The 45,156-nt window shown below is 43.0% G+C and carries 42 protein-coding genes, 1 tRNA gene, 2 rRNA genes, 1 other RNA gene and 1 other annotated feature; of the genes, 42 read left to right on the top strand and 4 right to left on the bottom strand.

All coding sequences use genetic code 11. From position 1 onward, the window contains the following. The 6 genes from ACYVLS_RS00725 to ACYVLS_RS00750 form a co-directional block, all read left to right on the top strand. Positions 1-106: ribosomal RNA gene (locus ACYVLS_RS00725) — 23S ribosomal RNA — on the top strand; the annotation flags it as partial. Positions 107-207: 101 nt separating this feature from the next. Continuing rightward, positions 208-323: ribosomal RNA gene (rrf, locus tag ACYVLS_RS00730) — 5S ribosomal RNA — on the top strand. A 49-nt stretch (positions 324-372) separates the two neighbouring features. Further along, positions 373-446, top strand: a tRNA-Arg gene (locus tag ACYVLS_RS00735). 286 nt (positions 447-732) lie between these two features. Then, entirely contained in the window at positions 733-1,224 is a 492-nt protein-coding gene (locus tag ACYVLS_RS00740; RefSeq protein WP_460320094.1) for a CtsR family transcriptional regulator, read from the top strand. Then, a complete protein-coding gene (locus tag ACYVLS_RS00745) occupies positions 1,221-3,713 on the top strand; it encodes an ATP-dependent Clp protease ATP-binding subunit (protein ID WP_460320097.1) in 2,493 nt (830 codons plus the stop codon). Before ACYVLS_RS00740 ends, ACYVLS_RS00745 begins: the two co-directional genes overlap by 4 nt. 122 nt (positions 3,714-3,835) lie before the next feature. Then, positions 3,836-4,192 carry a hypothetical protein gene (locus tag ACYVLS_RS00750; protein WP_460320100.1) on the top strand — a complete coding sequence of 119 codons (357 nt, stop codon included), beginning with the start codon at positions 3,836-3,838 and terminating at the stop codon, positions 4,190-4,192. A gap of 36 nt (positions 4,193-4,228) precedes the next feature. On the opposite strand, the gene ACYVLS_RS00755 is transcribed toward ACYVLS_RS00750, so the two are convergent. Further along, complete coding sequence (locus ACYVLS_RS00755) at positions 4,229-5,092, bottom strand: helix-turn-helix domain-containing protein (RefSeq protein ID WP_460320102.1); 864 nt, start codon at positions 5,090-5,092, stop codon at positions 4,229-4,231. 100 nt (positions 5,093-5,192) lie between these two features. On the opposite strand from ACYVLS_RS00755, the gene tadA reads away from it, so the two are divergent. Beyond that, the gene (tadA, locus tag ACYVLS_RS00760) at positions 5,193-5,693 is read left to right on the top strand and encodes a tRNA adenosine(34) deaminase TadA (protein WP_460320104.1); all 501 of its coding nucleotides are present in this window, start codon (positions 5,193-5,195) and stop codon (positions 5,691-5,693) included. Positions 5,694-5,817: 124 nt separating this feature from the next. Here tadA and proC read toward each other — a convergent pair whose 3' ends face one another. Further along, positions 5,818-6,612: a pyrroline-5-carboxylate reductase gene (gene proC / locus ACYVLS_RS00765; protein WP_460320106.1), complete on the bottom strand. Its 795-nt coding sequence runs from the start codon at positions 6,610-6,612 to the stop codon at positions 5,818-5,820. 520 nt (positions 6,613-7,132) lie between these two features. On the opposite strand from proC, the gene ACYVLS_RS00770 reads away from it, so the two are divergent. From ACYVLS_RS00770 to ACYVLS_RS00795, 6 genes are all read left to right on the top strand, one after another. Continuing rightward, positions 7,133-8,146: a PTS transporter subunit IIC gene (locus ACYVLS_RS00770; RefSeq protein ID WP_460320108.1), complete on the top strand. Its 1,014-nt coding sequence runs from the start codon at positions 7,133-7,135 to the stop codon at positions 8,144-8,146. A gap of 57 nt (positions 8,147-8,203) precedes the next feature. Continuing rightward, complete coding sequence (locus ACYVLS_RS00775) at positions 8,204-9,235, top strand: branched-chain amino acid aminotransferase (RefSeq protein ID WP_460320111.1); 1,032 nt, start codon at positions 8,204-8,206, stop codon at positions 9,233-9,235. A gap of 45 nt (positions 9,236-9,280) precedes the next feature. Then, positions 9,281-9,685 carry a secondary thiamine-phosphate synthase enzyme YjbQ gene (locus ACYVLS_RS00780; protein WP_460320113.1) on the top strand — a complete coding sequence of 135 codons (405 nt, stop codon included), beginning with the start codon at positions 9,281-9,283 and terminating at the stop codon, positions 9,683-9,685. Between the two features lie 176 nt (positions 9,686-9,861). Further along, complete coding sequence (locus tag ACYVLS_RS00785; protein WP_460320115.1) at positions 9,862-10,761, top strand: ABC transporter ATP-binding protein; 900 nt, start codon at positions 9,862-9,864, stop codon at positions 10,759-10,761. Beyond that, the gene (locus tag ACYVLS_RS00790) at positions 10,754-12,037 is read left to right on the top strand and encodes an ABC transporter permease (protein WP_460320117.1); all 1,284 of its coding nucleotides are present in this window, start codon (positions 10,754-10,756) and stop codon (positions 12,035-12,037) included. The genes ACYVLS_RS00785 and ACYVLS_RS00790 overlap by 8 nt, the downstream gene beginning before the upstream one ends. A gap of 600 nt (positions 12,038-12,637) precedes the next feature. Then, complete coding sequence (locus ACYVLS_RS00795; RefSeq protein WP_460320119.1) at positions 12,638-13,117, top strand: hypothetical protein; 480 nt, start codon at positions 12,638-12,640, stop codon at positions 13,115-13,117. Between the two features lie 103 nt (positions 13,118-13,220). Here ACYVLS_RS00795 and ACYVLS_RS00800 read toward each other — a convergent pair whose 3' ends face one another. Further along, complete coding sequence (locus ACYVLS_RS00800) at positions 13,221-13,985, bottom strand: hypothetical protein (RefSeq protein ID WP_460320121.1); 765 nt, start codon at positions 13,983-13,985, stop codon at positions 13,221-13,223. Between the two features lie 85 nt (positions 13,986-14,070). Here ACYVLS_RS00800 and ACYVLS_RS00805 point away from each other — a divergent pair, with 85 nt between their 5' ends. The 26 genes from ACYVLS_RS00805 to argH all read left to right on the top strand — a co-directional run bounded on the left by ACYVLS_RS00805 (position 14,071) and on the right by argH (position 40,276). Further along, complete coding sequence (locus ACYVLS_RS00805; RefSeq protein WP_460320124.1) at positions 14,071-14,640, top strand: GNAT family N-acetyltransferase; 570 nt, start codon at positions 14,071-14,073, stop codon at positions 14,638-14,640. A gap of 75 nt (positions 14,641-14,715) precedes the next feature. Further along, positions 14,716-15,990 (top strand): cytochrome P450, encoded by a 1,275-nt coding sequence (locus ACYVLS_RS00810; RefSeq protein ID WP_460320126.1) that lies wholly within the window; start codon positions 14,716-14,718, stop codon positions 15,988-15,990. A 531-nt stretch (positions 15,991-16,521) separates the two neighbouring features. Then, complete coding sequence (locus tag ACYVLS_RS00815; RefSeq protein WP_460320128.1) at positions 16,522-16,728, top strand: hypothetical protein; 207 nt, start codon at positions 16,522-16,524, stop codon at positions 16,726-16,728. A 124-nt stretch (positions 16,729-16,852) separates the two neighbouring features. Beyond that, positions 16,853-16,942, top strand: an RNA gene (gene ffs, locus ACYVLS_RS00820) — signal recognition particle sRNA small type. A 149-nt stretch (positions 16,943-17,091) separates the two neighbouring features. Next, the gene (gene dnaX / locus ACYVLS_RS00825) at positions 17,092-18,807 is read left to right on the top strand and encodes a DNA polymerase III subunit gamma/tau (RefSeq protein ID WP_460320130.1); all 1,716 of its coding nucleotides are present in this window, start codon (positions 17,092-17,094) and stop codon (positions 18,805-18,807) included. Positions 18,808-18,826: 19 nt separating this feature from the next. Beyond that, entirely contained in the window at positions 18,827-19,147 is a 321-nt protein-coding gene (locus tag ACYVLS_RS00830) for a YbaB/EbfC family nucleoid-associated protein (RefSeq protein ID WP_460320132.1), read from the top strand. 70 nt (positions 19,148-19,217) lie between these two features. Further along, the gene (gene recR, locus ACYVLS_RS00835; RefSeq protein WP_460320134.1) at positions 19,218-19,814 is read left to right on the top strand and encodes a recombination mediator RecR; all 597 of its coding nucleotides are present in this window, start codon (positions 19,218-19,220) and stop codon (positions 19,812-19,814) included. Positions 19,815-19,824: 10 nt separating this feature from the next. Then, the gene (locus tag ACYVLS_RS00840; RefSeq protein WP_460320136.1) at positions 19,825-20,052 is read left to right on the top strand and encodes a YaaL family protein; all 228 of its coding nucleotides are present in this window, start codon (positions 19,825-19,827) and stop codon (positions 20,050-20,052) included. Positions 20,053-20,550: 498 nt separating this feature from the next. Then, on the top strand, positions 20,551-21,186 hold the full coding sequence (gene tmk / locus ACYVLS_RS00845) for a dTMP kinase (RefSeq protein ID WP_460320139.1): 636 nt from the start codon (positions 20,551-20,553) through the stop codon (positions 21,184-21,186). Positions 21,187-21,210: 24 nt separating this feature from the next. Continuing rightward, positions 21,211-21,540, top strand: coding sequence for a cyclic-di-AMP receptor (locus ACYVLS_RS00850; protein WP_106192989.1), 330 nt, complete (start codon positions 21,211-21,213; stop codon positions 21,538-21,540). A gap of 17 nt (positions 21,541-21,557) precedes the next feature. Beyond that, positions 21,558-22,556 carry a DNA polymerase III subunit delta' gene (gene holB, locus ACYVLS_RS00855; RefSeq protein WP_460320142.1) on the top strand — a complete coding sequence of 333 codons (999 nt, stop codon included), beginning with the start codon at positions 21,558-21,560 and terminating at the stop codon, positions 22,554-22,556. A gap of 129 nt (positions 22,557-22,685) precedes the next feature. Next, the gene (locus ACYVLS_RS00860; RefSeq protein ID WP_228587773.1) at positions 22,686-23,030 is read left to right on the top strand and encodes a DNA replication initiation control protein YabA; all 345 of its coding nucleotides are present in this window, start codon (positions 22,686-22,688) and stop codon (positions 23,028-23,030) included. Between the two features lie 296 nt (positions 23,031-23,326). Then, positions 23,327-23,557 carry a glutaredoxin-like protein NrdH gene (gene nrdH / locus ACYVLS_RS00865; RefSeq protein ID WP_460320145.1) on the top strand — a complete coding sequence of 77 codons (231 nt, stop codon included), beginning with the start codon at positions 23,327-23,329 and terminating at the stop codon, positions 23,555-23,557. 2 nt (positions 23,558-23,559) lie between these two features. After that, positions 23,560-23,934: a class Ib ribonucleoside-diphosphate reductase assembly flavoprotein NrdI gene (nrdI, locus tag ACYVLS_RS00870; protein ID WP_460320147.1), complete on the top strand. Its 375-nt coding sequence runs from the start codon at positions 23,560-23,562 to the stop codon at positions 23,932-23,934. After that, complete coding sequence (gene nrdE, locus ACYVLS_RS00875) at positions 23,918-26,104, top strand: class 1b ribonucleoside-diphosphate reductase subunit alpha (protein ID WP_460320150.1); 2,187 nt, start codon at positions 23,918-23,920, stop codon at positions 26,102-26,104. Before nrdI ends, nrdE begins: the two co-directional genes overlap by 17 nt. A gap of 51 nt (positions 26,105-26,155) precedes the next feature. Further along, entirely contained in the window at positions 26,156-27,118 is a 963-nt protein-coding gene (gene nrdF / locus ACYVLS_RS00880; RefSeq protein WP_460320152.1) for a class 1b ribonucleoside-diphosphate reductase subunit beta, read from the top strand. Positions 27,119-27,262: 144 nt separating this feature from the next. Further along, positions 27,263-29,464, top strand: a complete 2,202-nt coding sequence (gene nrdD / locus ACYVLS_RS00885; protein WP_460320155.1) for an anaerobic ribonucleoside-triphosphate reductase — start codon at positions 27,263-27,265, stop codon at positions 29,462-29,464. A 1-nt stretch (position 29,465) separates the two neighbouring features. Next, entirely contained in the window at positions 29,466-30,026 is a 561-nt protein-coding gene (nrdG, locus tag ACYVLS_RS00890; protein WP_460320157.1) for an anaerobic ribonucleoside-triphosphate reductase activating protein, read from the top strand. Between the two features lie 1,038 nt (positions 30,027-31,064). After that, entirely contained in the window at positions 31,065-31,787 is a 723-nt protein-coding gene (locus tag ACYVLS_RS00895) for a tRNA1(Val) (adenine(37)-N6)-methyltransferase (RefSeq protein ID WP_460320181.1), read from the top strand. Beyond that, positions 31,768-32,121: a GIY-YIG nuclease family protein gene (locus ACYVLS_RS00900; RefSeq protein ID WP_460320159.1), complete on the top strand. Its 354-nt coding sequence runs from the start codon at positions 31,768-31,770 to the stop codon at positions 32,119-32,121. Before ACYVLS_RS00895 ends, ACYVLS_RS00900 begins: the two co-directional genes overlap by 20 nt. Then, positions 32,099-32,977, top strand: coding sequence for a 16S rRNA (cytidine(1402)-2'-O)-methyltransferase (rsmI, locus tag ACYVLS_RS00905; protein WP_460320183.1), 879 nt, complete (start codon positions 32,099-32,101; stop codon positions 32,975-32,977). Before ACYVLS_RS00900 ends, rsmI begins: the two co-directional genes overlap by 23 nt. Before the next feature lie 24 nt (positions 32,978-33,001). Beyond that, entirely contained in the window at positions 33,002-33,832 is an 831-nt protein-coding gene (locus ACYVLS_RS00910; RefSeq protein WP_460320161.1) for a hypothetical protein, read from the top strand. Between the two features lie 51 nt (positions 33,833-33,883). Continuing rightward, the gene (locus ACYVLS_RS00915; RefSeq protein WP_460320163.1) at positions 33,884-34,834 is read left to right on the top strand and encodes a phosphoglycerate dehydrogenase; all 951 of its coding nucleotides are present in this window, start codon (positions 33,884-33,886) and stop codon (positions 34,832-34,834) included. 479 nt (positions 34,835-35,313) lie between these two features. Continuing rightward, positions 35,314-37,119, top strand: a complete 1,806-nt coding sequence (gene pepF, locus ACYVLS_RS00920; RefSeq protein ID WP_460320165.1) for an oligoendopeptidase F — start codon at positions 35,314-35,316, stop codon at positions 37,117-37,119. Between the two features lie 205 nt (positions 37,120-37,324). Next, positions 37,325-37,562: a binding site (T-box leader), on the top strand. A 63-nt stretch (positions 37,563-37,625) separates the two neighbouring features. Further along, positions 37,626-38,897, top strand: a complete 1,272-nt coding sequence (locus tag ACYVLS_RS00925; RefSeq protein ID WP_460320167.1) for an argininosuccinate synthase — start codon at positions 37,626-37,628, stop codon at positions 38,895-38,897. Next, positions 38,894-40,276 (top strand): argininosuccinate lyase, encoded by a 1,383-nt coding sequence (argH, locus tag ACYVLS_RS00930; protein ID WP_460320169.1) that lies wholly within the window; start codon positions 38,894-38,896, stop codon positions 40,274-40,276. The genes ACYVLS_RS00925 and argH overlap by 4 nt, the downstream gene beginning before the upstream one ends. Positions 40,277-40,499: 223 nt before the next feature. Here argH and ACYVLS_RS00935 read toward each other — a convergent pair whose 3' ends face one another. After that, complete coding sequence (locus ACYVLS_RS00935) at positions 40,500-41,777, bottom strand: BaiN/RdsA family NAD(P)/FAD-dependent oxidoreductase (protein WP_460320171.1); 1,278 nt, start codon at positions 41,775-41,777, stop codon at positions 40,500-40,502. A gap of 177 nt (positions 41,778-41,954) precedes the next feature. Between ACYVLS_RS00935 and ACYVLS_RS00940 the strand changes: the two genes are divergently transcribed. The 3 genes from ACYVLS_RS00940 (at position 41,955) to ACYVLS_RS00950 (ending at position 45,074) form a co-directional block, all read left to right on the top strand. Continuing rightward, positions 41,955-43,388 carry a 6-phospho-beta-glucosidase gene (locus ACYVLS_RS00940; RefSeq protein ID WP_460320174.1) on the top strand — a complete coding sequence of 478 codons (1,434 nt, stop codon included), beginning with the start codon at positions 41,955-41,957 and terminating at the stop codon, positions 43,386-43,388. 129 nt (positions 43,389-43,517) lie between these two features. Further along, positions 43,518-44,705: a GNAT family N-acetyltransferase gene (locus ACYVLS_RS00945; RefSeq protein WP_460320176.1), complete on the top strand. Its 1,188-nt coding sequence runs from the start codon at positions 43,518-43,520 to the stop codon at positions 44,703-44,705. Between the two features lie 135 nt (positions 44,706-44,840). After that, positions 44,841-45,074: a hypothetical protein gene (locus tag ACYVLS_RS00950; protein WP_460320178.1), complete on the top strand. Its 234-nt coding sequence runs from the start codon at positions 44,841-44,843 to the stop codon at positions 45,072-45,074. The last annotated feature ends 82 nt before the right edge of the window (positions 45,075-45,156 follow it).

A 45,156-nucleotide genomic window follows, 5' to 3' on the forward strand; every position in this document is an offset into this window, starting at 1 on the left:
TTTAAGTGAGTAAGACCCCTGAAAGATGATCAGGTAGATAGGCTGGAAGTGGAAGCATAGTGATATGTGGAGCGGACCAGTACTAATCGGTCGAGGACTTAACCACACAATGTGGGTAAGGGTAATAATTGGTGTTGTTTCGTGTTGGTTAACTATCTAGTTTTGAGAGAACAAGGTTCTCCAATCTAACAATTAAAAGAGTCACTGTGCGGTGACGATGGCGGGAAGGATCCACCTGTTCCCATTCCGAACACAGCCGTTAAGCTTCCCAGCGCCGAGGATAGTGAAGGGTCTCCCTTTGTGAAAGCAGGACGTTGCCGTGCAGCTCTTTTTTTGTTATAATAGCTTTAACTTNCTACACGGTTAAACTATGCGTCCTTAGCTCAATTGGATAGAGCACCTGACTTCGGATCAGGCGGTTAAGGGTTCAAGTCCTTTAGGGCGCGTAAGCAATAGGACGATTTAAATAAACAATTAAAACATGTGATTCTCATCAACGTATGAGGACACATGTTTTTTTGTATTAAACCGCTACCCGTTCTATTGGAATGTATATCCACGGTTGCATCTCCCTTTTCATTTAAATAAATTATTGGTATAATTATGATTAGTCAAAAATAGTCAAACACTTATGGATGCTTGACATTCTATAGCAGAGGAGGATACTGATGGACTTGAAATTTAAAGGGAAAACCAATACACTTCGAGTCTAAGCATCAGTAGTGATCCGATATGGAAAATCAGAACATGACAGATATAATAGAAGCCTATTTAAAAAAAGTGCTGCAGCAGCAAGAACAGGTCGAAATCAGAAGAAGTGAAATAGCTCAACTTTTTGATTGTGTCCCTTCTCAGATTAATTACGTTATTAATACCCGATTTACGATACAAAGAGGTTATCTGGTTGAAAGCAAACGAGGTGGCGGTGGGTATATTCGTATTATCAAAGTACAGGTTCTCGATGACTTGGATATGCTGAATACTATGATAGAAATCATTGGTAAAAGTATTTCCGAAAAAGATGCTGATTCAGTTGTTCAGAAACTGTATGAAGAAGAGATTGTATCAAAAAGAGAAGCGAAATTAATGCTGGTTGCGATGGACAAGTCGCTATATACAGGGGATCGATTACTCGATAACCGCCTGAGAGCTAATCTGCTCAGGTCAATGCTGGCGAATTTAAAATACGAAGAACCTAAGAAACGAAAGGCGGACAACTCATGAATGAACTGTTTACAGAAAAAGCCAAAAAAGCTTTATTAATTGCCCAGGAAGAGGCTAAATCCTTCCGCCATCGATCAGTTGGAACTGAACATTTATTGCTGGGACTTATAATTGAAGACGAAGGTATCGCAGGTAAAACTCTTAGAGAATTGAATATATCAGAAGAGGACATTAAAGAAGAAATCGAGCACCTCTCCAGTTACGGTCCAAATCAGTCGACTCCAAAGAATGCGATTTTACCGTATTCTCCGAGAGCCAGACAGATTATTAAGTATGCAACGGATGAAGCGCGTCGCATGAAACGTCCGCTTGTCGGTACGGAGCATCTGCTGCTTGGTTTATTAAGAGATGAAGATATTCTCTCGGCCAAAATTCTCAACAATTTGGATGTAAATTTAGCAAAAGCCAGACAGCTGGTTCTGAAAAAACTAGGGTCACAGGACAAGTCACAGAAGGCCAAGCTGAATGGCAGACGCACTGTGAAATCTTCGCAGGGTACCGCCACGGGTGGCACGCCAACCCTTGATTCTCTGGCTAGAGACCTGACCCAGTTGGCTAGAGACAACCGTCTGGATCCAATCGTCGGAAGAAATAAGGAAGTTAGACGAATTATCCAGATTCTAAGCCGTCGTACAAAAAACAACCCGGTTCTTGTAGGTGATCCGGGTGTTGGTAAGACAGCTATTGCAGAAGGCTTGGCACAGAAGATAGTGGCCAATGAAGTTCCCCCCGTTCTTATGAACAAACGATTGATGACCCTGGACATGGGCTCGCTTGTTGCGGGTACAAAATACCGTGGTGAGTTCGAAGAACGAATGAAAAAGATTATTGATGAAATATACCATGATGGAGAAGTTATTCTCTTTATTGACGAACTGCATACACTTATTGGTGCCGGTGGAGCAGAAGGTGCAATTGATGCATCAAACATTCTTAAACCAGCTCTGGCGCGAGGAGAACTGCAGACAATTGGTGCGACAACGCTGGATGAGTATCAGAAGCATATTGAAAAAGATGCCGCACTTGAAAGACGATTTGCCTCTATTCATGTCGACCCGCCTACAGAAATGGAAGCAGAGGAAATTCTATTTGGCTTGCGTGAACGTTATGAATTACACCATGGGGTTAAAATACTGGATGAAGCTATCCGAGCAGCGGTTCATCTCTCCACCCGCTATATAACGTCCAGACAGTTACCGGACAAAGCGATAGATTTAATGGATGAGTCGGCATCAAAAGTCCGGATGGATCAAAGTGATGCCGCAACCCCTCTTTCTAAAGCAACTGAGAATTTAGAGAATCTTGTGCGCAAGAAAGAAGAAGCGATTCAGTCGCAGGACTTTGAACGTGCGGCACTCATACGCGAAAAAGAAATGCGCCAGCGAAAACGTCTGGAAAAACTTATTAAGAAAGAAACCCAGTCAACTGAATCCCAACTGGAAGTGACGGCTTCCGATATTTCCGAAGTAGTCTCACAGTGGACGGGTATTCCAGTCAATCAGATGGAACAGAAAGAAAGCACGCGACTCCTGAACCTTGAAAAAGTCCTTCATGAACGGGTTGTCGGACAGGAAGAAGCTGTGGTTGCTGTTTCTAAAGCAATCAGGCGGGCGCGCAGTGGTCTAAAAGATCCGAACCGTCCAATTGGTTCTTTCATGTTCCTAGGCCCAACAGGTGTCGGTAAAACGGAACTGGCTAAGGCACTTGCTGAATCAATGTTCGGCAGTGAAGAAGCTCTTGTACGTGTTGATATGTCAGAATTTATGGAAAAATACAGTACCAGTCGGCTGGTAGGTTCTCCTCCAGGCTATGTTGGGTATGATGAGGGTGGTCAGCTTACTGAAAAAATTCGTCAGAAACCTTATTCAGTGATTCTGCTGGATGAAGTGGAGAAAGCTCATCCGGATGTATTCAATATCCTGCTTCAGGTACTGGATGATGGCTTGCTGACTGACGGTAAAGGACGGAAAGTGGACTTCAAGAACACAATACTGATTATGACTTCCAACTTGGGTGCGACGGCTCTAAGAGACGAAAAATCTGTCGGCTTTGGTGCGATTGATAAGCGATTTGACCATGAAGCGATGGAAAAACGCATCAGGGAAGAATTGAAGAATGCCTTCAGACCTGAGTTTCTGAACCGGGTAGATGACACGATAGTCTTCAAGTCTCTGAACAAAGAAGAGTTGAGAGAAATCGTTAAACTGCTGACCAAAAATATTATTACGCGTATGGAAGAAATTGGTATTCACCTGAAGATTACTCCAGCAGCGATGGATGTTATTGCAGAAGCAGGTTTTGATCCGGAATACGGTGCACGCCCATTAAAACGTGCGATTCAAAATAAAATGGAAGACCGCTTAAGTGAAGCCTTGCTTGCAGGAGAAATAAGCCTGGGAGATAATGTCACACTAGGTGCTTCTAAAGGTGAAATAACCCTAAAAGTGAAAGAATCAAGAAACGATGCCAAGCAAGCAGTTAAATCCTAATCTAACAGGCGTGTGTCACATATTGTGGCGCACGCTTTTTCTCTTATGAGGGCATATTAGTTGGTTCATATTAAACTTTCTGTTAAGGTTAAACTAGAAAATAAGTGGAAGGTGGTAAACATATGAATCATAATGAAAAAATGGATGGCACACAAAAGAGTATTCTGATTGGTGTAGCGGTGGCTTTTCTGGTAGGTATAGTAACCTTCTTTTTTGCTTCTGATGAAGCAAAAAATAAAACTAAAGCGACAGTTAACAGACAGAAAGCGAAGTACTATGTAAGTGATAAATTCAATAATAAAAGTGCCAAGAGTCTTGTAGATAAGCTTTCAGATGATGAAGTCAATAAACTGCTAGGAACTGCAGATAAAGTTCATGATTTGGAAGACAAATTTTCAGATATGACTGCAGATCTAAAAGACTTTATGCACGACAAGAAAAAAGATGCAAAAAAAGCCTACAAAAAAGCTAGAAAATAAGCAAAAAAGAGGACCCCTTAAAGGCGTCCTCTTTTTTTATAGAATGAGCAGGTAACATAACAGGAGCTCGTGGTTGTTTTTTAAAGACAAGCCAGTGGTGTCATGGAAACGATCCATCCTGTACTGAAGAGTGTTACGGTGAATAAAGAGATTTTTCGCTGCGACACTGACATTACCCTGACTGTTCCAGAGTGCATGGATGAGTTCCCGCCAGTCGCTTGACTCATCAATCAGACTTTTCAGTTCCTTCATAATGGTACTTTTACCGGTCGCTTCTTTAGTAAAGTAACGGAGGGCGACATCGGGAAGGGAGCAGACCTGATGCGTCAGATGACTCACTTCCTGCTGAAAAATGGTCTGTTCTTCTTTTAAAACACGACGCAGTTGTTTATCCGGTGTCCAGAAATGGCCCACATAAGCATGGGTACGAACCGAGAAATCGTCTTCTAGAGTCTGAAGAATACCGGTGATTTCTTCCTCGGTAAACTCAGGTGCCGATGTATCTTGGATAATCAGACAGGTATCAGTCGTGACAAAGAATATATCAAGAACAGGTTCAAATAAGTGAGCAATGGAGTCAGTCCAGATGGAGTAATCAAACTGGGTGTCTATTTTTTCCAGAATCAGCTGGACCATTCGAATATTTCCGGTTGTTTTCGGGGGCGCTTCCCTTTTTCCTTCCAGATAAGCGGCCCATTTCGAATGTGAGACGGGGAACGTTGCAGGCTCGCTTTCCTGTTTCAAAAGGGTCAGCAGCTGCCATTCCTTATCACTTAAAGAGTCTGTTGGAATATGAATCCACTTGTTTTTATATGGGATACGGAATGTATCAGTATCCAAGAATGGGTAATCGGATAGTTGCAGGTTTGGGTAGAGTGATTTTAGTTTAGCGTAATCCAAGCAAGGGCCTCCTTTAACATACTAGTCTTATTTTACCATTGTTTAAACGAAAGAGAAACTAAGGTATAATGAAGAAAAATCGGTATGGAGCGAAAGAGACATGAGTCAGTTTACGGAAGAGGAAATCAGCAAGTACATGAACGAAGCAATTAAAGAAGCCAGAAAAGCTGAAGCGTTGGAAGAAGTGCCTATCGGGGCGGTTATTGTCAGAGACGGCGAGATTATCGGCAGGGGGCACAATTTGCGTGAGACCAGTCAGCAGGCAACGACTCATGCTGAAATGCTTGCCATTTCGGAAGCAAACAGAACTGTCGGGAATTGGCGCCTTGAAGAGTGCCATATGTTTGTGACACTGGAACCGTGTGTCATGTGCAGTGGGGCAATTGTACTGGCGAGGCTGAAGAGTGTTTATTACGGTCCCGCTGATCCTAAAGGTGGTGCAGTGGAATCGCTGATGAATGTCTTAGAAGATGAGCGGCTGAATCACCAGTGCGAAGTCCATAGCGGCATTGAGGAAGAAGAATGCCGTCTGCTTCTGACTAATTTTTTCAGGCAGCTGCGTGTCAAAAAGAAACAGTTAAAGAAGGAATCGGCTGACTGAGGGGCTGTTTAATTTAGAAATTACAGCTTCAATGATTCGGCCTCGCAGAACAGTAACGTAAAAAACGCTACTCCCATAAAGGGGTAGCGTTTTTCTATCTATTTAGAAATAAAAATCCTGATCCTTACTTAGCAGACATGTCCTTGTCTTTTTCAATCATTTTATCAAATGATGTGACTATTGCATTGGAGAAGTCACTCTGAAGCAGTGACAGAACGGCTTCCACAGTTATACCGCCTGGGGATGACACTTGGTCGATTAGATCCCACGGAGAGGAATCCGAATGCAGTGCTGTCTTCCCACTTCCCAAAACAGCCTGCGAAGCTATTTTTACAGCCTTGTCTTTAGGCATGCCATATTTTACAGCGCTTCTTGCAAGGGTATCGATAAACATAAATACCAGTGCGGGAGAACTTCCAGCGAGTCCAATAAATAAACTAAGCTGATCTTCAGGCAAAAATACGGTTTCTCCGACTGCTTTAAATAGGCGATCGGCTGTGTCTTTGTCTTTTTTCGAGACCGCAGCGTTTTCGCAAATGGCTGTCATGGAAGAACCAACTTGGGCATTTAAATTAGGCATGACACGCAGGATTTGCTTTTCTGATAAAAATTTAGTCAACCGGTCGGTAGGGTAGCCGGCTGCTACTGACAGAACCAGTTTGTTCTCAGGTATAGTCAGCTGACCGAGAACATTGTCAATCTGGTAGGGTTTAACTGCCAGAATGATGACATCCGAATGATCAACCACCTTCTGATTGGCATCTGCGCCTTTTACTTTCCACGCTTTTTCAATAGTTTTGCGGCTTTCCTTACGATGAGTTGAGAATATCAGCTCATCTTTTGAAATAATATCGTTAGTCAACAGCCCCTTGGCAATTGCCTGAGCCATGTGACCAAACCCAATAAATCCAACGTTCATTAGTCGTCACTCCTTTATCACTGATTATTATTATATTGTAACATATTAGAAACAGAGGACAGGTTGATTAATAATAAAAGGAGTCACTCTCTTCTAAAGCGATTGCAATTCAGATTAGAATAATCATTAGAAAGTTTTAATAAAATACGTTGACTTAATGCTCAAGGCTTGCTAGTATTACTCTCATACTACATATTTGAGGAGGCAGACAAATGAGAAATAGATTAAGACAGTCATCATGTATAGGTTCTTATTTGGATGTGTATGCATCTGCGTCTGCAGCACTCACTGATTTATTTATTATTATTATCTAGCCAGGATTCTAATCTGTAAAGATGGAGTCCTATTTCTGCAACTTTGGAAAGTGGGCTCAGGTAATGCATACAGCAGCCAGCCTACTTGTTAATGAGTAGGCTGGCTTTTTATTATGGATTAACTGATTCATTAGTGAAGATGCTCAGTTAGACGAGAGAATACACCTGAATATGTAGATCAATCAGAAAAAAGAGGAGAGTTTAATATGAAAGAGTATGTAAAAGATAATTTACTTAAAGTATCATCGGGGGTAGCAAATGCTATTTTTGTTACGATAGGTATCGGCTTTTTATTCGGCACTATCGGAGATATGCTCGGCTTATCCATATTGGTGACAATAGGAGGAATCACACGTGTTTTACTCGCTCCGGCTCTTGGTGCTGGTATTGCTTATAATTTAAAAGCCAATACGCTGACCTTATTCGCAGCCATGGCGTCCTCGACAATTGGTGGAGGAGCGGTTGAGTTGACAGAGGCCGGCTTCACTCTCGTGGGAGGGGATCCAATTGGTGCATTGATAGCAGGGACTATCGCCACGTGGGTGGGGAAGAAAGTGACCAATACTTCTCCGCTTGACATGATGGCTATCCCGACATTATCCTTGCTGGCTGGAGGATTAGCCGGTGCAGGATTAGCTCAGGTCATCACCCCAATCCTTTTAACCGTCAGCGAACTGATATCTGCAGCTGTAGCAGGTAGCCCGATAATTGGTTCGTCAGTTATGGCAGCACTGTTTGGGTTGTTTTTAATGTCGCCTCTATCATCTGCTGCATTATCAATTGCCTTGGCTATGAGTCCTATGGTAAATGGAGCGATGCTGATTGGAACAACAGCTCAGTATTTCTCGTTCTCGATTCTATCCTACAAGGAAAACGACCTGGGTGGTTACGTTGCCCAGGGCTTGTGCACACCCAAAGTGCAGCTGCCGAACATTATCAATAACCCCATGATTTTAGTTGGTCCGACCATCGCTTCATTGGTATCTGCGCCCATAGCTACGATGGTATTCGGTTTTGAAACGATACCAGAAATGGGAGGCGTTGGATTTGCTGCCGCTGTTGCTCCACTTTGGGTAATAAATAATTTAGGCTTGAGAGGACTTAGTGTATACTTGTTCTGTGGGGCAATTCTCCCTATAATAATAACGTACACTGTAAATAAGCTGCTGTATGCTTCCAAAGTGATAAAAACGGGAGACATGGCGGTCACAGTAAGCTGATTTAAAATGGGGATTAAAGCTGCTGAAAGTTTAATAATAGATAGGGGAAAAAGATAGATGATTGAAAACAGTAAGACAGCGAACATCGATTGGGAAAATTTAGGATTCAGTTATAGTAAAACGGATTACCGCTTTATCTCGCACTATAAAAATGGTCAATGGGATGAAGGTGAGTTGACGACAGACAATCAGCTACATATTTCTGAAGGCTCAACTGCCCTTCATTATGGACAGCAATGTTTTGAAGGGATGAAAGCCTACCGTACATCTGACGGTTCGATTAACCTGTTCCGTCCATATGAGAATGCCCGACGCATGCATAAAAGCTGCGAACGCCTGTTGATGCCGGCTTTTCCGGAAGAAGCCTTTGTAGAAGCCGTTAAGAAAGTCGTACGTGCCAACGAAGAATGGGTACCGCCGTATGGAACAGGTGCATCTCTCTATATTCGTCCTTACATGATTGGTGTAGGCGATAATATAGGGGTAAAAGCTGCGGATGAGTATATTTTTTCCGTATTTGCAATGCCTGTGGGATCTTACTTCAAAGGCGGCTTAAAACCTGCTAATTTCATTGTCAGCGATTATGACCGTGCAGCACCGAGAGGAACCGGAGCTGCAAAAGTCGGCGGCAATTACGCGGCGAGTCTGCTTCCTGGGATAGATGCGAAATCACGCAGTTTCAGCGATGCGGTATATCTTGACCCAGCCACGCATACTAAAATAGAAGAAGTTGGAGCAGCAAACTTCTTTGGAATCACACATGACAATGAATTCGTCACACCTCAGTCACCATCCATTTTACCGAGTATCACCAAATACTCCTTATTGTGGCTGGCTGAACATCACTTGAATCTAAAAGCAAGTGAAGGTGACATTAGAATTGATGAACTGGACCGATTCAAGGAAGCTGGCGCTTGCGGAACCGCTGCTGTTATCGCACCCATCGGTGGCTTGCAGGAGGGAGAAGACTTCCATGTGTTTTATTCGGAAACGGAAGTTGGACCTGTGACGCAACGGCTATACAATGAACTGACAGGGATTCAGTTTGGAGACATTGAAGCACCTGAGGGATGGATAGAAAAAGTATAAACGATAATATGAAGCATTCACATATACTGAAAAGGAGAGAAAACCATGAGCATGCTGAAAGAATTTAAAGTGGAAACTGACAGCAAACAGGCATTTATCTTACTGGACACATATTTGAATGATATTCTTAAAGAAAGTGGCGTCAGAGAAGGGATAATGGTGGTCTTCATCCCTCATACAACAGCTGGTGTCACCATTAATGAAAATGCAGATCCGGATGTAAAAAAAGACTTGAAAAAAGCACTCGATGATACCTTCCCTAACCATGACTATTTTGTCCATGCAGAAGGGAATTCTGACGGTCATATGAAATCGTCTCTTGTCGGGGCAAGCGAGACTATTCTGATTCAGGACGGTAAACTAGTACTGGGAACCTGGCAGAGTATCTACTTCACCGAATTTGACGGTCCGCGTACACGGAAAGTTTTTGTAAAGATTATAGAAGGATAATGACATAAAAGCTTATCAGAAAGACTGTAAGCAGCTGAGAGAATGTGCTGTTTGTACCGTCTCTGATAGGCTTTTTTTCGTATATGGTTCTAGAGACCGATGTAGATGTATTCCTAATAATGTATAATATAAACAGTAAACAGTTACGGAAAATAAAATCAAAGAAGAGGTGACTTATGCTTGAAGTAAACGCACTACATAAATCTTTCGGTAGTTTAAAAGCAGTCGAAGATATTAGCTTTACCATTAAGCCAGGGGAAATCATGGGGCTGATTGGTCAGAATGGAGCAGGAAAGACGACCACATTCCGAATCATTTTAGACTTGCTGACGGCTGATAAAGGAGAGGTGCTTTGGAATGGACAGCGCATCTCCAAGAAAGTATTCAATACAATCGGGTACTTGCCGGAAGAACGAGGCCTTTACCCCAAAGTATCCATTGAGGATCAGATTCTGTATTTTGCTCAGTTGAGAGGAAGAAAGAAGCAGGATATCAAGCCCTTAATTGACGACTGGCTGGAAAAGTTTGATGTAAAAGGGCAGAAAACAGATAAGGTAAAGACTTTATCAAAAGGGAATCAGCAGAAAGTTCAGTTAATTTGTACTCTCATCCATCAGCCTGAACTCATTATTCTGGATGAACCCTTCAGTGGTCTCGATCCGGTCAATGCCGAACTGCTCGAAGATGGCATTAGAGAAGCTCAGGCCAACGGTGCAGCCATCATTTTTTCCAGTCATAATATGAACAATGTGGAAGAACTGTGTAACAGTCTGATTATGCTCAAAGACGGCAGACAGGTGTTAAACGGTTCGCTAAAGGAAGTCAGACAGCAGTTTGGCCGAACAAAATTGTTTTTAGAGTCCGATTTATCTCCAGAAGCACTGATGGCAATCGAGGGTGTAAAAAAAGTGGAACAGAGTCGTGATGGACTGGATATTGTTTATCTATCCGATCCAGAAGTGGGACGCGTTATTTTTGCAGAAGCGACTAAAAACGGCTACATCCCGACCTTCAGTCAGCAGCCGCCGACACTGGAAGAGATATTCAAAAGAACGGCAGGTGTAACAAATGAATAAATTCTGGATTATCACTAAAGAAGTGTTTAAGAAAAACATCAAGTCATTCGGTTTCTTAGCTATGGTATTGATTCCTCTTATTATTATCGGCTTTTTAGCTGGCTTAGGGTATTATTTTTCGCAGGAAGCAGCCAATGCTGAAGCTGTACCAATAGCTGTCCTGACTGAAGATGAAAGTCTTCAGCTGGTATTAACCGAAAACGATTGGAATATTGAAGTGGATGAGAGTATTACGACTGAAGACGCTGCAGATACTGCTCTTATAAATGATGAAATCGAAGGGTATATTGTAGCTGAATCCGACGGGGCTTCAATAGAAGCAAGCGTTATTCATACAGATGGAATGTCTCAGATTATGCCTTTAATCTCAGAAGCATTGACGACCCATCAGGCGATGCTCAGAGCCGAACAGCTCGGTCTGTCTCCTGAAGAAGTTACCTCTCTGTATGCTCCAGTTGCTATAGACGAGCAGGTGGTGTCTGTTACAGAAGGATCTTTGACTGAAGAAGACCAGCTAGACCGCATGGTGCAGGTCTGGAGTGCTTACGCCGTCAGTATTGCCATCATGGCATTTATTGTCACCTATTCCGGAATTATTGCAGAAGAAGTGGCCAATGAAAAAGGCACCCGTATTATGGAAATTATTTTGTCCAGCGCCAGTGCCACCCAGCACTTTTTTGGAAAACTGGTTGGCGTCAGTATGGTGATGCTGACTCAAATAGCGATTTACGTTGTTGCAGCAGTTAGTGCTTATTTTTACTTTAGGGATACCGAGTTCGTACAGGGGTTGATTGGGGGCCTTGATATAGTCGCCATGCTTCAGGAACTGCTAGGCTACACTCTCATCTTCTTTATTGGAGGGGTGCTAATGTATGTTATTCTAGCTGCTTTCTTTGGTTCACTGGCCACTAAAATGGAAGATGTAAACAAGGCTGTAACACCGATTGTCTTCGTTGCCCTCGCAGGCTTTTATATCGGTATGTTTGCCTTTAATTCGCCAGAAAATACTGTTTCTGTATTCTTTTCCTACTTCCCGTTATTCACGCCATTTGTTATGCCGTTCAGAATTGCTGCTGGAACCGTGGGCACAGGAGGAATTTGGTTGTCGATAGTGGGAACAGCAGCTTTCACTCTCTTGATAGCTGTGGTCTCTCTCGCGTTCTACCGTTCAAATGTTCTTGTTTATTCGGATACGAATATTATCGGTACAATGAAACGGTCCTGGAATATCATGCAGAGTAATAAGAAAGCTAAAGCTATGCAATCTAAAAATTAAGTCAGGAAACCCCACTGCAGATTGGTTGCAGTGGGGTTTTACAGTGTATGTCAATGCATGAATGAAATGGGGACAATTCTGGCCCGGCCAGAATGTTCCTAATTTTAAAGAGGTTTGGTTTGCTTTATATAAGTAGGTTGAAAAGTCTTTCTATTGCCTACCATATTAGGGAACTCACATGGGGACACTGCAATGAGTTAGTAGAATAATGGAAGATAGCATCAAGTCAGTGGTGTAAAGATAGATGAGTTAGTAGAATAATGGAAGATAGCATCAAGTCAGCAGGTTAAAATGATTTGAGTTAGTAGAATAATGGAAGATACAAATAAGTCATTTGATGTATGGCTGCTGAGTTAGTCGAATAACGGAAGATACCACTATGTCGTCCAATTAATACACATTGAGTTACCCGATTAATCCCCATGTGCTCTGAGAAATCTCGAGAAATGGCTTAAATTTGGACAAGCTTTACAATATTAATCCATAATTGCCCCATTAATCATTAAGAGGTTAATATTCGTAATATTATTAAGGCAGTAAACAAACAAATTGATAGTAACCCTTTTTATATTAGTGTATAATGAGAATGAGGTGAGAGAATTGTTAAAATATAGTGAATTAACGGAAGAGGATAAACGCAAACGTCACAAAATGATTATGCATTGGCCGGCTTTTCTGATCACTATTTTTCTAATGTTCAGTGAAGTGAATTATGCTGCCATCATGACCATGTATACCGGCTTGATAGTGATAGAACTTGTGATATTTGGACTTCTGGATATCAAATTCAATTATTCGCTAAAGGAATTACTTATAGATACTATGTATCTCCTTTTGATGACTCTCACTGTAGTGTACTTAGTGACACCTCTTTTCTTGTACCTGCTGAATGATTGGACTGCTACGAATTATATTTTTACTAACAGCATCAGACTAGCCGTCTCTTTTATTTATTACCACTTGTTCTGGTACAGCTATATTAATCTCTCAATTAAAATCAAAAAAAACCCACTTCTGAAATGGAAATGGGAGGTAACACGTCTTATAGCTTCTGATAAGAAGCGTTTTGCCGTAAAATAAAAAGCAGTACTGGCTCACTAACTGATGACAGTCTACCGTTCAGGTTTTAAGAGAACGCAGCGACTGCCATTACGGCTGTGTACCAGTACTTTTTTTGTTGAACTTATAGTAAAATTAACAGACCGGAGTAGAGGACAAGACCGGTCATGAATGAAGTCAGTCCATTCCCTCTGCAGGCAGGGAGCTCATCTTTCAAGGCATTCAGTACCAAGCCACCTGCAACAAAAGCTTCCAGCAGACCAATATAGGTATGAGGAATGGTCAAAATCAATCCGATTCCCCAGCCCAAAAGCACTGAGATAACCAGCAAGTTAAGGCCGTAGCGGTCATAAAGTGATTCAAAGTGATGGCGTAGCACCCAGTCATTTGTCAGGAAGTGAATACCAATGGCCACGAGATAAAGCAGGGCTGTAATGGATGATTCAAACAAATGATGGGAGAGTAAGAGTCCAACAATAAAATTATACAGAAAATAAGATCCGATATGTGCCCAGAAAATTCCCGAGGTGTGAGCGTTCTTTTTAATTAGTTTGATTCTGGACGATTTCAGACCGAGTTCAAGAAAATAAAACACCACAATACCCAAGAGCATGGAACCAAATATTATATGGGACGCATTCTGGGATGACAAATGGAATGTCTCCATTACTTCGTGTTCATAGGCTTGGACGGTCGGCAGCAAATGAAAGAATACATAAGCTAGCGAAATGCCGCCTACAAATGAAGTAAACTGATTGACAGAAAAGAGGCGAAGTTTAAAATGTCTTGATGACAAGTGAATAAATGAAAAACCTAAAGCAACAAATAGACTGGTAAATGGCACGATAATTCCTTCTTTCAATAAGTATGAAACGCTGTGAGCGAACATATTATAGTCCTCATAGTGGGGGGTGTCAATCGGTTTTCATGAAAATTTCTGAAAATAAAACTAGACACAAGGAGTCGATGATTTAATGGAAGATATTAAGGTGCTATTGGCGAAATACAACAGGCTGGAAACAGAGCGACTGATACTTAGACCGGTTACTTTGAAGGATGCGGAAGACATGTTTGAGTACGCCAGTGATGAGGAGACCACGTACTATGTCTTTGACAGACACGAATCTTTAGAAGAAACAGAAAAAGCCATCGTCAATTATTTTGTAAGTGACCCGTTCGGGAAGTACGGCATTGAACTGAAAGAGACCGGTAAAATGATTGGGACCATCGACTTAAGGGTGAAAGGACGAGATAAACGAACCATAATGGGCTACACGTTGAACAAAGCCTATCACGGCAAAGGCTATATGACTGAAGCGGGAAAACGCCTGCTTGCTTTGGGTTTTGAGACACTGGGACTGGAATGCATTGCTGCGCTTCACGATGAACGCAACGCTGTGTCCGGAAAAGTGATGGAGCGTTTGGGTATGACAAAAGAAGGCACGCTTCGGCATGTCGCTAAATGGAAACAGGGGGAATGGTTTAATGACGTCTACTATTCCATTTTGAAATCGGAGTACGATGTACAGCAAAGGTCTCACTAATAGGGGGTATCGCTTGCACTACCTGATGCCTACTTTTTATACTGGTAGTAACAACGACTACTAAGGAGGAGACAAATGGAAGTTACACGAGCGTTTCCGAAAGAAGAAGGTCTGGAAAACGGCTTAAAGGTTTTACGAGAAGGCTATATGTATGCACCGAACCGTCACCAGATCTATAAGTCAGATGCCTTTGAAACAAAATTATTGGGGCAAAAGACGATTGTAATTGGTGGAGAAGAAGCGGCCAAACTGTTTTATGATGAAAGCAAGTTCAAACGGGAAGGCGCTGCACCTGAACCAGCCAAAGCAACATTGCTCGGAAAAGGTGGTATTCAGGGCCTGGATGATGAGGCGCATCGCCACCGAAAAAAACTGTTCATGGATATGATGTCCAAAGAACGCATTGAAATTTGGGCGAAGCTTGTTGAAAAGCATTTGCTCAAAGCGACAATGAAGTGGCTCGAGAAAGACTCCATCGTTTTTTATGAAGAAAGTCAGAAAGTTCTGACTGCAGCTGTGTGTGAATGGGCAGGTGTTCCGTTGCCGGAAAAAGATGTGGATAAGCGGACGAAACAGCTAGTCAGCATGTTTGAATCGCCTATGGCAGCCAGCACGCGTCATATAGAAGGACGCATCGGTCGAAAGCAGGCAGAATCCTGGTGCAGCGACTTGATTGAACAAGTGAGAGAAGGAACTTTGGAGCCTAAAGAAGAAACGGCTTTATACAGAGTAGCCTGGCACAGAGAGCTGGATGGTAACCTGCTTGATCTTAAAACAGCTGCCGTTGAATTGCTGAATGTACTTCGACCTTCTGTTGCGATTGCCATCTACTTTGCCTTTACTGCTTTGAGTCTTCACCAGTTTCCTGAAGAAAAAGAGAAGCTGAACGGGGACAATCCTTACTATCTGCATATGTTCATTCAGGAAATCAGACGGTATTATCCATTCTTCCCATTCAACGGCGCAATCACGCGAAAAGATTTCGTCTGGGACGGTTACGCATTTGAAGAAGATACGCTTGTCATTCTCGATTTTTACGGGACCAATCATGATCCGCGCATCTGGGAAAAGCCAGAAGAGTTCAGTCCTGAGCGGTTCAGCGACTGGCACACGAGTCCAACTGACCAATTACAGATGAAACTGGTCGCACAAGGCGGGGGCGACTACGATACAGGCCACCGTTGTCCGGGAGAATGGAACACGGTGCGGGCAATGGAAATCCTGACTGACTTTTTAACTAACAAAATAACGTATACCGTGCCGGATCAGGATATCGGCTACAGTATGGTCGATGTACCGACTGTTCCTAAGAGCGGCATGATTCTGGAAAACATCGATTTAAAAGACTGAATTGTCTAGGAGGATTATCTTGAAAAGAGTGCTTAAAGTTATTCTGCTGGTGTTAATAGGCTTAATAGGCGGTATGGGCGGTTCGCTCAAACAGTCTGAACAAGCCGATAAAAGTAGTTAACAAATCATATAAATAGGAAAACACGTTCCAGCGCATTCTGTAAGTATGGATGCTGTTGGAACGTGTTTTTCTATTATTTTAAAAAGTTTTTAATAGAACCGTACGCTTTACTATTGCCAACAGGTAAACTTGTATCGAATAGCTCTATTCGGTATGAGTTTCAGTGTGAATCGGGAAAACTTGTTTCGATTAGACGCAATCGGGAGAAGATTTAGAACGATTGTGCCAAACTTGTTTCGAAAATGGCTGAATCGGCATGAGTTTATGCTCTTTAACCTTCTACTTTTTTCGAATAACCTTTTCCCGTTCAAATACCCTTAATCAGATCCCACAAAGTTCACTGCTTAAATTTGACGTAGCAATAGAGATACCCTGCATGGTATACTGCCAGTTGAATAGGAGTGATTACAATGAAACAGTTTCTCTGTCCCGCTTTAAGTATCGGCTTTTACCTGCTGTATTTTGTACTGCTGCAGCTAATCGTACTACTTTTACCTGACTCTCTTTTAACCACTATATTTATAATCAGTTCAGTATTTCTACTGATTCCTTTCATAGCTTCGAAATCTAGTGCTTTAGTGATGAGAAAAATAAAAGGGGCCAGCTGCTCGATTTAATTTAATTAATCATGTGTAAGCCAGTGCACTGAGTATGAGGCAACTTTTCGATCAATCCAATCACCGATTTTGAAAATTCACTGGAAAAAGATTGAGTTCTATGCTATTATAATAAGTGCCGCAAGGCCTCATGGCAATGGTGGGCGTATGAACCGTGTCAGGTCCGGAAGGAAGCAGCACTAAGTACTGCTCCACCATGTGTCATGTGATACATAGTGATGAAACATGCACGTTATTCATAGAAAGATGTTCCTTATCATGAGGGCATCTTTTTTTTTGGATAATTGACTAAATTTCTTTTTAAATTCAGCTGATTTTGACCTATAATAAAGAAGTGAAGGCAACAAGGAAAAGAGGAGAAAAATGAGTTATCAAGCTTTATATCGCGTATGGCGTCCACAGCGCTTTGAAGATATAGCGGGCCAGGAAGCCGTTACGAAGACACTGCGTAATGCATTAAGTCACGGGAATACAAGCCACGCTTATCTGTTCTCCGGACCGAGGGGAACGGGGAAAACGAGTGCGGCTAAAATTTTTGCCAAAGCCATGAACTGTAAGTATGCAGTTGACGGGGAACCGTGTAACGAGTGTGACATTTGTCAGTCGATTACTCAGGGAAGCCTGCCGGATGTCATTGAAATCGATGCAGCGAGCAACAATGGTGTGGATGAAATAAGAGACATTAGAGAAAAGGCCAATTATGCGCCGACTCAGGCTGATTACAAAGTATATATTATCGACGAGGTCCACATGCTCTCGATGGGAGCGTTCAATGCCTTATTAAAAACGCTAGAAGAGCCGCCCGTCAATGTGGTCTTTATCTTAGCGACAACGGAGCCGCATAAAATTCCGCTCACGATTATCTCGCGGACACAGCGCTTTGATTTCAGACGAATTGCTCCTTTAGACATTGTGCGCCGTATGACCTTTATTCTGAATGAAAAACAGGTCGACTTTGAAGAAGATGCGCTGCTGGCCATTGCTAAGGCAGCAGAAGGCGGGATGCGGGACGCTTTAAGTATTCTGGATCAGGCACTTTCCTTTTCGAATGGAACGATAACGCTGGATGAAACGCTGCGTATAACGGGTAGTGTCACGCAGGAACTGCTTAGCGAATATGTCCGAGCCTCACTCGTCAATGATACGGAAAAAGGTCTGTCGCTTCTGCACTCGATTCTTCAGGAAGGGAAGGATGCGAACCGCCTGGCTGACGATACCATCTTGTTCTGCCGGGATATTCTGATTTATCAGAAAACTCAGGAAGAAACCGTGCTGAAAATGAGCAAAGTCAATGAGCAGTTTACCCAACTGGTCAAAGATGCTGAGGCCGAAAAAGTGTATGAAATCATTCGTGTAATGAACCACACCCAGCAGGAAATGCGGCAGTCGAGTCATGCTGAAGTTTACCTTGAAGTGGCTACCGTGCGTTTGACCCAGCCTAGTCCGAATCAGCAAGTGGTTCAGGCGAATGGTGGGGGAGTTGACGACAAGGAAGTCAGTGCACTCAAGGCAAAAATGGCTCAGATGCAGAAAACACTGGAACAGATGCAGCAGTCACAGGCTCCTGCAGCGCAACAGATTCAGAAGACAGCCCGCAAGGCCAAAAAGCAGCAGCAGTTCAAAGTAAATAAAACTCAGGTCTTTAATGTCCTTGAAAAAGCGACCAAAGATGACCTGAACCGTCTGAAAGAAGTCTGGCCTGATTTAATCAGTTACCTGCCGGCCGGACAAAAGGCCATTCTAAAGACTTCTAAACCCGTTGCGGCCAGTCCTCATGGGTTGGTTGTCACCTTTGATTATGATATTCTATGTGAGAGAGCCTCAAGCGATACCTTTTTAATCGAGTCCATTGGGGATTATCTCGAAAAAGTCATCGGGCACCGGGCTGACATGTGCAGTGTACCGGCTGACCAGTGGCCAACTGTCAGACAGGCCTTTATCCAGCGAATGAAAAACAGTTCGCCCGAGGAAGAAGCAGAAACGGCTCCTGAAGAGCAGTCTGCTGATTCGGAAGAAGACTCTGTGGTCAGTGAAGCCATCGATATTTTTGGAAAAGAAGCAGTAACGATAAAAGACTAAATGGAGAGGACGAAACTACATGCGTGGTGGAATGGGAAATATGCAAGGTATGATGAAAAAAATGCAGAAGATGCAAAAAGAAATGGAACAGGCTCAGGAGACATTGAATCAGACAGAATTTGTCGGTACAGCTAATGACGACTTAGTATCTGTTACATTTACTGGAGACAAAAAACTTCAGAAAGTATCTATCAAAGAAGATATTGTGGATCCTGAAGATGTGGAAATTATTGAAGACCTGGTTCTTCTGGCAGTGAATGACGCTCTGACTAAAATTGACGAAGAAACTGAGAAATCAATGGGTAAATACTCTAAAGGTCTAGGCATTCCTGGAATGTAAAAGAGGACATTTGAAGACTGTAAAGTCAGGGCTGATGTCTGACTGATTTTACAGGAGAAAGGATACGGTTATGCATTATCCAGAACCGATTGCACAGTTAATGGACAGTTACATGAAATTGCCAGGAATAGGGGAGAAAACAGCTGCCCGCCTGGCTTTTTATACGGTAAATATGAATGAAGATGACGTGACGCGTTTTGCAAAGTCGCTCATCAGTGTAAAACGCGATTTGACTTACTGCTCCGTCTGCGGAAACATGACGCAGAACGATCCATGTGACATCTGTCAGGATAAAAATCGTGACCAGTCCCTTATACTCGTTGTCGAACAGGCAAAAGACGTGATTGCGATGGAAAAGATGCAGGACTTCAGAGGCCTGTATCATGTGCTGCATGGCGTCTTGTCTCCGATAGAAGGGACTGGACCGGAAGATATCAATATCCCGGTACTTATCAAGCGACTTCAGAAAGACGAAGTGAAAGAAGTCATTATTGCAACGAATGCAACGGCAGAAGGCGAGGCGACAGCGATGTATTTGTCTCGTCTGATTAAGCCGGCCGGCATTAAAGTGACGCGACTGGCACACGGTTTGTCCGTCGGAAGTGATATTGAATACGCGGATGAAGTGACACTGCTGAAAGCAGTTGAAGGTAGAAGAGAGATGTAGGATTAGAATAATGGGATTATTTAGAAAAAAGCACCAGTTAAAAAAGACGTATGACCAGAAACTGATAGATCAGATTCAAAAGCAGAAAGAGTTTTATGAAAATGCAAAGGGTATGGAGCGCTTGATGATTAAAGAGCATCCAAAATGGGATGCGGAACTCAAGCTTCAGAAAGCCAAGTATTTTTACCTGTTCAAAGAAGCACGAATCAGAAAGGTTCAGGGAAACCTCTTAAAATAAAAAATAGTAAAATACCGCTCAGCATCACACGTCAAAAGGATAGATATCATTTTCCTTTCAAAATGACGAACTGTGCGGTGCTTTTTTATGGTTTTTGATAAAACATCTACCGAATAGAGCTAATCGACACGAGTTTGCACTATTTATGATAAAACTCATGTCGAATAAAGTTAATCGGTACAAGTTGGCATTGATTTTAGTAAAACTTATGCCGAATTGGAGTTAATCGACACGAGTTTGCACTAATTCCAGCAAAACTTGTACCGAAAAGACTTGAAGAAAAGATAGCCGCTGCTTAAGCCGCAGTAACAGTCAGTATTTCAGCTGATGATGCACTAAAAGATGAAGAAAGCTGTCAGTAAGACAGCTTTCGACACAGTAAAAAAAGATAGTTTAAAATGCATGTGTAATCGATTCTATAAACGAATGGACAAGACGGTTGAATCTACCGTATAATAGAAACAAGAATACAGTAAGTATATTAATGGAGGAACACAAGTGAAAGGTTTATTTATCACCATTGAAGGTCCAGATGGTGCAGGAAAGTCAAGTCTGGTCAAGCGTCTGAACGCGGCTGTTGTCGCGCATACCAAGCGCCCGTTAGTGATGACACGAGAGCCGGGCGGAAGTGAGATTGCGGAAGAAATCAGAGAAATTATTCTTAATCCCGTACATACAAAAATGGACGCCCGTACCGAAGCGCTTCTTTTAGCGGCAGGAAGACGTCAGCATGTTGTGGAAAAAATTCGTCCCGCTCTCGATCGTGGGGACATTGTACTCTGTGACCGTTTTGTCGACAGCTCGATTGCCTACCAAGGAAAAGCCAGAGGTATCGGAATGGACGAAGTGAGAGCGATTAATGAATTCGCAATAGAAGGACTGAAGCCTGACACCACACTTTATCTGGACGTTGAGGCCCGTATCGGCCTGGCTCGAATTATGGATAAAAAATCCAATCGTGCTCAGGACCGTCTGGAACTGGAAGAAGTAACCTTCCATGATAAAGTGAGAGAAGGCTACAAGGAAATCATTGCACAGGATCCCGACCGTTTTGAGATTATAGACGCTTCTCAGGATGAAGAAACTGTGTATCAGCAAGCATGGGAAAAAATTCGCTCATTAATTAGTGAGTAAAGACAAACAGGAAGGATGATTACGATGAAATTAATCGTTGCAATTGTTCAAAATCAGGATAGCAAACGTTTGGCAGATGAATTTGTGGAAAATGGCATCAGAGCGACAAAACTATCTTCTACAGGTGGGTTTTTACGTTCAGGAAACACGACATTTCTGTTAGGAGTAGAAGACAGAAAAGTGGATGACGTACTGGAACTGATCAAGGAAAACTGTTCAACTCGAAGCCAGACAATGATGAGTCCACCGTCTTATGACTTTACACTTGAGTCTGACCTGACTTATCCAGTTGACGTTGAAGTAGGCGGAGCCACACTCTTTGTCCTTCCAATCGACCAGTTTTTACAATTTTAAATAGTAGGAGACTAGACATGTCTACTCAAAACACCAGACAGCCGAGCATTCAGCGGCTGTTTCTTCAGTTAGTAACCAATCAGACACTGCAGCATGCCTATATTTTTGAAGGCAAGGCCGGCACCGGGAAAAAGGAAATCGCTCTGTGGGTAACCCAGACGCTTTATTGCAAGGAAGCCGACAAAGACGAAGGGGCTTGTTTGACTTGCCAGACTTGCCGCCGGATTGCATCGCATCAGCATCCTGATGTCGTCGAACTGGCACCGGATGGCCAGTCGATAAAAATTGCTCAAATCAGAAACTTAAAAGAAGAATTTACCAAAAGTGGGATGGAAAGCCGCAGGAAAATTGTCATCGTTGAAGATGTAGAAAAGATGACGAATCAGGCAGCCAACAGTCTATTGAAATTCCTTGAAGAACCGGAAGGAGACATTATCGTCTTCTTATTGACCACAGCCAGACAGAAGCTGCTGCCGACGATTGTCTCGCGCTGTCAGATTATCCAGTTTCCACAACTCTCAAAAGAGGATCGCCTGTCCGCTCTAGTAGACAGAGGTATCTCCCAAGAAAAAGCAGCTGTACTCATTCACCTGACAAATGATGCTGAAACAGCCGAAGAGATGGCTGAGAGAGATGAGTTGAATCAGCTGATTAAAACGGCCTGGAAGTGGTTTGCTTTTATTGCTAAAGGGGATCAGCAGGCATTTGTTTATGTGCAGACCGATATTATGCCGCTGACAAAAGAAAAAAGCGACCAGTATCTCTTTCTGGATTTAATTTTATTGATACTTCAGGATATTTTAAACAGCCAGGTATCAGATAATTATGCTGTCGGCTTTCAGCAGCAGGCTTCTGCAATAAAAGAAGAAGCTGATCGACTGCGGCCGATAACGATTGCCGGTTGGATGGAAATCATCCTGATGGCTAAACGATACCTTGACAGCAATGTCGCTGCTCAGGGTATCTATGAGGATTGCGCAAATCAGATGGTTGCCTTGTCAAAAGAACGCAGATAACTGAAAACTGTTCTCAGTCAGTTTGGCTTTTTAAATGCAATCATGGTATGCTATAAAAAGATAATCAATTCTATTTTTTATCTGGTGAAAAAATAAGCAAACGATGAAAGTATAAAGAAGTGGTGACGTATGAATAAAAAAGAACTGCATGATACATTTTCAGATCTGGAATCTCAAGCAGAAGCCACCTTAAATATAATTAAAGACATGAAAGATGAGTTATCTCACTTAACGGAAGATAACCACATCCTGCGTATGGAAAATCAGCATTTGAGAGATCGGCTGGCAGAAATCATCAAGCAGCAGTCAGTAGAGAAACAAGCCGCTGATTCCGGCATGACGAAATCACGTTTGAATCTGGAGAAAATATATGAAGATGGTTTTCATGTGTGCAATCTCTTCTATGGTTCAAGACGAGATGGCGATGAACCTTGCGCTTTCTGTCTGGAAGTTATTTATGGCGAACGAAAATAAGTACCACAATATATAGTGTTGAGTAAAAAGACAAAGATGTATTTTAAAACAGAGTACTCCCGTTACTGGTACATTTGTACCGAATTGACGGGAGTGCTTTTTTGGTAACGAACACTACATGTTGTGTTCGGTTTAAATAAGTTTAGTATATCTGGTGTTTAATGCTTGATTTTTATTTCCTGTACTGTAAAATAAAACTATCGAATAAAGTTGGTCAGAAAAAAGTTGTCAATCATGACGAAACTATATATTGTGTCTAAAAAAACGCTTAATCACCTGAAAGAGGAGAGTTTAAAATGGAAAAAACAGTTATTGTGTATTCAAAACCAAACTGCATGCAGTGCAATTTCACGAAGAAATTTCTGGAAGATAAGGGCATTCCTTACCAGATAAAAGATATCGAAGAAAACAAAGAAGCAGTCAACGAAGTGAAAAGTTTAGGATTCAGCTCACTTCCTGTTGTCATTGCTGAAGGATTAGAAGCCTTCCACGGTTTCCGACCAGATTTATTAAACAGACTGGCATAACTATGTTAGTCGTTTATATATCATTAACCGGACAGACCAGAAAATTTGTCAAGAAATTAAATATGGATTTGCTGGAGTTGAATCCGGCAAATCCTTTTATTGAGATAAATCAGCCATTCATCATTGTAACTCCGACCTATGACGGAGAAGTGAAGGAATGCCTGGAAGATTTTCTGGAGACAGGACAGAACAGACAGTTTGCAAGAGGAGTAGCTGGAGGCGGCAACCTTAATTTTGGACAGCTCTATGTGTCTACAGCTAAAACACTCTCTGAGGTGTACGATATTCCTCTGCTTCATCAATTTGAATTTCAGGGAACGGATGAAGATGTACGTATTTTGAAGAAAGCGGTGAACAATCTTGACGACCACAAGTAAAGTAAAAGTAGAACCCAAAGAAACAACGTATTTTCAGCTGAATAATCAAATCAACCGACCGGTAAACAACCAGATTCCTCTCCATAAGGATCAGGAAGCAGTTAAAGCTTACTTTAACGAACATGTAAATCCGAATACGGTTCAGTTTGAGACAGTTGCCGAGAAAATTACTTACCTAGTTGAACACGATTTTATTGAAGAAGACTTTATTAAGAAGTATTCACAAGCATTCATTACTGAACTATTTGAAGACCTGTATAAAAAAGAATTCCGTTTTCGCTCCTTTATGGGCGCTTATAAATTCTATACCCAGTATGCTCTGAAAACAGATGACGGTGCGCGTTATCTGGAGCGTTTTGAAGACAGAATAGCTTTTAACGCTTTGTTTCTGGCAGATGGCAACGAAGAACTGGCAAGTAAAATTGCTGAGGAAATCATCAATCAGCGTTATCAGCCTGCCACACCGACTTTTTTAAATGCAGGTCGCAAGCGCAGAGGCGAGCTCGTTTCCTGCTTCCTCGTTCAGGCAACGGATGACATGAATAGTATTGGCCGGGTCATCAATTCAGCTCTCCAGCTGTCACGTATTGGCGGAGGTGTTGGAGTGAACCTGTCAAACCTCAGAGCTGCAGGGGATCCGATTAAAAAAATCGAGAATGCATCAAGTGGCGTTTTACCTGTCATGAAGCTTCTGGAAGACAGTTTTAGTTACTCCAATCAGCTTGGACAACGTAACGGTGCAGGAGCTGTGTATCTGAACATTTTCCATCCGGATATTTACCGTTTCTTATCAACTAAAAAAGAGAATGCAGATGAAAAAGTCCGTGTGAAGACGTTGTCTTTAGGCGTTGTCGTACCGGATAAGTTTTACGAACTCGCTGCCCGTAACGAAGACATGTATCTCTTTAGTCCGTATGACGTTGAACGCATTTATGGCGAACCTTTTGCTTACATTGATATTACGGAAGAGTACGACAACTTAGTAGCTAATCCGGAAATCAAGAAAACAAAAGTTAACGCAAGAGAGCTGGAAAATGAACTGTCCAAGCTCCAGCAGGAATCCGGCTATCCGTATATCATTAATATCGATACTGCTAATAAAGAAAATCCGGTTCACGGCACAATCACGATGAGTAATCTCTGCAGTGAGATTCTTCAGATTCAGGAACCGTCTGTCATCAAAGATAATCAGGAATATGACGTACTGGGAACTGATATTAGTTGTAACCTCGGATCGACCAATATTGTCAACTTGATGAATACGCCTGATTTTGGACAGTCAATTGATACAATGGTCCGTGCTCTGACTTACGTGACAGACAAATCAAGCATTGAAGCCGTGCCGACCGTTAAAAATGGAAACGACAAGTATCATACGATTGGTCTGGGAGCGATGGGACTGCACACCTTCTTCGCCTTGAACCAGATGGACTACGGCTCACCTGAGTCCATTGAATTTACGGATGCTTACTTTATGCTGCTGAATTTCTATACACTGAAAGCCAGCAACAAGATGGCTAAAGAGCGGGGCCAGACTTTCCACAATTTTGAAAAATCATCTTATGCTGACGGCAGTTATTTTGACCGTTACACAGAAAAGACTTTTTCATTCGACTATGATAAAGTTGCTCAGATCTTCGAGGAACGCGGCATTGCTGTACCGTCTCAGGATGACTGGCTGCAGCTGAAAGAAGAGGTCAAGACTTACGGCTTGTATCACCAGAACAGACTGGCTGTGGCACCGACCGGATCCATCAGCTATGTCAATGAAACATCAGCAAGCATTCATCCGATTACGCGTTTAGTAGAAGAAAGACAGGAGAAGCTGACAGGGAAGACTTACTATCCTGCACCTTATCTGTCCAACGAAACGATGCCGTACTATGTCAGTGCCTATGATATGGATATGCGTAAAGTCATTGATGTGTATGCCGCTGCTCAGAAACACGTGGACCAGGGCATGAGCCTGACACTGTTTATGCGCTCGGCTATTCCGGAAGACCTGTATGACTGGAAAGAAGGTCGAACCAATAAGCAGACGACACGCGATTTGACGATTCTGAGGCATTATGCCCATAAAAAAGGCATCAAATCAATTTACTATATCAGAACCTTTACAGATGATCAGGAAGAAATTGGTGCGAACGCCTGCGAAAGTTGTACGATTTAAGCTTTCTGCATTGAGCATAAAAAGCGTCAGTTGAATGAAGGAGAGTTTAAAGTGACCGAAACATATAAAGCGATCAACTGGAATCGCATCGAAGACATGATTGATAAACTGACTTGGGAAAAGCTGGTTGAACAGTTCTGGACTGATACACGTATTCCTTTGTCCAATGACTTGAGCGACTGGAATAAACTGTCCCTTGAAGAAAAAGATATGATTGCAAAAGTATTTGGAGGCTTGACTCTTCTGGATACACTGCAGTCACAGGACGGAATTGAAGCGCTGAAAAAGAGCAGCCGGACCCAGCACGAAGAAGCGGTATACAACAATATCGAGTTTATGGAATCCATGCACGCCAAAAGTTACAGCGCCATTTTCAGTACCCTGAATACGAAATCTGAAATTGACGATATTTTTGACTGGACACACAGCAACCCGATGCTCCAGAAAAAAGCGCAGATTATCAATGCGATTTATCAGGATGGAACAGAACTTCAGAAAAAAGTAGCCAGTGTCTTTCTGGAATCCTTCCTTTTCTATTCAGGCTTTTATGCGCCGCTGCGTTACCTGGGTAACAGTAAGCTGACCAATGTGGCTGAGATTATTAAGCTGATTTTACGTGACGAGTCTGTTCATGGCACGTATATCGGTTATAAGTTTCAGATTGGCTTTGAACAGCTGACAGAGGCTGAACAAGAAGAACTGAAAAACTGGACTTATGAATTGCTCTTTAAGCTATATGAAAATGAAACAGAATATACAAGCTATTTATATGATTCAATCGGCTGGACAGACAGTGTGGGGGTATTCCTTCGCTATAACGCGAATAAAGCTCTGCAGAATTTAGGCTTTGACCCGCTGTTTCCTGACACGGCTGAAGATGTCGATCCGATTATCATGAACGGTATTTCGACTGGGACCAGTAACCATGATTTCTTCTCGCAGGTTGGTAACGGCTACCTTGTTGGGATGGTTGAATCGATGGATGACAGTGATTACGAAAAATGGTTAAGTTAACATAATTGGATAGGGCGTCGCTACGTTCAGGCGCCTTCACTCTATCCATACATAAATAGATTCACAATGCTTTTTTTTAAGAACGCTTGTGAATGTTTGAATAAGCGAGCGAAACTACTAAAACCTATAAGGACGGTGTTTCTTATGCAAAATGTTAAATGGAATGACCAGGAAATCAGAAAAAATAACGAAAATGTTATCAATAATGAGCTGGACCAGGTTCAGAAACGAGACGGACGCCTGCAGAAGTACAACCGCAAGAAAATAACGGAAGCTCTATTTCAGGCCGTTGAGCAGTTGGATCTGAATTATTCGATTGACGATTTAAAAGCGATTGCATACGATGTGGAACTGCTGATAGTTGAAAAGAAACCAAGCCAGATTGACACAAAAGACATTGATTTATATGTATTAAGTGTTTTGAAAGAAAACAACTTCGAGGATTTAGCCGAGGGCTACATTCAAAGGCGGGAAGAAAAAGAAAAAGAACGGGAAACAAGACGTGACGTTAATGCGATGATTCAAAGTCTTTTACAGAAAGAAAAATCAATCGTCAACGAAAATGCCAATAAAGACAGTAAAGTCTTCAATACGCAAAGAGATCTGACAGCAGGCATAGTAGGCAAGGCGCTGGGGCTGAAGATGTTGCCGGCTCACGTGGCCAATGCCCATGAAAAAGGGGAAATTCATTATCATGATCTGGACTACACACCATATGCACCGATGAGTAACTGCTGTCTGATTGACTTCAAGCACATGTTTGAGGAAGGCTTTCAGATTGGAAATGCCGAAGTAGATTCACCTAAGTCTATCCAGACGGCTGCGGCTCAGACCGCACAGATTATTGCCAATGTGGCATCCAGTCAGTACGGCGGCTGCAGTTTTGACCGCATTGATGAAGTGCTGGCTCCCTATGCTGAACGCAATTACCAAAAACACATGAATACGGCAAAAGAATGGATTGACGGTGAAGACAAGCAGCAGGCCTTTGCAAAAGAAAAGACGAAAAAAGATATTTATGACGCGATGCAGAGTCTGGAGTACGAAATCAACACCCTATACACATCACAAGGGCAGACACCTTTTACCAGCTTGGGCTTTGGACTGGGAACCAATTGGATTGAGAGAGAAATTCAAAAAGCCATTTTGAAAGTGCGCATTAATGGTTTGGGTAAAGAAAGACGCACGGCTATTTTTCCTAAACTGATTTTCACACTGAAGCGCGGCTTGAACCTGAATGCAGCTGATCCGAATTATGATATCAAAAAACTCGCTCTGGAGTGTTCAACTAAGCGGATGTATCCGGATGTTTTGAGTTACGACAAACTGGTCGACATTACAGGCAGTTTTAAAACACCGATGGGTTGCCGCTCTTTCCTTCAAGGCTGGCAGGATGAGCAAGGTAATGATGTATCTGCCGGACGAATGAATCTGGGTGTCGTGACGTTAAATGTGCCGCGTATTGCCATCGAAGCAAAAGGCAGCACGGAACGATTCAACGCCCTCCTGAAAGAGCGTCTGCGTCTGCTGAAGGATGCGCTGTTGTTTAAAGCGAACCGAGTAATGGAGGCAGAACCGTCCAATGCGCCTATTTTGTACATGCATGGCGCTTTCGGGAAACGTCTATCTAAAGATGACAAAGTATCTGATTTGTTTTTAAATAAGCGTGCCACCGTTTCACTGGGGTATATCGGCCTGTACGAAGCGGCTGCGACATTCTTCGGACCGGACTGGGAAACAAATGAACAGGCGAAACAGTTCACCCTGGATATCATGAAAGAACTCAAGACCCATGCGGATCAGTGGGGGAACGAGAGCGGCATTCATGTCTCTGTCTACTCCACACCAAGCGAAAGCTTAACTGACCGCTTCTGTAAGCTTGATTCAGATAAATTCGGGATTATTAAAGACATCACCGACAAAGGCTACTACACAAACAGTTTCCATTATGATGTCAGGAAAAATCCGACACCTTTTGAAAAGCTGGACTTTGAAAAAGATTACCCTAAATTTACAGGCGGCGGCTTTATCCATTACTGTGAGTACCCTAAACTGCAGACCAATCCGAAAGCACTGGAAGCTGTGTGGGACTATGCTTACGACCGTGTGGGCTATCTGGGAACAAACACACCAATTGACCGCTGTTACGAGTGCGATTTTGAAGGTGACTTCAAGCCGACCGAAAATGGCTTTGAGTGCCCGGGCTGCGGCAATACGAATCCGGAAACCTGTGATGTCGTCAAGCGAACCTGCGGCTACCTTGGTAATCCGCAGAAGCGTCCAATGGTTGATGGCCGCCACAAGGAAATCTCATCACGCGTCAAACACATAAAAGGGACTGATTAATATGCCAGTTGATCCAATTGCATGGACAACAGACCGATTCAGTAAAAACTATGTCGCCGACTATAAACCTTATAACTTTGTGGACGGAGAAGGGGTCAGGTGCAGCATTTATGTCAGCGGCTGCCCCTTTGCCTGCAAAGGCTGCTACAATAAAGCGGCGCAGGACTTCAGTTACGGATCGCCTTATTCCAGGGAGCTTGAAAGCCAGATTATTAAAGACATGCGGGCCGACTACTGTCAGGGCCTGACTTTGTTGGGTGGGGAACCCTTTTTAAACACCGGCGTGACCGTGCCTTTATGCCTGGAAGTTCGGGAAACATTCGGCTGGACGAAAGATATCTGGTCCTGGACCGGCTACACCTGGGAAGAGTTGATGGATGGAACAGACGACAAGAAGAGACTATTGGCACTCATCGACGTGTTAGTAGACGGACGATTCGAGCAGGACAAGATGGATTTGAACCTTGCTTTCAGAGGCAGTTCCAATCAGCGAATTATTGACGTGCAGAAATCACTTGAGCAGGAGACAGTCGTTTTGTGGAAAGTGGGAGAGTATAAATAAAAGACTTCAAGAAGGTCGACTTCAATTCAGTCACCTTCTTGAAGTCTTTTTTCTTATGTTACTAGGTTAGTTGAGGTGTTTTGTCGTGCTAATGATATGCTTAAGGTTGTTAAAGCTTGGAGTGTGCTGTGTAGATAGGTGAGTGGTTGACGACTACGGTAGACTGGGTGAGAAAAAGAGGGTGAGTTAACCGAAGTTTGACTATCTTCGGCAGACTCCAGAATAATAGGGTGCGAGCTGACCGAAGTGGGTACTGCTTTGGCAAACTCCAGAAAAAAAAGAGTACGAGTTAACCGAAGTCCGCACTTCTTGGGTAAGCTCAGAGAGAAAGGGAGACGAATTTACCGAAGTTTCATTATCTTTGGCAGACTCGAATATAAAGAACTCTGAGTTTGCTGAAGACCAATCAACTTCGGCGGACTCTGAGCGAAAATGTAATGAGTTAACCAAAGACAGGACTACTTCGGCAGTCTCCAGGAAAAAACGTTTTGAGTTAACCGAAGCAGCAAAAAAACCAGCCAGTGTTTCTCAAATTCAGGAGCAGGAGGCAGCAAATTAGGTGTTTTAGAGAAATTATGGTATACTATAAGGACGTTGAAGATAAATATGAAATATTATATAAACACGTTTTAACGAAGTTTATTCGCACTGGCGCAGCTATGGAGCTGTAAGGACACGATAGAGGTAGGGATTGTGTCGTTTAAATGAGAAACTTAGTAATATAGATATGAATAGAAAATAACCAGCAATTTGCTTTACAAATATTTATGTTTAACCAGAAAGCCACTCACTTTTGAGTGGCTTTTGTCAATTCTACGGCTAAAAAGAATACTTAAAGTGCAGTACATATAACTACCAAAGCACAAAGCCAGTCTTTTTAAAGTGGATAGAAATGATGGCCATCATTTCTTCCTTATTAGAATCTTGAAAAACCGATTATTTATGCACTTAATTTTTGGTATACTGGAACTAATCAATTGATAAAGGAAGAAGTCAGTGAATATAGAATTAAAAGGTGACGAACGCATCGATCAGCTGATGCAGTTTAATCTGGAAATCATTCAGAGTCCGTCAGTGTTCTCGTTTTCTCTCGATGCGGTTCTGCTGGGCGATTTTGCTAATGTTCCGAAGCACAACCGGGCAAAGGTAGTGGATTTATGTTCCGGAAACGGTGCGGTGGCTTTGATGCTCAGTCAGAAAACAACTAGTCCGGTGACGGCAGTGGAAATTCAGGAGCGTCTGGTGGATATGGCGGAGCGTAGTATTGAGTTGAATGAGCTAACAGACCGCGTACAGATGATTCATGCGGACGTCAATCACGTAACCGAACACATAAGAAAAGACTCTGTCGATGTCATCACGTGTAACCCGCCGTATTTCACCGTGTCGGATGACAGCAGAAAAAATCCTAATGAACATCTGGCGATTGCCAGGCACGAGCTGCACCTGACATTGAAGGAGCTCATGGCAGAAACAGCCGGCTTGCTGAAAACAAAAGGAAAGGCTTACTTTGTGCACAGACCGGAGCGGTTTCTGGAAATCATGGACGCGATGCGGGAAGTGGACCTGGCTCCCAAGCGGATTCGGTTTGTCTACCCAAAAGCCGACCGGGAAGCCAATATGCTGCTGATAGAAGGCATCAAACAAGGTAAGGAAAATGGCCTGAAAATATTACCGCCGCTTTATGTATTTGACGAGCAGGGCGAGTATTTTCCGGAAGTGAGAAGGATGATTTACGGCGATGACGGCACCGACGACTAAAGCCAGCTTTTTTTATGTCCTGCACTGCAAAGACGGGACCTTTTATGGCGGCTACACAACAGATTTAATGAGACGCCTCGATGAACATAACCGGGGAGTGGGCGCGAAATACACCCGCCCTCAAAGAAGACGTCCACTGAAAATGATCTATGCGGAATCATTTGAATCAAGAAGCGCAGCAACTAAAGCGGAAGCGGCGTTTAAAAAACTGAAGCGCAAGCAGAAAGAACAGTATCTAAAACAATATGGTGTCCACAAGCCATACGGAAAACGGACGGATTGTGTAATCAGAAAGGGGAGCGAGACAGATGGTGAACACGCAGAAGAGTTTTGAAGAAAGAGAACAGGGGATCTTATACTTAGTTCCAACCCCCATCGGTAATTTAGATGATATGACATTTCGAGCGGTGGTCGTCTTGAAAGAAGTAGACTTTATTGCTTCAGAAGATACAAGAAACACCCAGAAACTGCTGAACCATTTTGAGATTGAAACACATCAACTGAGTTATCACGAGCACAACTCCAAAGAACGGACACCCCAGCTGGTAGAGAAGATGCTGGACGGGGAATCCATTGCCCAGGTCAGTGATGCAGGCATGCCGTCCATTAGTGATCCTGGAGTTGATCTGGTAAAAGCTGCTTTGGAAGCTGGCATAGCGGTTGTACCTTTACCGGGACCGAACGCCGCACTGACAGCCTTAATTGCGTCCGGCCTGGCCCCACAGCCTTTTTATTTCTACGGCTTCCTGCCAAGGAAAAAGAAAGAACTGGTTGAACAACTAAATGAATGCAATAAGCGGGAAGAAACGCTGATTTTTTATGAATCCCCGCACCGTATCAAAAAAGTGGTTGAACAGATGGTGGCGGTGTTCGGCCCAGAAAGACAGCTCGTCTTAGCCAGAGAAGTGACGAAGCGCTTTGAAGAATTTATCCGAGGCAGTGCTCAGGAAGTCTACGACTGGCTGAGTGAAGAGCAGATCAGAGGCGAGTTTGTACTGATTGCCGAAGGTAACGATGAAGCGGAAGCTGAAATTCAGGAAACATGGGAGCATTTAAGTCTCAAAGAACACGTTGACTTCATGATTGAAGAACACCATCTACCAAGTAAAAAAGCAATAAAGGAAGTCGCTCTACTGAGAGATTTGCCCAAACGCGAAGTATATGCTGCTTACCACGAAATTAATGGATAAAAACTTATTGGAGGAGGATATAAGATGCCCAAAAGATTAGTAGTTTTATCTACCCTGTTACTTAGTTTAGGACTCAGTGCCTGTCAGGGAGACACTGAAGAGACCATGACGGAGGACGAGGTTAATGAAACCGCCGTTCTTGATACCGCCAGTGCTGATTCAGCTGAAGATGACGAGCTGTCTGATGACTCGGAGGCTGAACTAGCTGAAGAAGCCGAGACGAATGAAGAAAGTGATTATGATAAAAATGAAGCGCTTGAGGAATTGCTGACCCGGGCGGAAAAGGAATACGAAGCAGAACACTTTGACGCAGCTGCCGGAACCTTGAGCAAGCTTTTTCAATACGATTTAAGTGACGCCAGCGACCTGGCTGAAAAAGCAGAAAATTTACAGGCATCTATCCAGTCTGTTCAAGCTTCCAATGCCAGCAGCACTAACCAGGAATCAGCTTATAAAGAAGAGCGGCAGTCAGCGATTTTAGCTGAAGAGTATTTAACTGCCACTGGTCAGTCTATTGAAACGGCTTCGGATGAAGACTTGTCGGCCTGGCTGAGTGAAAAAGAAGCAGAAAAGGATGCAGAAAACAGCGAGAGAGACTGGACAAAAGAAGAGGCAGAAAATTATGCCTTTGACCAGCTGATTCTTTTGGAAGAACTGAGCTATGAAAATTACTTCTTTTTTGTCAATATGACAACAGACGATTGGGTCCAGCTTGAAGCAAGAGAAGCAGTCGAGCAGGATGGCGTCACGTGGTCAAACCTGATTGGTCTATACCGCTACAACGTGTCCACCGATGAATTGCAGAAGCTGGATGCGGTAACGGGAGAATATGAAACAATTATAAATCCTTCTTAGTTGAGTTTTTCAAAGCAAGTAAGATAAACTATCAGAGAAGGAGTGAAGAACGTGTCGAAACTATTATTAAGCTTTAGCGAATTAAAAGAAGAGCATTTGAAAGACTTAAAAGAATTGTCAGCTGATTATAAGGTGATTTATTCTGTGGAGGAAGCCTCGGCAGTGGAGGATATCGAAATCGTTTACGGCTGGAACAAGGAAGAGGGAACCAAGCTACTGGAAAATCCAAAGATGAATGTGAAATGGATTCAGCTGACTTCCTCGGGTGTCGACTATATGGATCTGGATTTACTGAAAAAACATGACATCACTTTGACCAATGCTAGCGGCATACACAGTTACGCCATATCAGAATCAATTTTTGGCATGCTGTTGAGTCACTCAAGAGGCATCGGCTACTCAATTAAAATGCAGATGCAGAGTAAATGGGATGAGGTTGAGAAAGCGTTTGAGCTGAATCAGCGGACAATGGCCATCGTTGGGGCTGGAGAAATCGGCCGACAGACTGGAAAGTTGGCGAAGGCATTCGGTATGAAAACCATTGGTGTCAATCGTTCCGGCAGACCGGTAGACTATATGGATGAACAGTTTACACAGGACAAGCTAGCTGAAGCGCTGGCCAATGCTGATGTCGTCGTGAATATTTTGCCGCTGACTGATGAAACGAAAGAATTGTTTGACCTGGACTTATTCAAGACAATGAAGCAGTCATCCGTATTTATCAATGTCGGAAGAGGATCGACAGTGGTGACAGATGATTTGCTGCAAGCGCTTGATGAAGGATTTATTTCCTTTGCCGCCTTGGATGTGGTTCACCAGGAACCGCTGCCGACGGACCACCCGATTTATCAAAGAGACGATGTCTTGCTGACCCCGCATATTTCAGGGACCCTTGAAGATTATGCCGAGAGTGCGTTTCAGCTGTTTAGAGAGAATTTCGAAGAGTACGCTGAACAACAATCTGTTTCAAAAAATGTTGTGGACTACGCGTCCGGTTATTAAAATGCACCCTTCTAGCTGCTGAGCAGTTGAGAAGGGTTTTTTCATGAGATGAGAGCTGGAGATAATCATACTTCCTGCTATGTTTATAAAATGAAGAACGATTATAAGGAGGATAATCGTTCTTCACGCAGGCATTCAAAACTGAAAGATGATTAAATTGAGATAATCGTCTTTCGATTTAAAAATGTAAGCTGAACAATGATTAACTAGCCGATAATCATCTTTCACACGAAAAATGGAAGCTGAACAATGATTAAACTATTTATTACTTACAAATAAATCCTATCAGTATAATCGAATGATGCTGTTTCAAGCCGATAAATGAGAAGGAACAGTTAATAGATTAAAATATACTGAAAAAACTCTCACTTTTTCTGAAAAATTATGCTATACTCATTCCTAGAAGTCTTTTTTTTGATGTGATAGTGACATCGTGTCATATCGAAGACTCGTCATACTTTATAAGGGGAGATTCATTAATGTCAGAACAATTACTTAAACGATCCGAAGTGTCAGAAGATTTGAAATGGGACCTGTCCGCCATTTTTGAAACTAAGGAAGCATTCGAACAAACAGCTGAACAGCTACCGAAAGATGTTGCGGCTTTTTCAGCGAAATACGATGGCAACTTAAGCGATTCGGATACCGTCGTACAAGCGATTAAAGATTACGAGAAATTGGTAGCGACTGCCTCACACTTAGGACAGTATGGTCATTTGCCGGTTTCCGTTGATATCTCAGACAGCGAAGCACAGCAGGTCACCCGTCACGTATCTAATGTACTTGCCGGAGTAGGGGCGAAACTGAGTTTTTTCCAGTCTCAAGTTGAAGACTTAGAAGAAAGCACACTAAACGAAGTCGTTGAAAAAGAACCAACCTTTGAAGCCTATGTTCGTAAAATCAAAAAGTCCAAGCAGGCTAAACTGGATCCGAAAGTCGAAGAAGCGCTGGCACAGCTGTCACCGGTCTTTGACTCGCCGGCTGAAATTTTTGAACAGGCTCGCTCAAATGATGCCGATTACGGAACTTTTGAAGTGGACGGCAAAGAATACCCGCTGAGCTTTGTCCTTTATGAAGAAGTCTATATGTATCACGAAGATCCAAAAATCCGTCGTGCGGCTTACGACAAATTTAACGACGTGCTTGGCCGCTATAAAAACGTTGTAGCGACCGCTTACTATACGCACCTTCAGAAAGAAAAAACCATTTCTGACATGCGCGGCTATGATTCTATTTTTGACTATTTACTGGAAAGTCAGGAAGTCGATCAGGAACTGTACCACCGCCAGATTGATACCATCATGAACGACTTTGCGCCGGTCATGCGCAAGTTCATCACGCACCTGAAGGATGTGCATGGACTGGATAAAATGACCTATGCCGATCTGAAAGTTGACTTGGATCCCGAGCACACCATGCCGGTGACCATTGAAGAGTCTAAAGATCTGGTGAAAGACGCACTGGCTCCACTGGGACAGGATTATGTTGATTTAATGCTTCGTTCGTATCCGGAACGCTGGGTGGACTTTGCTCAAAATATTGGGAAACGCTCCGGTGCGTTCTGCTCAACCACTTACGGCAAACATCCGTATGTCATGGTAACCTGGACAGGTCAATTGACCGATGCCTATACGCTGTTTCATGAACTCGGTCATGCCGGTCAAGGGGTATTGTCTAACGAAAATAATCCACTGACCAGCGCGCGTCCGTCTCTTTATTTGATTGAAGGACCGTCAACCTTTAACGAACTGCTGTTGACAGATTACTTGAAAAACAAGACAGACGATCCGCGTACGGAACGTTCAGTATTATCTAAAATGATTTCCCGCACTTATTTCCATAACTTCGTCACGCACCTCTTGGAAGCAGCTTATCAGCGTGAAGTCTACCGTCTAATTGACGCCGGCAAGAGTTTTGACGCCAACAAGCTGAGCGAGCTGAAAAAAGACGTGCTCGAACAGTTCTGGGGCGATGCAGTTGAATTGGAGCCGGGAGCGGAACTGACATGGATGCGTCAGATTCACTACTACATGGGCTTGTATCCGTACACCTATTCTGCCGGACTGACCATTGCGACTCAGGCCTTCCTGAAAATCAAGAGCGGCGAAGAAAAAGTCGACGGCTGGCTGGAATTCCTGGCACTAGGCGGACAGAAAGTTCCTGCTGAAGCACCAAAAGTAGCCGGAGTGGATATTACTACAGACAAGCCTCTGAAAGATACCATCAATTATCTGGACGAGTCTGTTGACCGCATCATCGAACTGACGGGACAACTGAATAAATAATTAGACTGTCTGCCCACGAAATGTGGCACGATCCAGTCGCGACCAGAGCGGATTTATTTCTGCTCTGGTTTTTTTATTCAAGATAAAGAATACATAATGTATGTAAACTGTTTAAAAAGTTCGTTTTGAGTCTAATTTGCGTTTTTTATACAAAAAAAATAAATATTTTGTGTTGACAAAGCATAAGGGGTGTTGTAGACTACTAACAACATCACAGAACAAGAGAGTAAGTGAGTGAATCATTCCAGCGAGTCAGCACAGAGTGGAAGGCTGACATGACCCACCACCGAAACGAGCTTGTGAGATGCTTTTCAGAAATAGGGTAGAAGACCTTAAGTCGAAAAGCCGTTTGCAGCGTTAATGCGATGAGTTGGTAGACCCATGCTTTTTATATTCCAAGGAGTCTGCAGTTAGAGTGGTACCGCGATGAAGTCGTCTCTGTGTAAAAACAGAAGGCGTTTTTTTTATACTCAAAAATCGGATGAAGCACAAAAGGAGAATGATTTATGACTAATAAAACTTATAAAAAAATTGTACTGGCGTATTCCGGAGGACTCGACACATCGGTAATCATACACTGGCTCAAAGAAAATTACGGAAGTGAAATTATTGCAGTAACGGCAAATGTTGGACAGGAAGATGAACTCGAAGGACTGGAAGAAAAAGCATTGAAAACAGGAGCGTCCAAGTTTTATCAGGCAGATATTGAAGATGATTTTGTCTATGATTCTATTTTCCCGACGTTGAAAGCCGGAGCCATTTACGAAAATAAATACCTGCTGGGAACAGCAACGGCTCGTCCAATCATCGCTAAGGCATTGGTGGATATTGCCAAGCAAGAAGGAGCAGACGCTATCTGTCATGGCTGTACAGGAAAAGGAAACGATCAAGTTCGTTTTGAAATGGGCATCAAGGCTCTGGCACCGGAACTGGACATTATCGCACCGTGGAGAACGTGGGAGATTACATCCCGTGAAGAAGCCATTGATTACGCGGAAAAGCATGAAATTCCTCTGAAAATATCACGTGAAACCAATTACTCAAAAGACAAGAACTTGTGGCACTTATCCCATGAGGGACTGGACCTTGAGAATCCATTAAATGAACCGAAGTATGATTCCATTCTGGAAATGAGTGTCTCACCAGAACAGGCACCCGATGAAGCCACCATGGTCAGCATTACTTTTGAAGAAGGCATTCCAGTTGCTTTAAACGGTAAGGAGATGGATGGGGTGAGCTTGATTAAAGAGCTCAACCAGATCGGCGGATCGAACGCCATCGGTATTCAGGACATTATTGAAAATCGTCTGGTCGGCATGAAGAGCCGTGGCGTCTATGAAACACCAGGTGGCACCCTGCTTTATTTTGCCCACGAGCAGCTTGAAATGATTACTTTGGACAAAGAAACCCTTCAGTACAAGCAGGAGCTGGCACAGAAATATGCCAACCTGATCTACAACGGCCAGTACTTTACACCCCTTAAACAAGCTTTGGATTCCTTTGTCGACGAAACGCAGAAAACCGTCAGCGGCACCGTCAAGCTAAAGCTGTACAAGGGAAATATGGTTGTTTCAAGTGTTGAGTCGCCATACAGCCTTTATTCAGAAGCCTTTGCGACCTTTGACGAGGATGATGTCTACAACCAGAATGATGCAGCAGGCTTTATCAATCTCTTCGGCCTTTCCAGCGTGATTCATGCTGAGATGAAGCAAAAAATTCAGTTCGGCAAACTTGCAGATAAAAACTTCAAGATGAATTACGAAGGAATGAGAGCATGAAGAAAAAAGTGTGGCAAGGACGTTTTTCCGGAAACAGTGCAAAAGAAGTGGATGTTTTCAATTCCTCCATCAGTTTTGACTATGTTCTGTTTGAAGAAGACATCACCGGAAGCATCGCCCATGCCAGAATGCTGGCCAAGCAGGCAATTATTTCAAAGCAAGATGCCGAAAGTATTGTAGAGGGGCTGGAAAGTATTCTGATGGACCTGAAAGAAGGGTCACTGGCTTTTGACCCGGATGCGGAAGACATTCATATGTTTGTTGAAAGTGTGCTCACTGAAAGGATTGGGGAACCGGCCAAACGACTGCACACGGGTAGAAGCCGAAATGATCAGGTGGCACTTGATTTGAGAATGTATGTAAAAAAGCAGCTCACAGAAGTCAGCCAGCAGCTGCTGCAGTTTGAAGAAGTTTTAATTAAGCAGGCTGAAGAGAACTTGACTACCATCATGCCTGGTTATACGCATCTGCAGATTGCCCAGCCGGTTACTTTCGCTCATCATTTAATGGCTTATGCTCAAATGATAAAAAGAGACATGAAGAGACTGGAAGAAGTGATGGAGCATACCGATTCGATGCCGCTGGGTAATGGGGCATTGGCAGGAACGACGTACTCGCTGGACCGTCAGTTTGTAGCTGACGAATTAGGATTCAAGTCCGTTACTGAAAACAGTCTGGACGGGGTGTCCGACAGAGACTTTGCCATCGATGCGGCTTATGCTCTCAGTATGATAATGATGCATCTATCCCGCTTGTCTGAAGAAGTTATTCTGTGGTGCTCGCAGGAATTTCATTTTGTGGAACTGGAAGACGCCTTTGCGACTGGTTCCTCCATCATGCCGCAAAAGAAAAATCCCGATGTGGCCGAACTGGTTCGCGGGAAGACAGGACGTGCTTACGGAAATCTGCAGACGCTGCTGACCATGATGAAAGGAACGCCGCTTGCTTACAATAAAGATATGCAGGAAGATAAGGAAGCCCTGTTTGATAGTATGTCAACAGTCAAATTAGCCTTGTCGGCAATGATTCCGATGGTGGAAACGATGACGGCGAACAAAGAACGCATGCGAGAAGCGGCAGCCAAAGGTTTTATCAACGCCACAGATTGCGCAGATTACTTGACCAAAAAGGGTGTGCCGTTTCGTGAAGCATACGGTGTGATTGGTCAGCTCGTTCAGACCTGCATAGAAAAAGATTTGACACTGGAAGACGTGCCGCTTGAAATGTACCAGTCTCTGCATGAGTTGTTCGAGGAAGACATTTATGAAGCCATCAGCCTGGAAAACTGTGTGACCGAACGCAGCATCCAGGGTGGTCCGGCGCCCGAAGCTGTCCAGCAACAGATTCAAGACCTCAAGAGTGAGCTGGATTTGTCTTAGCACACTACACTCAATAAAAATGGAGTTCAGCTGATATTTTTCAGCCTGAACTCCATTTTTGTCTGATTTGCTTTAGTTTATGCATACATTCAACTCCGTGAACTCAAGCAGTCAAGTAACTGATGAAGTTCAGCTACTAATTAGACAGCTGAACTTCATCAGTAAAATAAAAAAGAAAAATCTGGCATGCCAGATTCTCCCATTAACGTTCTTTATTCAACTGTTACGAACTTACACCCAGTGAAGTCTGCGCCGCATGCATGCCAGCAACGCGACCGGTAATGAAGGCACCAGTAATGTTGTAGCCTCCTGTATAGCCGTTGTAATCTAATATTTCACCCGTAAAGTACAGGTTATTCATCAGTTTGCTTTCAAGTGTTTTTGGATTGACTTCTTTCGTATTGACGCCGCCTCCGGTTACAAAGGCTTTTTCGATTGGAAGTGATCCGTGGACATTGAAGCGGAAATCTTTCAAAAATTCAATAACTGTCTCAATTTCTTTTGGCGTTAAGGTCTTAAATGCACGCTCACTATCGATTCCTGCCTGTTCAAGCCCGAAAAGAATGTAGCGCTCGGGTCCAAACTGCTTGAGTGTGTTCTTAACGCTTTTTTCGCCTTCGTGTTTCATCAGCCGTTCAAGAGACTGCTTCAAAGAACCGACCGTTTCGTCAGGCACAGTGTCCAGGCTCATCACGGCGTGGTCAGTCTTGTCCCGTTTCATTGTCTGCAGGATAAACATGGAGCAACGCAAGACGGCCGGTCCGGAAATCCCAAAGTGGGTAAAAATCATATCCATGCGGTGGCTAATCACTGCCTTGCCTTTTTTGTTCAGGACTTTCAAGTCGGCATCACGCAGAGAAATCCCCTGAAGCGTGCGGTCTAAAATAAAGGGTTCTTCGGAAGTGATTGGTACTTCAGTCGGGTACAAGTCTTTTATAGTGTGTCCCGCTTTTTTTGCCCATTTATAGCCGTCACCGGTTGAGCCGGTTTTCGGCATGGCACGACCACCAGTGGATAAGATGACTGATTTAGCTGACAAGGTCCGTCCGTCTTCCAGCTCGACCCCAGCGGCAGCCCCGTCTTTGTAAATAACCGTTTTGACCGGTGCATTGGTATGCACATCAATCTTGGCCTCTTCCATAATTTGAATCAGTGCGTTGACGATGGTACGTGATTTATCCGTTGTCGGAAACATACGCCCGTGATCTTCTTCTTTCAGTTTAATGCCTTTGGACTGAAAAAAATTCATAATGTCGTAGTTGTCATACTGGTAGAAGGCACTGTAAAGAAAACGCCCGTTCCCAGGAATGTGTGAAATAATTTCTTCTTTATCACGATTATTGGTTACATTACAGCGTCCGTTGCCTGTGACCAGAAGCTTTCGGCCAACAAATTTATTCTTTTCAACGACTGCAACTTTTGCCCCGTGTTCAGATGCTGAAATGGCAGCCATCATGCCGCTTGTTCCCCCACCGACAACGAGTACATCATAGTGTGTCATGTGTGTTCCTCTTTTCTTTCTAAGCCTATATCTTTGACACTTTACCATATTAAGTGAGGGCAATCTATGTTCTGAAGCAATCCTAATAAAAATTTTACCTTTTTGCTTGTATGTAATGGATTACATTCTATAGAGTTAAGGAGTAGATGAAATTCAGATTTAACAGGAGGAATGACAATGGGATTTAGAAAAGATTTCTTATGGGGTGGCGCTACGGCGGCAAACCAGCTTGAAGGTGGCTATGATAAAGGTGGACGGGGACTGGCCAACGTGGATGTGGTGCCAATCGGAGAAGACCGTCCGGCGATTATTACAGGCCAGAAAAAGCACTTTGATTTTGACGATGAGCATTTTTATCCAGCTAAGGAAGCCATCGATCATTATACCCGTTACAAGGAAGATATTGCACTCTTTGGAAAAATGGGCTTCAAGACATACCGCTTGTCGATTGCCTGGACACGCATTTTCCCTAAAGGAGACGAGTCCGAACCGAATGAAGAAGGCTTGAAATTCTACGAAGACCTCTTCAAAGAGTGTCACAAACACGGCATTGAACCACTCGTAACGATTACACACTTTGACTGCCCAATGCATTTAATTGAAGAATATGGCGGCTGGCGTAATCGTAAAATGGTCGATTTTTACGAAAACTTAACACGTACACTCTTCACTCGTTACAAAGGCTTGGTTAAATACTGGCTGACCTTCAACGAAATTAATATGATTCTGCATGCACCCTTTATGGGAGCCGGTCTGGCTTTTGAAGAAGGCGAAAATCAGAAACAGGTTAAATTCCAGGCAGCGCATCACGAACTGTTAGCCAGTGCTTTGGCGACAAAAATTGCCCATGAAGTTGACCCGGAAAACCAAGTCGGCTGTATGTTGGCGGCTGGAAAATACTATCCGAATACACCGCATCCAAGAGACGTACTGGCAGCACAGCAGGCTGACCGTGAAAATTATTTCTTCATTGATGTACAGTCACGCGGCGAGTATCCTGCTTATGCATTGAAAGAGCTTGAACGCGAAGGTATTGAACTTCAAATGGAAGATGGCGACAAGGAACTGCTTAAAGAGCATACCGTCGACTTTATTTCATTCTCCTACTACTCATCCCGAGTGGCCTCAGGTGATCCGAAAGTCAATGAGAAAACAGCCGGGAATATCTTTGCTTCTGTTAAGAACCCGTATCTTGAAGCAAGCGAATGGGGCTGGCAGATAGATCCACTTGGTCTGCGTGTGACGATGAACGAAATTTATGACCGCTACCAGAAGCCATTATTTATAGTAGAAAACGGACTGGGTGCCATTGACCAGCCGGACGAAAACGGTTATGTGGAAGATGACTACCGTATTGATTATCTGTCTGCGCATATTGATGCAATGAAAGATGCCGTGGAGCTGGATGGTGTGGACTTGATGGGCTATACGTCTTGGGGTTGTATCGACCTCGTGAGTGCCGGAACCGGCGAAATGAAAAAACGTTACGGCTTCATTTACGTTGACCGTGATAACGAAGGAAACGGTACACTTGAACGCACACCGAAAAAATCTTTCCACTGGTACAAAAAAGTAATTGAAACCAACGGTGAAGACTTAAGTAACGATTAAGATTAATAATGAGTATGAGAAGAAGTTCCCTGTCGATTAGCTGGCAGGGGCTTTTTTTGTCTGTCTGTAAAAAAAATGGGTATAATGGGACTAGATAAAAACGGCAACGAAAGTGGAGGAGAATAGAAAATGACAACACTAAGAAAGTTGACGAGCGAGGATTTTGAGGAAGCATACCAGTTAAACCTGTATGCCTTTCATTTTAAACACACAACTGAAAGCAAAGAAAGAATGCAGAAGGAGTTCGATTATGGTCATGCTTTAGGGTCCTTTTCTGAGAATCAGTTGACCAGTTCGCTTATACTGTTTCCCTTTGAAGTCTATTATCACGGACAAGTGTTTAAAATGGGCGGCATAGGTAATGTCACCAGCTACCCGGAAGTAAGAGGGCAGGGCCATATCCGCCAATTGATGACCACCAACTTAAAAGAAATGAAAGAACGTGGAATGGTCCTTTCCTACCTGGCACCCTTTTCCTATAACTTTTACCGTAAATTTGGTTATGAAGTGACGTTTGAAGAACGCCAGTATACCATCAAGCCGGAAGATTTTGGTTCCTTCAAGTCACCTGAACAGACGGTCAAAAGAGTCAGCTGGGAAGATCAGAAAGAAGCCATTAAAGCTATTTATGATGAAAAAATGAAACAGTCTACAGGCCCTTTAAAAAGAAGCGACTGGATTTGGGACAATCGGATTATGGTATCGGATAAGAAGAATCTGGCACTCTATCAGGACGAAAAAGGCGTTCCGAAAGGCTACATTCATTATGAGTTTTCAGGAGAAAATCTGAACCATTTTGAGATTAACGAACTAATAGCACTGACAGGTGATGCTGAAAAGGCTCTGTGGGAATTTATTGCGTCACACGCTGCCGGCTTCGAAAAATTTACCTTTATCGCGCGTTCAAATCAAAAGGTTGCGCACCTCTTTCGAGAAGCAGACCTCACGCAGAAAATGGTATCGGGCATGATGGCTCGCATTGTAGATATGAAAAACTTTTTGAAGCAGTTTCCATTTAAAAGAATAGAAAAACAGACATTCTATTTAAATGTCACGGATGACACAGCAGAATGGAACGACAAAGTATTTAAGCTGGTACTTAACGAAGGAAACAGTAGTGTAACGACAGTTGATGAGCCAGAAGACAAAAGTTTTTATATGAAAGCCAGCATTCAGATCTGGACGCAGCTATTTATGCAGTATAAAAAAGCAGCTGACTTAGAGTTTGAGGGTTCGCTTGATTGCACAAAGGAAGCAGCTCAAACATTGCAGAGACTCCTGCCAGAAGGTGTTCCTGAGCTGCATGACTTCTTTTAACTGTGGTCGGTTAAAGTTAAACTTATTATGATGATAACCTTTAATGCCTGAATTACAAATGCTGTTGGGTATTGGAATCACAAAAAACGTACATGTTACAATAAGAATAATCATTATATTTAGGGGAGGATACTATTGAATCCAGAAAAATTACCTAGTAGAAAGTATATCGATAGCATTATAAAAAAAGAACTTTTATTGGCCTTAAGAGAACTTGGTGGGGTAGCGTCCAGGAATGAAATTAAAAAGGAACTAAAAACCTCATCTGAAAGAATACCTGAAGAGTACATTGATTTTGTTAAAATTTCAGATAAAGGAAATAAGCCTGAATTATTCATACCTCTAAATGTGGATAACTATTTCTATTAAACTCACTGCTTTTTTAGACATTTTTAAGTATTAACTGTCTATCATGCCACTTTATATCCTTCTCGATTAGATCGAAAACAAA

The sequence above is a fragment of the Alkalibacterium psychrotolerans genome, assembly GCF_054784355.1.

Excerpts from the sequence above, each read along its gene's own strand:
- ACYVLS_RS00740 (WP_460320094.1), top strand. The coding sequence starts at position 733 with ATGGAAAATCAGAACATGACAGATATAATAGAAGCCTATTTAAAAAAA.
- ACYVLS_RS00745 (WP_460320097.1), top strand. The coding sequence starts at position 1,221 with ATGAATGAACTGTTTACAGAAAAAGCCAAAAAAGCTTTATTAATTGCC.
- ACYVLS_RS00750 (WP_460320100.1), top strand. The coding sequence starts at position 3,836 with ATGAATCATAATGAAAAAATGGATGGCACACAAAAGAGTATTCTGATT.
- tadA (WP_460320104.1), top strand. The coding sequence starts at position 5,193 with ATGAGTCAGTTTACGGAAGAGGAAATCAGCAAGTACATGAACGAAGCA.
- proC (WP_460320106.1), bottom strand. The coding sequence starts at position 6,612 with ATGAACGTTGGATTTATTGGGTTTGGTCACATGGCTCAGGCAATTGCC.
- ACYVLS_RS00770 (WP_460320108.1), top strand. The coding sequence starts at position 7,133 with ATGAAAGAGTATGTAAAAGATAATTTACTTAAAGTATCATCGGGGGTA.
- ACYVLS_RS00775 (WP_460320111.1), top strand. The coding sequence starts at position 8,204 with ATGATTGAAAACAGTAAGACAGCGAACATCGATTGGGAAAATTTAGGA.
- ACYVLS_RS00780 (WP_460320113.1), top strand. The coding sequence starts at position 9,281 with ATGAGCATGCTGAAAGAATTTAAAGTGGAAACTGACAGCAAACAGGCA.
- ACYVLS_RS00785 (WP_460320115.1), top strand. The coding sequence starts at position 9,862 with ATGCTTGAAGTAAACGCACTACATAAATCTTTCGGTAGTTTAAAAGCA.
- ACYVLS_RS00790 (WP_460320117.1), top strand. The coding sequence starts at position 10,754 with ATGAATAAATTCTGGATTATCACTAAAGAAGTGTTTAAGAAAAACATC.
- ACYVLS_RS00800 (WP_460320121.1), bottom strand. The coding sequence starts at position 13,985 with ATGTTCGCTCACAGCGTTTCATACTTATTGAAAGAAGGAATTATCGTG.
- ACYVLS_RS00805 (WP_460320124.1), top strand. The coding sequence starts at position 14,071 with ATGGAAGATATTAAGGTGCTATTGGCGAAATACAACAGGCTGGAAACA.
- ACYVLS_RS00810 (WP_460320126.1), top strand. The coding sequence starts at position 14,716 with ATGGAAGTTACACGAGCGTTTCCGAAAGAAGAAGGTCTGGAAAACGGC.
- ACYVLS_RS00815 (WP_460320128.1), top strand. The coding sequence starts at position 16,522 with ATGAAACAGTTTCTCTGTCCCGCTTTAAGTATCGGCTTTTACCTGCTG.
- dnaX (WP_460320130.1), top strand. The coding sequence starts at position 17,092 with ATGAGTTATCAAGCTTTATATCGCGTATGGCGTCCACAGCGCTTTGAA.
- ACYVLS_RS00830 (WP_460320132.1), top strand. The coding sequence starts at position 18,827 with ATGCGTGGTGGAATGGGAAATATGCAAGGTATGATGAAAAAAATGCAG.
- recR (WP_460320134.1), top strand. The coding sequence starts at position 19,218 with ATGCATTATCCAGAACCGATTGCACAGTTAATGGACAGTTACATGAAA.
- ACYVLS_RS00840 (WP_460320136.1), top strand. The coding sequence starts at position 19,825 with ATGGGATTATTTAGAAAAAAGCACCAGTTAAAAAAGACGTATGACCAG.
- ACYVLS_RS00850 (WP_106192989.1), top strand. The coding sequence starts at position 21,211 with ATGAAATTAATCGTTGCAATTGTTCAAAATCAGGATAGCAAACGTTTG.
- holB (WP_460320142.1), top strand. The coding sequence starts at position 21,558 with ATGTCTACTCAAAACACCAGACAGCCGAGCATTCAGCGGCTGTTTCTT.
- ACYVLS_RS00860 (WP_228587773.1), top strand. The coding sequence starts at position 22,686 with ATGAATAAAAAAGAACTGCATGATACATTTTCAGATCTGGAATCTCAA.
- nrdH (WP_460320145.1), top strand. The coding sequence starts at position 23,327 with ATGGAAAAAACAGTTATTGTGTATTCAAAACCAAACTGCATGCAGTGC.
- nrdI (WP_460320147.1), top strand. The coding sequence starts at position 23,560 with ATGTTAGTCGTTTATATATCATTAACCGGACAGACCAGAAAATTTGTC.
- nrdD (WP_460320155.1), top strand. The coding sequence starts at position 27,263 with ATGCAAAATGTTAAATGGAATGACCAGGAAATCAGAAAAAATAACGAA.
- nrdG (WP_460320157.1), top strand. The coding sequence starts at position 29,466 with ATGCCAGTTGATCCAATTGCATGGACAACAGACCGATTCAGTAAAAAC.
- ACYVLS_RS00895 (WP_460320181.1), top strand. The coding sequence starts at position 31,065 with ATGCAGTTTAATCTGGAAATCATTCAGAGTCCGTCAGTGTTCTCGTTT.
- ACYVLS_RS00900 (WP_460320159.1), top strand. The coding sequence starts at position 31,768 with ATGACGGCACCGACGACTAAAGCCAGCTTTTTTTATGTCCTGCACTGC.
- ACYVLS_RS00910 (WP_460320161.1), top strand. The coding sequence starts at position 33,002 with ATGCCCAAAAGATTAGTAGTTTTATCTACCCTGTTACTTAGTTTAGGA.
- pepF (WP_460320165.1), top strand. The coding sequence starts at position 35,314 with ATGTCAGAACAATTACTTAAACGATCCGAAGTGTCAGAAGATTTGAAA.
- ACYVLS_RS00925 (WP_460320167.1), top strand. The coding sequence starts at position 37,626 with ATGACTAATAAAACTTATAAAAAAATTGTACTGGCGTATTCCGGAGGA.
- argH (WP_460320169.1), top strand. The coding sequence starts at position 38,894 with ATGAAGAAAAAAGTGTGGCAAGGACGTTTTTCCGGAAACAGTGCAAAA.
- ACYVLS_RS00935 (WP_460320171.1), bottom strand. The coding sequence starts at position 41,777 with ATGACACACTATGATGTACTCGTTGTCGGTGGGGGAACAAGCGGCATG.
- ACYVLS_RS00940 (WP_460320174.1), top strand. The coding sequence starts at position 41,955 with ATGGGATTTAGAAAAGATTTCTTATGGGGTGGCGCTACGGCGGCAAAC.
- ACYVLS_RS00945 (WP_460320176.1), top strand. The coding sequence starts at position 43,518 with ATGACAACACTAAGAAAGTTGACGAGCGAGGATTTTGAGGAAGCATAC.